The sequence below is a fragment of the Achromobacter sp. GbtcB20 genome (genome assembly GCF_019091095.1).
Taxonomy (GTDB): domain Bacteria; phylum Pseudomonadota; class Gammaproteobacteria; order Burkholderiales; family Burkholderiaceae_B; genus Achromobacter; species Achromobacter mucicolens.
The window spans coordinates 1-53,847 of record NZ_JAGXJZ010000001.1 but is presented as its reverse complement, the minus strand read 5'-3'; the positions used below and the strand labels follow the sequence as shown (position 1 = coordinate 53,847).

Sequence of the window (53,847 nt, the reverse complement as noted above, 5' to 3'; positions counted from 1 at the left end):
CCTTTGCCTGCCTTGCCCATGTCTGTATCCGTTCGGGATGCCATCGTTTCGTCTTCCCACCTCGCGTCTTCCGCGCCTGAGCTGTCCGAGGTCGAATTCGGCCTGATCATTGCGTCGCATGCGTTCAACCGCTGGATGGTGCGTTGCATGGCCTGTGCGGGGCTGCCCGAACTGACGTCGCTGGATATCCTGGTGCTCAACCACGTATTCCATCGGGGCCGGGGCAAGAAACTGGCCGACATCTGCTTCACGCTCAATGTCGAAGACACCCACCTGGTGAATTACTCGCTCAAGAAGCTGGAGCGCCTGGGCGTCGTCCAAAGCGCCAAGACGGGCAAGGAAGTGATCTACACCACCACCGACGCTGGCGCGGCCGCCATCCAGCGCTACGCCGAAGTGCGCGAGCAGTGCCTCGTCAAACCGTTCATCGACTCCCCCGCCGCCGACAACGCCAGTCATCAACTGGCCAATACCTTGCGTGCCCTTTCGGGCCTGTACGACCAGGCCGCCCGCGCCGCCACCTCGCTGTGAGAATCCACGTTGTCTAGCATTCCTGTCTCCGCCCCTGCCCCGCTGCTGTCCGTGCGCGGCGTATCGGTCGATTTCAATACCGACACCGGCGGGTTTCGCGCCGTCGACAACCTGGATTTCGACGTGCGGCCCGGCCGCACGCTGGCGATCGTGGGCGAGTCCGGTTCGGGCAAGTCCGTCACGTCGATGGCGATCATGCGCCTGACTGACTACAGCGGCGGCCGCATTTCGACCGGCCAGATCCTGTTCCGTGGCAGCGATGATCGCGAGGTCGACCTGACCCAAGCCAGCGACGAACAGATGCGCGCGATCCGCGGCAACGACATCGCAATGATCTTCCAGGAGCCGATGACGTCGCTCAATCCCGTGTTCACCATCGGCGACCAGATCGTAGAGGCGATCATGCTGCACCAGCAGCTGTCGCGTTCGGCGGCGCGCCAGTCGGCGCGCAAGCTGCTGGAAAAGGTGCGCCTGCCCGATGCCGAACAGCTGCTGGACCGCTATCCGCACCAGTTGTCGGGCGGCATGCGCCAGCGCGTGATGATCGCGATGGCGCTGTCGTGCCAGCCGCGCCTGTTGATCGCCGACGAGCCGACGACGGCGCTGGACGTCACGATCCAGGCGCAGATCCTGAACACCATCCGCGAACTGCAGCGCGACCTGGGCACCGCGGTGATCTTCATTACCCACGACATGGGCGTGGTGGCCGAGATGGCGGACGACGTGGTCGTCATGCTTCGCGGCAAGAAGGTCGAGCAAGGCACGGTGCAGGAAATCTTCAACGCGCCCAAGCATCCTTACACGCGCGCGCTGCTGGCCGCCGTGCCGCGCCTGGGCAGCCTGACGGGCCGCGACCTGCCGCTGCGCACGCCGCAGACCGTGCTGGAAGGCGACACGCTGCGCGAGGTGGGCGAGACCCGCGAACAGGACACCGCACGCTACGACGAACCGGTGCTGCGCGTGGACAAGCTGACCACGCGCTTTGACGTGGGCCACAACCTGTTCGGCCGCGTCACGCACCGGGTGCATGCGGTCGAGCAGGTCAGTTTTGACGTCTATCCCGGCGAGACGCTGGCGCTGGTGGGCGAATCGGGCAGCGGCAAGTCCACCATTGGCAAGACCTTGCAGCAGCTGGTGGCGCCCACGTCCGGCGCGGTGCGCTACAACGGGCAGGACATTTTCTCGATGGACAGCGCGGGACGCCAGCGCCTGCGCCAGGAGATCCAGTACATCTTCCAGGATCCGTATGCGTCGCTGGACCCGCGCAAGACCGTGGCCTTCAGCATCGCCGAGCCGATCCGCACGCATGGCCTGCTGAGCGGCGAAGACGCCATCGCGCGGCGCGTGGGCGAGCTGCTGGAACAGGTGGGTTTGAAGCCCGAGCACGCCACGCGTTATCCGCACGAGTTCTCGGGCGGCCAGCGCCAGCGGGTGTGCATCGCGCGCGCGCTGGCCAGCAATCCCAAACTGATCATCGCGGACGAGTCCGTGTCGGCGCTGGACGTGTCGATTCAGGCGCAGATCCTGAACCTGCTGATGGATCTGCAAAAGGATCGCGGACTGTCGTACCTGTTCATTACGCACGACATGGCGGTGGTGGAAAAGGTGAGCCACCGCGTCGCGGTGCTGTACCTGGGCCAGATCGTCGAACTGGGCACGCGCCGCCAGATCTTCGAATCCCCGCAGCACGCCTACACGCGCAAGCTGCTTGCGGCGGTGCCGGTGGCCGAGCCCGGCCGCCACATCGACACTTCCCTGATCGAGGGCGAGATCCCCAGCCCGGTGCGCCGCGTGGGCGATGAGCCCGCGATCGTTCCTCTCTTTGAGTTCGCGCCCGGCCATCAGGTCGCCCGCGCCGCCTGAAACCCCTTTTATCCGTCGGTCCGACCCGATTTCCCGTCCCTGGAGGCGACCATGCAATTCCTTCGCACCACCCTCTCCGCCACCGCGCTGACGCTGGCCCTTGCCGCCGCGCTGCCCGTGTCGACGGCGCACGCCGCCGGCACGCTCAATGTGGCCATCAACCAGGATCCGGGAAGCTGGGATCCGATCGACACGTTCGTGACCTTCTGGGGTTCGGTCGGCAGCAACCTGTACGACGGCCTGACCATGCGCGGCGCCGACCTGAAGCTGCAGCCGGGCCTTGCCACCAGCTGGGAATACCTGGACGACAACAAGCGCCTGCGCTTCAAGCTGCGCGAAGGCGTCAAGTTCCATAACGGCGAGCCTTTCAATGCCAACGCCGTCAAGTTCACGTTCGACCGCCTGCTGGGCGCGGAAGGCGCCAAGGGCCCGCAGAAGTCGAACTACGACTCGATCGGCGAGGTCAAGGTGGTGGACCCGTACACGGTCGACTTCATCCTGAAGCAGCCGGATCCCGTGCTGTTGACGAAGCTGGCGGGCTACGGCGCGATGATCGTGCCGCCCAAGTACATCACGGAAAAGGGCGAGGACAACTTCAATACGCATCCGGTCGGCACCGGTCCGTTCAAGTTCGACAGCTACCAGCCCAAGGTCAACGTGACGCTGGCGCGTAACGACGAATACTGGGGCGGCAAGCCCAAGCTGGACAAGGTGGTGTATCGCTTCATCGGCGAACCCGGCACGCAGGTCGCCGAATTGCAGGCCGGCCGCATCGACATCGCCACGCTGATCCCGCTGGGCCTGATCGAAACCGTGAAGAAGTCGGGCAACGCCGACGTCATCTCCACGGGCGGCCCGGTGGCCTTCGCGCTGCGCTACAACACCAAGAACGGCATCACGCAGCACCGCGACGTGCGCCGTGCGCTGATCATGGCGGTCGATCGCGACGCCATCGTCAAGCAGCTCCTGCTGGGCCAGGCCAAGACCATCGCCAGCTTCCAGGGTCCGCAGTCGTTCGGCTACAACCCCGAGCAAAAGCCCCTGCCCTTCAATCCTGCCGAAGCCAAGAAGCTGCTGGCGGCCGCCGGAGTGAAGCCGGGCGCCACGGTGCAGATCGACGTGCGCGGCAGCGACTCTAACTTCCGCGAAGTGGCGCAGGCCGTGTCCGGCTACCTGCAAGGCGTGGGCGTGCGCGCCACCATCAAGCCGTATGAAACCGGCGTGCTGCTCAACGACATCATTCCCGGCGGCAAGACCGGCGAGATGTGGCAGAACCAGTGGGGCGGCTGGACGTACGACTACGACAACACGGCGTACCTGATGTACCACTCGGGTCAGAAGTGGAATCCGTACGACAACGATCCCAAGCTGAACGCGATGCTGGAAGCGCAGCGCACGGTCTACGACGTGAAAAAGCGCGAAGCGATGCTGCACGAGATCGCCGCGTACGTGGCCGACCAGGCGCTGGAACTGCCGCTGTACAGCCTGAACACGATCGTGGGCGTGAACAAGCGCGTGAAGAACCTGGAAGTTCCGGGCGACATCCGCTTCCGTTTCCTGGATACGGCCGTAGAGTAAGTCCCCCCCGAGCGCTTCGCGCCTCCCCCAGGGGCATGCCTGCGGACCGGCAGAGCCGGATCCGCGGCATCCCGCTGGGGGTGTGCCTCGTTGAGGCATTGGTGCGAACCGATGCCGCGTTAACACCCTTTTCCCGCCACGGCGCAAGCCGGTGCGGCGCCTTATGACCGGATTTCTCATCAAACGCGTGTTGCAGGCGGTCTTCGTGATCGTGGCCGTGACGCTGCTTGTCTCTTATGCCGTGCGCCTGACCGGCGACCCTGCGCTGATGCTCAGCCAAGGGTCCGGCAGCGTGACCGAACAGGATCTGGCCAACATCCGGCAGGCGCTAGGATTGAACCGGCCGTTCCACGAGCAGTACCTGTCGTACATGCAAGGCCTGCTGCACGGCGATTTCGGGCGCAGCTTCATGGGCGGCACCTCGGTCGCCAAGCTGATCGGCGATGCCCTGCCGGCCACGCTGATGCTGGCCTTCACGTCGCTTATCGTGTCCATCCTGATTTCGCTGCCGCTGGGCATCCAGGCGGCCATCAAGCGCGGCAAGCCCACCGATCAGGCCATCCGCATCCTGTCGCTGGTGGGGTTGTCGTTTCCCAACTTCTGGCTGGCGCTGATGCTGGTGCTGCTGCTGTCGATTACTTTCCCGCTGCTGCCGCCGTCTGGCTGGAGCGGTCCGGCCAGCCTGGTGCTGCCGTCGCTGACGATGGCGATCATCCTCAGCGCCACCAATATCCGCCTGGTGCGCACGACGATGCTGGAAACGCTGTCCGCGCAATACATCATGGTGGCGCGCAGCAAGGGCCTGAAAGAACGCATCGTGCTGTACAAGCACGCGCTGCGCAATTGCGCCATTCCGCTGATCACATACCTGGGCCTGCAGTTCGGCGGCCTGATCGGCGGCATCGTGGTGATCGAGATGGTCTTCAACTGGCCCGGGCTGGGCACGCTGGCATTCGACGCCATTTCCGGCCGCGACTATCCGGTGCTGCAAGGCACGGTCACCGTGCTGGCCACCGTCATCGTCCTGGTCAACCTGATCGTCGACATCGCCTACGGCATCGTCGATCCCCGTATCCGCACGCGTTGAGCATCATGCAGACAACCACTTCCCCCGCCGCCCCGAAGGCCATGAAGCCGCGCAGCCGCTATCGCTCGCTGGAATTCGTGCTGGGCGCGCTTCTGACCGGCGTCATGGTCCTGCTCGTGCTGGCGTCCGGCTGGCTGTTTCCGGACGGCGGCGAATCCATGGACCTGGCCGCGCGCCTGATGGCGCCCTTCGCGTCGGCCGCCCACCCGTTCGGCACGGACCCGCTGGGCCGCGACGTGCTGGCGCGCGTGATCGTCGGCGGCAAGATCTCGTTGCTGGTGGGCTTTGCCTCGGTGCTGGGCGGCGCGCTCCTGGGCATCATCATGGGTCTCATTGCCGGCTACTACCGCGGCTTCTGGGACATGATCGTCATGCGCTTTGCCGACGTGCAACTGGCGCTGCCCTTCATCCTGGTCGCCATCACCTTCATCGCCATCCTGGGCGGCGGCCTGTTCAACGTCATCTTTTTCATGATCGTGTCGCAATGGGTGCAGTACGCTCGTCTGGTGCGGGCGCAGGTGCTGGCGCTGCGCGAGCGTGAATTCGTGCTGGCGGCGCGCGCCTTCGGCGTGCGCGACCTGGCCATGATCCGCCACCACATCGTGCCCAACCTGCTGGGTCCGCTGGTGATCCTGATGACCCTGAACGTGGCCAACAACATCCTGCTGGAAAGCAGCCTGACCTTCCTGGGCCTGGGCGTCGATCCCATGATCCCGAGCTGGGGCGGTATGCTTGCCGATGGCCGCACGTACATGCAGACGGCCTGGTGGGTCAGCGTCTTTCCTGGCCTGGCCATCATGCTGACGGTGCTGGGCCTGAACCTGCTGGGCGACTGGCTGCGCGACCGCCTGGATCCGACCGGCAAGGTCTGATGAATCGATCCGCACCCTGGGCGCGGAAGGAATATTGAGTATGTCGTTGCTGGACAAGAGTTTCGATCGCACGCTGGACGCCTGGACGCACGCCTACATGGCGCCGGCCTGGCGCGGCGCGGTCGTGGAAGGCTGGCTGTTCGAGAGCGCCCAAGCCCGCCGCGCCGCGCAAGACCGGCTGCAACAGGCCGGCGTGACGGCGCGCTTTCGCAGCGCCTACAAGCCGCTGCTGCACTATTTCCTTGAAGAGGTCGAACACGACGGGCTGATCTCGGCCCAGATCCGCTACCCCTTGCACGAGCACGCGCAGGCCAAGCGCTTCACGCTCGAAGCCTACCCCCTCGTCGCGCTGCTGAAGGACGTGCGCGTGACGATGCTGCCCGGCGCGAACGACCTGCACTACGACGTCACGCTGGGCTATGCCGACGGCCGCATGCTCGACGCCCGCATCTTCGCGCCCAATCAGCTGGGGCACGCGCCGGACGGCACGCCAGAGCTGTCGCCCACCGGCTGGCTGCGGGTGCGCGACGCGAGCGGCGCGGTGCAAACCGATGCCGCGCAGGCCACCGAATACCAGTTGCTCTTTCGCAGCATCATGGACACGGTGCGCACCCACACCTGGGGCGCGCACGAGCCGTATTTCGACCGGCTGGAGATTCGCGTCGACCTGCCCGGCATCGACTTCGCGCTGCCGGTCGACGAGGAAATCGTCAGCACCTTCGAGGCGCTGCACGAAGACATCTATTTCTCGCTGCTCGAGCACTTCCAGCAGCACTCCGGCCGCCCTTCCGGCGACCGGGGCCTGCAACCCGGCCAGATCATTCCCGACATCCGCCGCCACGATGGCGCGCCGCGCGTGCAGATCTCGGTGGAGCCCTTTGCACCCGTCGCGCCCGTGACGCCGGCGTCGCCTGCCGGTCCGCTGGCGCAGGTGCGCGAGCCGCTGTCGGCCGCGCAGATCGCCGGGTGCATGGCGGCCTTTGGCGGCGACACTTTCCAGGCCGTGTCCCGGCAGGGCCGTCCGGTGCTGGGCACCTATGTGCGCGGCCCGGGTCCAGCCGTCTTCATTTCGGGCGCGCAGCACGCCAACGAAACGTCCGGCGTGGTGGGCGCCCTGCGCGCAGCGCAGACGCTGGCCGCGCGCGGCGATGCGCATTTCGCGCTGATCGCCTCGGAAAATCCCGATGGCTACGCGCTGTTCAACCGGCTGCGAGAGCAGCATCCGCGCCACATGCTGCACGCCTCGCGCTACAGCGCGCTGGGCGACGATATCGCCTACCGCGAGCGCGCGCCGTTCTTCGAACGCGAAGGCCGCCATCAGGCGCATGCGATCAGCGGCGCGCAGCTGCACATCAACCTGCACGGCTATCCCGCGCACGAATGGACGCGTCCGCTGTCGGGCTACCTGCCGCGCCACTTTGAACTGTGGACCATCCCCAAGGGGTTCTTCCTGGTGCTGCGCCATCATCCGGGCTGGGGCGAGCGCGCCCGGCATCTGATCGAAGGCGTCACCGCGCGGCTTGCCCGCAACGTGCCGGGGCTGGTGGAATTCAACGCGCGGCAACTGGAACTCTTTCACGCACACGCGCTGGAAAAGGGATTCGACGTGCTCAACGGCATTCCCGTGCAGGTCACGGAAACCGATCGTGAAGAATTGCCAATGGCGCTCATCTCGGAGTTTCCGGATGAAACGGTCTACGGAGACCGTTTCGTTTTCGCGCATACTGTGCAGATGGAAACCGTCCTGGCGGCCACCGATCTGTATCGCGCGGGGCTTTAGACGTCTGGATCCCGCTGCTTGAACCCGCAATAAAAAAAATGAACATCCGAGAACGCAACCACGGCGACGATCTGGCCCTGGTGGACATCTGGCTTCGTTCGGTGCGCGCCACCCACACTTTCCTGACGGAAAAGGAAATCCAGGCCATGTACCCGAAGGTGCTGAACACCTACCTGCCGTCGGTAAGGGTCTGGGTCTGTGAGGACGATGCCGGCGAAGTCGCCGGCTTCATGGGCCTGAGCGGCAACAAGGTCGAAATGCTGTTCGTGGATGCCAACAAGCGCGGCAAGGGAGCCGGCCGCCGGCTGCTTAACTTTGCGCGCTCGCTGCATGGCACGCTGCTGGTCGACGTGAACGAGCAGAATCCGCAGGCGCACGGCTTCTACAAGCACTACGGATTTCAAGACGTGGGACGCTCGGCCCACGACGACGCCGGCCGCCCTTTTCCCATCATTCACATGAAGCTGGCCGGTTAAGGCAACGCGTTCAGGCGCCGCCCGCTTCGTGCCGGGCGCGCCACGCTTTCAAGGCCTCGCGATAGCGGTCCATGGCCTCGTCATAGAGGTCGTAGACGCAGGGAATGCAACCACTGTTGCAGCATTCGCCGGGCTCGGGGCGTTCAGGCCGAACGGGCGGCGGATCGTCGTCCGGGGATTTCTTCTTGCTCATGGCGCCATGTTAGCGCTGCGCGTCATGCGCCGGCACGGCGCCGGCGTTCACAGGCCTTCGCGCTTTCGCCAATCCGCGCGGCGGATTTCGTAGCAGACCTTGGGTTCCGGCGCGTCGCCCGTCATGCCGACGTAACGCAGCCCCGTCTTTTCCATGACGCGCTGCGACGCCAGGTTTGAGCGCAGCGCCACGGCGCCCAGCACGTCCACCGGCAACAGGCGAAACCCCAGCCCGATCAGCGCGCGGGAAATCTCCGCTGCAAAGCCCTTGCCCCAACAGTCAGGATGCAGCGCATAGGCAAGCTCCACGCTGGCCCGGCCGGGCGACGCCGTCGCCTTCAGCCCGGCACGGCCAGCGGGCAGGCCCGTCTCGCGGTCCTGCAGCACATACATGCCGTAGCCGTGCTCGGTCCAGTGGACGATGTTCTGCGCCACGTAGCTTCGGCTGGCCGCCGCGTCGCGCGTTCCGCCCATCGATTGCATCAGATCGGCATTGGCGTGCATCTCGATCATGAACGGCAGATGCGCCTGCGACATGCGGCGCGCGTAAAGACGCTGGGTCTGGAAATCGTCGGGAAATTCGGTGGACGGCATGGCAGGCTCGCTCATTATTCCGGATAATCCCGCATGGCGGCCGGTTGATCGGCCTTGAGCGCGTCCAGGATGCGCTTGCCCACGCGGCCGTCCTGCGGCAGGTTCAGGCGCGCCTGCTCCTCGCGCACGGCGTCGCGGGTTTTTCCGCCGGGGATGCCGTCGGCCACGCCGATGTCATGACCGCGTCCGTACAGCTGCTTCTGCAGTTCCTTGATCTGCGCACGCGACAGGCCAGGGTCGTCGGTCGGCCACGCCGTGACGAGCGCCGGGCCGCCCTGCAGGCGGTTCAGCAGCAGCGACACCGCCAGGCCGTAACGGCGCGACTGGTTGTAGTGCAGGATGGCGTCGAAATTCACGGTGGCCAGGAACACCGGGCCGCGTGCGCCGGTCGGCGCAAAAAGGTACGCCTGCTGGTCATTGCCCGAGGGCAGCTTCAGCACCGAGCCGTCGCCCTGCTTGACGCCGGCCTGCGCCCACTGGGCGATCGTGCGGCGATCCTGCGACCCCACGTACTCGGCGTCGGGCTCGGCGGGAATCGCGGCGGCCAGCTCTGCCGGCACGCGCACTTCCACGACGGCGGGCAGACCATGCGTCCATTGCGCGCGGCGCTTGCGCAGGTGGTTGGCGGTGGAAGCCAGCGCGTCGGGCAGCGAGTTGTAGAGGTCGATGCGGCCGTCGCCATCGCCATCGGCGGCCAGTTCGTAGAACGACGTGGGGATGAATTGCGTCATGCCGAACGCGCCGCTCCACGACCCGACAAACTTGTCGGCGGGCACGACGCCGTCGCGCAAGAGGCGCACGGACGCGTAGGCGTTCTTTTCCCAGAGCGTCTTGTTTTCGGTGCAGGCGCGCGTCAGCCAGGCGTTGAGCACGTCGGTCTTGCCGACCTGGCGGCCATAGTTGGTTTCGATGCCGAAGATGGCGACCAGCGTCGCGGGATCGACCTGATACTGCTGGCTGATGGCGCCCAGCTGCGCGCCGTACTTGCCGAGCACGGCCTTGCCGTCCTGCACGCGCTCGTCGTCGACCGTCTTGGCGATGTAGTCCCACCAGCTTTCGCGGCCCTCGGGCTGTCCCTTGGCCGACGCGACGGTGGTGGGCAGCAGCGTGGCGTTGGCCGTGTACTTGTTCCAGTCGGCAACGGTCAGGCCGTTGGCCGTGGCGCCCTTGCGCAGCTTGTCGATGCAGGCCTTGGTGTCGAGTTCGGTGGGGACGATGACCGTCGGGGCGGCGGGCGCGGCGGCCGGGGCTGCGGCGGCAGCGGGCGCGGCGGCGGGCGCAGCGGAAGCAGCAGGTGCTGCCGCCGGCGCAGTAGCGGGCGCAGTGGCCGGCGCGGCATGGGCAGCCGGCGCGGGCGTGTCGTCGAAGCTGCGCTTGGGTTTGAGCGCGGGTTGCGGCTGTTCGGGCGCGGGCGTCTGGATGCGCGATCCGGTGGCAGATCCGGGCGACTGCGCCTGCGCGGCGCCGGCGGCAGCGGCGGTCAGGGCCGCGGCCAGCAGCACGCGCGAAAAGCTGTCGATTCGAGGACGGGAGAAACTCTGGCGCATGGCTTTCCTGAAAAATCGAGGTCAGCCGGGATCGTACCGCGACCAGCGGCCGAAATCGAACGCGGCCCCTGCCCTGCCTGCGGACACTGGCCGATCATTGCGGGGCGGGCGGCGCCTCACGCAATTGCGCCAGGCGTTGCGCGGCCATTTCATATCCTTGAGCCGCGGCGGCCTCGTACCAGCGCAGCGCCTCTTTCATGTCGAAGTGTTCCATGACGAGGCCCTGCAGGTATTGCGCGCCGGGATCGCCACGCTGGGCAGCAGCCAGCATCGCCCGGTCGGCCATGCCGTCCTGGCGCGGCGATTCGCCATAGATGTGGGCGTTGCCGCCCTCGATGGTGCCACCCAGTTCGCGCATCGACGGCGGGGTCTGATCGAAGAGCTGGCGCCAGAACAGCGCCACGAGCACAACGAACAGCGCGAAGAAAAAGGTCCAGGTGACAATCCGTTTAGCGGTCATGTTTCTCTCAAAAAATGGGCAGGTTTGCGCCCGCGGACTTCAGGGTTGATCGGTGGCGGGCGCAAACCAGTATTGGAACAAATCGCCGTCATTGGTGTACCAGGGCAGCAGCATGCCGATGCTGTCGGACTCTCGCGCCACCGTCAGCAGCAGCCCGCCCGCGTCCTTGCGCAGGATGGCTACGTAACGCCGCACGCCCATGGACTCATGCTGGCGCCAGTCATGGCGCACGCTGACCCACAGCCGGCCTTGCGTGCATCCGGCAGCCCGCCAGATGGCATTGCCGGGATGCGGGGGTTCGCCCACGGCTGCCGTATGCGCGCCTTCCTCTTGCAGAATAAGCTGCGACACCTGGCGCGCGCCGTGCTCATCGCGCGCCTCTATCCGCCACCCGAGAGCATCCGGGACGAACGAGACGGTTGCGCGGGGCGACGATTTCCATGCCGGCAAGGGGGCATCGCGCATGCCCGGCAGATCCAACGGATACGTCAGAAAGCCGCGCAGGTCCTCCAGCAGGAACGCATCGGCACCGCCGGCGCGCCGTTCGCCCTGCGCGCGATAGACGCCGGCCAGGTCGGGGCATTGAGCCGGATCCGACGCCAGCACGACCGGCGTGCCTTGCTTGAAGGGCGGCCATTTGACGGCCACGTCGTCGACGCGTGACACGCTGCAACCGGCCAGCACCGCGGTCAGCAGCGTGACCGCGGCAATCATCGCCGTGCGCCTGCCGCCGCAGGGGCGGCTGCCGTTGCCGGCGCATAGCCCTTCGCACTGCCCTACGCACTGGCCGCCGCACTGGCCGCCGCGTCTTTTCAACATCAATGCCGCTTCTCCCGTTGCAAGCCGAAGCCGTTGCAGGCCCCCGCGCGCGCAGCGGGGCGCCATTCGCCGCCCCCGCGCCGTCAGGCGTCGAACTATATCCCGAATCCTCGCGCGCGTTGCCAAGCGGCCAACGCGGGAGAATAATCGGCAAATCGCTTCCGCTTCCCCGCGCCATGACACCGTTCCGAGGCAAACTCCGCATCCGGCACCTGGAAATCGTGCTGACCGTCTCAGAATTGGGCAACCTGTCCAAGGCGGCGGCCCAATTGCACAGCACGCAATCGGGTCTGTCGCGCGCCATTGCGGAGATCGAGGAATTGGTGGGCGCGCGGCTCTTCGAGCGCACCGCAAAGGGCACCACCTGCACGCCGCTGGGCGACGCCATGTGCCGCCACGCGCGCCAGTTGCTGACGGGCTTTCGCAAGGCCGAGGTCGACCTGGCCGCAGTCTCGCGCGGCGAGGAAGGCAGCCTGACGGTGGGCTGCTTTTCGATGTTTGCGGGCTGGCCGGTGGCGCAGGCTGCGCGCGACTACCGCGAGGCGCACCCCCGCATCACGCTCACCATCGAGATCGGCACACACGAACGGCTGATCGAGGACCTGGACGCCGGCGCGCTGGATGTGCTGATCAGCCGTTTCTCCAGCACCGTCAATCCGCAGATCTACCGTTCGACCACGTTGCTGGAAGACGCCGTCGTGCTGGCCTGCGCCCCGCATCATCCGCTGACCCGTCTGCCGGGGGCCACGCTGGCCGATTATGTCGCGTATCCGTGGATCACTGCGCTGCCTGGCAGCCGCATCCGCGGCGAGCTGGAATTGTCGCTGCGCCAGGCCGGTTTGGCGATTCCGGATATGATCGGCGTCCTGTCGCTGGAATTCGGCCGCGAACTGCTGCTGGACGGTCAGTATCTGTGGATGCTGCCCGGCAGCGTTGCGGCTGTCCGGCAGGCACGCGGCGAACTCACCGTGCTGCCCGCCCGCCCCGCCTTGCGCAAGTCTCCGCTTGCCGCCATCTGGCGCCGCGACCGTCCCAGCACACGTCAGGCGCGCGCCTTCGCGGCCCAGCTCGAACGCACCATCCAGGCCGATGGCATTGCGCTGGCCGCCTGACCCGCGCGCGCATCCCGAACACGCCCCTTTTTCATACCGGAGCACCCATGTACGAATGGCTCAACGCATTGCCCAAGGCGGAATTGCACCTGCATCTGGAGGGCACGCTTGAACCCGAGCTGCTGTTCAAGCTGGCGCAACGCAACGGCGTGGCGCTGCCCTGGCCCGACATCGACGCCCTGCGCGGCGCCTACGACTACAACAACCTCCAGGAATTCCTGGATCTCTATTACCTCGGCGCGGACGTGCTGCGCACCGAGCAGGACTTCTACGACCTGACCTGGGCTTACCTGCTCAAATGCCGCGAGCAGAACGTGGTGCACACGGAACCCTTCTTCGATCCGCAGACGCACACCGACCGCGGCGTGCCCTTCGAGACCGTGCTGAACGGCATCAGCCAGGCGCTGGCCGACGGCGAGAAGCAGCTGGGCGTGACCAGCGGCCTGATCCTGAGCTTCCTGCGCCACCTGCCCGAAGAACAGGCCATGCGCACGCTGGAGCAGGCGCTGCCCTACCGCGATGCGTTCATCGCCGTGGGTCTGGACAGCAGCGAGCAAGGCTTTCCGCCGCGCCTCTTTCAACGCGTGTTCGACCGCGCGCGCGCCGAAGGCCTGCCCGCCGTGGCGCATGCCGGCGAGGAAGGCCCGCCCGAATACATCTGGGAGGCGCTGGATCTGCTCAAGGTGCTGCGCATCGACCACGGCGTGCGCGCGGCCGAGGATCCCGAACTGATCGCCCGCCTGATCGACGAGCAGATTCCGCTGACCGTCTGTCCGCTGTCCAACACCCGGCTGCGCGTGTTCGGCCACATGCGCGAGCACAACATCCTGTCGCTGCTTGATGCCGGCGTGAAGGTCACCGTCAACTCCGACGATCCGGCCTACTTCGGCGGCTATGTGAACGAGAACTTCCACGCGCTCTACGAGCACCTGGGCATGACGCGCGAGCAGGCGCAGGCCCTGGCGGACAACAGCCTGGACGCGCGCATCGCCAGGTAGCGCCTTCCAGCCATGCGGGTTGCTCATGGCTCTGTTCAAAACCGGCATGCCCGGCGCGGCACTTTCCTCCCTACCATAGTCCGGCGGCAGCAACGCTTGCCGCCGCTGGACGATGAACAACGAGACAAGGGGCAGGATATGAGTGAACGCGTAAAGGCGGCGCTGCGCAGCGGCACGCTTGCCGGTGTGCGCGACGGCGGCGTGTGCCGCTTCGGCGCCATTCCCTATGCGCAGGCGCCCGTGGGCGAACTGCGATTTGCACCGCCGCAGCCGGCCAGCTGGCGGGGTGAATTCGACGCCACGGGAATGGGCGCCGTGGCGCCGCAATTGCCCTCGCGCCTGCGCGGCGCCATGGGCGACTTCGATGCCGAACAATCCGAAGACTGCCTGCACCTGACGGTTTGGACCCCGGCCGCGGACGGCAAGCGCCGTCCCGTCGTGGTCTGGCTGCACGGCGGCGCCTGGCAAAGCGGCGGCGGCGCGCTGGATTGGTACGACGGCTCGAGCCTGGCGCAACGGGGCGACGTGGTCGTCGTGGCCGTCAACTACCGGTTGGCCGCGCTTGGCTGGCTGTTCGTGCCTGGGCAGACGGCCAATGCCGGGCTGCTGGACCAGGAGATGGCGATCGACTGGGTGCTGGCCAATATCGAAGACCTGGGCGGCGACCCCGAGCGCGTCACAGTGATGGGGCAATCGGCGGGCGCCTCGTCGATCTGCGCGATGCTGACGCGCCAGCCGCGCTTCTCGCGCGCCATCCTGCAGAGCGCCGCGCTGGGCCGCGGTTTTCGCAGCGCCGCGCAGGGCGAAGCCCTGGGACAGGTCTATCTGCGCGCGGCTGGGGCCGAATCGCTTTCCGAGGCCCGAAAATTGCCGGTGTCCGCGCTGCTGGCTGCCCAACAGGCGCCCCAGGTGGTGCAGGCGCTACGGGCCGAAGGCAGCAGCCGAAGCCTGTTTTCGCCGGTGCTCGATGGCCAGGTGCTGCCGCTGGACATGGCGCCCGCACTGACGACCGCCGCGGGCCGCGCAGACGTGCTGGTCTGCTACACGCGTGACGAGATGGCCGCCTTTCCAGACCACGGCACCGACGCTGCCAGCCAGCAGATGGGCGACGCCGTGTTCGGCGCGCCATCGCGGCAGTGGGCCGGGAACGCCGCCGCGCAAGGCCGCGACGCCTGGCTGGCGCGCTTTGACGTCGCACCGACGGACCGCTTTGGCGCGTGCCATTGCATCGAGCTGCCTTTCGTGTTCGACACCCTGCAAGCCTTTGCCGGTGCACCCATGCTGGCCGGTCTGCCTGCTGCGCATGCAGAGCAGCTTGCCCGTCAGACGCAGACCGCCTGGCTGGCCTTCATCCGGGGCGATGCGCCGGCCTGGCCGCGAGCGCCGCACATGCAGATCCTGGCCTGAGCCCGCCACGCCACCCGCCATGCCGCATCTGGCGCCGGGCTTGCCCCCGCGCCTTGCACACCAACAACACAAGGGGAATTCCATGTTCAAGCAATGCCTTCTTGCGATGGCGCTCGCGCTGCCGCTTGCCGCCACCGCCGCCTATCCCGAAAAGCCGGTCAAGATCATCGTTTCCAATCCGCCGGGCGGTCCGGTCGACGTCATGCTGCGCGTCCTGGCGAGCAAGCTGGGCGCGGCCTGGGGCCAGCCCGTCGTCGTGGAGAACAAGCCGGGCGCCTCGGGCATCATCAGCACGGGCGCGCTGGTCAAGTCCGCTCCCGACGGCTACACGTTGGGCATGGTGGTCGCCTCTTCGGTGACCATCGTGCCGTTTGCCGTCGATAGCCTGCCGTTCGACACGCAAAAGGACCTGCAGCCCATTTCGCTGGTGGCGCGCACGCCGTTCATCTTCATCGTGCCCAAAGACAGCCCGCTCAAAACCTGGGAAGACTTCGTGCGGGAAAGCCGCGCGCGCAGCCTGAGCGTGGGATCGTTCTCGATCGGCACCGCATTCCACCTGGTCTGGGAACAGACCGCGCGGCGCGCGGGCATCAAGGCGCTGTACGTTCCCTCGTCATCGTCCGGCAAGACCCAGAACGACCTGATCGGCGGACAGCTGGACGTGGGCCTGGACGCACCGTCCAGTTCCAAGGGGCTGATCGACAGCGGACGGTTGCGGGCGCTGGCGATCACCAGCCCGCAACGCTTCGGCGGTCTGCCGGACACGCCCACACTGAAGGAGTCCGGCCTGGACTACGCGCCGCAGCCGTGGATCGGCCTGATGGGGCCGGCCGGCATGCCGAAGGACCGTGTCGCGCAGATCCAGAATGCGGTCAGCGACATTCTGAAGGATCCCGCCATGCAGGCCCAGATGCAGACCCTGGGCATGATCCCCATCGGCAGCACGCCCGAGGAACTGGCCGCGACAATCCAGGCCGACCGCGCCGAGATGGGACCGCTCATCAAGGAGCTGGGGATCAAGCTGCAATAGCGCCGGCCAAGTCCCGGCGGCTTGCTTGGGGCGCGGGGCCGGCGTGGTTGCGCGGCCTTGCGGGCATCCCGCATTGACGCGTCGCCAGCCGGTGGCTACAGTGGCCGGCAGCCTTGCGGCGCGCTGCCTGCCGCATTCCCGAACCACCCGCGGTCCTGCCGCGGGTCCAACTTTTTCGGATACCCATGAACAGCTACCGCGTCGGCATCGCCGGCTTCGGCGCCATCGGCCAGGCCGTGGCGCAATCCCTCGATGCCGGCCTGCCCGGCCTGACGCTCGCCGCCGTCGCCGTGCGCGATCCCAGCGCCCCGCCCGCCTTCTCGTGGAAAGACGGCGCGCCCGCCTTCACCACCATCGACGGCCTTGCCGACCATTGCGACGTGGTCGTGGAATGCGCGCCCGCGGCCGTGTTCCGCAACATCGCCGAACCAGTATTGCGCGCCGGCAAGAAGATGGTGGTGCTCAGTTCGGGCGCCCTGCTGCGCCACGAAGACCTCATCGACATCGCGCGCCAGCACGGCGGCCAGGTCATCGTGCCGTCGGGCGCCATTCTAGGGCTGGACGCCATCACCGCCGCTGCCGAAGGCGTCATCCATTCCGTCACGATGATCACCCGCAAGCCGGTGCGCGGCCTGCTGGGCGCGCCCTACCTGACCGACAACAACATCGACATCGAAGGCATCACCGAGCCGCGCCTCATCTTCCGCGGCTCGCCGCGCGAGGCCGCCGTGGGCTTTCCGGCCAACCTCAACGTGGCCGTCAGCGTGTCGCTGGCGGGCATCGGTCCGGATCGCACCACGCTGGAAATCTGGGCCGATCCCTCGCTCGATCGCAACCTGCACCGCGTCGAGGTCGTGTCCGACTCCGCCTCGTTCTCGATGGAAATCCAGAACATCCCGTCGGCCAATCCCAAGACCGGACGCATCACCGCGCAAAGCGTGATCGCCGCACTGCGCAAGCTCACCGGACCGCTGCGCGTCGGCACCTGAGGGCGGCATTCTCCTTCAGGCCGCCGCCCGCCGCAACGCGTCGCCGTGGCGCGACGCCGGCATGGACCCGACCTGCCAGCGTCCCGTTCCGTCCAGATCCAGCCGTTGGGTATGGAACGCATCCAACGTGCTGCGATGGCCCACGCTGACCAGCATGCTGTCCGGCAGCGCCTCGCGCAGCAGGCTGTACAGCATGTGCTCCAGCCCTTCGTCCGTGGCCGACGTGGCCTCGTCCAGAAACACCAGCGCGGGCCGGTTGTACAGCACGCGGGCAAACGCAATGCGCTGCTGCTCGCCCAACGACAGCACGCGTGACCAGTCGTGCACCTCATCGAGCCGGCCGGCCATATGCCCCAGGTTGACCTGCCGTAACGCATCGGCCAGCCGCGCGTCGTCGGCCGGTTGCGCCAGCCCCGGATACGCCACCGCGCCGCGCAGGTCGCCCAGCGGCAGATACGGACGCTGCGACAGGAACAGCGCAGACGCGCCCTGCGGCCGCCGCACCACGCCGTGGGCGTACGGCCACAGACCGGCCAACGCGCGCAGCAAGGTGGTCTTGCCGCTGCCCGACGGCCCTTTGATCAGCAGGGCTTGTCCGGGATGCAGGCGCAGATTCAGGTTGTCCAGCAGACAGGCGCCATCCGGGCGCGACACATCCAGGCCCTCGATCTCCAGGCCATCGGGCAGCGTCTGGGTCTGCACCTGCGGCAGCGCACGCGCCGCCTCGTTGGCATCCAGGAATCCATTCAGACGATCCAGCGTCGCGCGGTACTGGGCGAACGTGTCGTAGGAACTGCGAAAGAACGACAGCGATTCCTGCACCTGCCCGAAAGCCTGCGAAGTCTGCATGACATCGCCCAGCTTGATCGCCCCGCTGAAAAAGCGCGGCGCCTGCAGGATGAACGGAAACACGACCGCGATCTGGCTGACCGACAGGTTGAAGCCGTCGAACTTCAGGCCCCGGTACACGCGCGCCCACAGATTGGCGATGTAGGACGTGAAGCGCGTCCACAGCGTCGCCCGCTCCACTTCCTCGCCCTGATAGAACGCGACGTTCTCGGCGTTCTCGCGCAGTCGGACCAGCGCATAACGGAAGTTGGCCGTCAGGCGCTCGGACAGGAAATTCAGCTTGATGAGCGGGCGGCCGATCTTGAAGGCCAGCCACGTCGCGACGATGACATACAGATAAACCACGAACACCATGGCGCGCGGAATCTCCACGCCGCCCAGCGTCAGCGGACCCGATAACCCCCACAGGATCGCCGTGAAGGCCACCAGCGACACGATCGCGCTGATGGCGCCGATCGCCAGCGTGCGCGACCCCGTCACGAATTGCGCGATGTCCTGTTCGATGCGTTGGTCGGGGTTGTCGACGGGTTCGGCCAGGAAGTGACCGCGGTAGTAGGCCCCCGCGCCCAGCCAGTCGCGCGTCAGCCGTTCGTTCAACCACACGCGCCAATGAATGTCGAAGGCCTGGCCCACGTAGCTGTCGGCCAGGCTGCGCACCACATGCACGGTGGCCAGCACCGCGAAAATCCCCAGGAAGTGCCAGAACACCGACTGGTCCAGCGCCTGCAAGGCACTGTAGAAGCCGTTGTACCAGAACGAAAACAGCACGGTCATGCGCACCGCGAACATCGCCAGGAACAGCAGCAAGGCCAGGGTGAGCATCGGGCGCCAACTGCGCCGGGGCGTCAGGTACGGCCAGGCCAGCCGCCAGAACTTCCGGCCCCAGACCGTGGTGCGCGTCAGGATCAGGGTGACCACCGCCAGCGCCACGGCGGAAATGCCGAACGCGCGCGCAAGCCACAGGGCGCTTTCTGCAAGTTGCTGCTGCCAATTCAGATCCATGAGCCCGGAACCTCGCAATGACGTTCCTGGTTAGACGTCCGGATCCGGCGCAGTTCCGGCAAAACTGTCGCTTTAAGCCTGGCTTAAGCCACTTCCAAGGACATTGAAGGCACGTTGAAAGTCGAGAGGCGATTTCATCAAGTTGGACCGAGGTCCAGGTTGGCGAACAGGTCCGCCAGCGTGGGCACGCTGCGCGCGGGCCAGATCGCGCTCAGGTCGAAACTGGGCAGGCGCTCGCCATCGCGCACCTCGCAAAAGCGCACGCCGCGAAAATCCATGGACCGTATCCAGCTGGGCAGCAAGGCCACGCCGCAGCCGCCCGCCACACACGACAGCACCGTCAACGTGCGGCTGGCCTCCTGGTTCACGTGCGCATCGTGCCCGCCCTTGCGCATGGCATCCAGGATATCCGCATAAAATGCCGGCAACTGTGACTGCGGGTACATCACCAGACCGGCCTGCGCGATCTGCGCCATCGACACCTGACCGTCGGGCGGCACCTCGAACTCGTCAGGCACGGCGGCCACCAGCCGGTCCCGCAGCAACTGACGCTCGCGCATGCGGCCGCCCACGGCCACGGGTGTATGCATCAGGCCGATATCGATCTCGCCCGTCTGCAAGGCCTCGGCCTGTTCGGCGTTGCTCATTTCACGCAGGATGATGCGCACGCCCGGCGCCTGCTGGCGCATCTGGCGCAGCGCGCGCGGCAACGTGTCAAAGAGGGCGGAGGACACCAGACCGACCGTCAGTTGCCCAGCGCTCCCCCGCCCGATCTCGCGCGCACGGCGCGCCGCGGCGTCGATGCGCGCCACGCTGGCGCGTACGTCTTCCAGGATGGCCTGCGCGGCGGGGGTAGGCGTCGTGCCCTGACGCGACCGTTCGAACAGCCGCACGCCCAGGTCTTTTTCCATGCGCGTCAGCGCCTGGCTCAACGCAGGCTGAGCAATGCCCAGCCAGTCCGAGGCGCGGCTGACGCTGCCGTGGTCCACCACCGCCAGGAAGTACCGAAGGTGCCGGGTTTCCATATTGATCCAATATATATAAAGCGCTTTTCCACAATGGAAAACTATACCTCGACTTCCTAGAATCCCGACTTACAGAACATTACATACTGGCCATGTCGTTCCCGCGAACGCCGTGCCGATCCAGGAGACTGCTTTGCCCTCGCCGCTTCCAGGCGCCGCCGTCGACACCCACGCCCACGTGTTCCACCAAGGTCTCGCCCTGGCCGACACGCGCCGCCACACGCCGGACTACGATGCCACGCTGGCCGAGTATCTGGACTTGCTGGACGCGCACGGCATGCGCCACGGCGTGCTGGTGCAGCCCAGCTTCCTGGGCACGGACAACAGCCATCTGGTTCAAGCGCTGCGCGCGGCGCCCGCCCGGCTGCGCGGCGTGGCCGTGGTGGCGCAGGACATCGCTGAAACCGAATTGCAGGACCTGGCTGCCGCTGGCGTGGTCGGCATCCGGCTGAACCTTGTCGGACTGGACAGCCCCGCATTGCAGACGCCCGCCTGGCAGTCGTTGCTTGCCCGCGTGAATGCGCTGGGGTGGCATGTGGAAATCCATCTGCAGGCCGCGCGCCTGGACGGCGTGATGCCGGCGTTGCTGGCCGCGGACTGCCGGATCGTGGTGGATCATTTTGGCCGCCCGGATCCCGCGCTCGGCGTTTCGGACCCCGGATTCCAATATCTGCTGCGCCAGGCGGACAGCGGCCGCGTGTGGGTGAAGCTGGCCGCGCCCTACCGCAACTGGGGCGCTGCCGCCTGCGCGGCCTCCGGTCGGTTGGCCACGCAGCAACTGCTGGACGCCTATACCCCCGAACGCCTGATGTGGGGCAGCGACTGGCCCCATACCGAACATCGCCACCTGGCGTCCTATGCCGCGGCCACGCAGTGGCTGGACGCCTGGATCGACGACCCCGCGCAACGGCGCGCCGTGCTTGCCGACACGCCGTTGCAGCTATTCCAATTCAAAGGAGACGCTCCATGACCCCTCTCATCAAACGCCTGGCGCAACGTAGCGCGCTGTTTGCCGCCGCCGGCCTGCTGGCTGGCGCCGCCGGCGTCGCACACGCCGCCTACCCCGAGCGCGCGGTCACGCTGGTGGTGACCTATCCGCCCGGCGGCACCGTGGACGTGGTCGCCCGCCTGATCGGCCCGAAGCTTGCGGCCGAGCTGGGCCAGCCCGTCGTCATCGAAAACCGCGGCGGCGCGGGCGGCATGATCGGCGGCGCCGTCGTCGCCAAGGCCAATCCCGACGGCTACACGCTGATGCTGGACGCCTCCAATCACGCGCAGAATCCCGCGCTGCACAGCAAGATGCAGTTCGACACGCTATCGGCCTTCGCGCCGGTGTCGCTGCTGCTGCGCGTGCCCAACGTGCTGGTCGTGACCCCGTCGTACGAAGTGAAGTCGGTCGCCGACCTCATCAAACTCGGCCAGCCCGATGCCAAGGAGCCGGTGTACTTTGCCTCGGCCGGTCCCGGTTCGGCCCAGCACCTGGCGGGTGAACTGTTCAACCTGCTGGCCAAGACCCAGTTGCAGCACGTCGCGTACAAGGGCGGCGGCCCGGCCATGATCGACGTGATGTCGGGCCAGGTGCCCGTCATGTTCGCCAGCATGGGTTCTGCCTGGCAGCACGTGAAGAACGGCAAGCTGCGCGCCGTTGCCGTTGGCGGACTGGAGCGTTCGAAGACCGCGCCCGACCTGCCCACCATCGCCGAATCGGGCGTGCCGGGCTACGAAACCTACGAATGGAACGCCGTGTTCGCCCCGGCCGGCACGCCGCCCGCCATCGTGGAACAGGTGTCGCAGGCGCTGGCCAAGGTGCTGAAGGATCCCGCGATCGCCGAACAGCTTGCCGGCATCGGCGCCGAACCCATCGGCTCCACGCCTGCCGAACTGGACACGTTCCGCCGCGCCGAGATCGAAAAGTGGCAGCGCGTCGTCAAGGAAGCGGGCCTGAAACTGGATTGAGTACTGCCGGGCCTGATGGGCCCGGACACCGCGTAGCCGGTTTGCGGCGCTCATGCTGGGCGCCGTTTTTTTTTGCCGCGCGGGCGGGGCTATCATGACGCCTTGGACAGCTTTACCGCAGGAACCCGCTGGATGGACAAGATCCGACTCGACAAATGGCTGTGGGCCGCGCGCTTCTACAAGACGCGCAGCCTGGCCTCGCAGGAAATCGGCAAGGGCCGCGTGTTCGTGAACGGACAGCCGGCCAAACCCGCGCGTGAGGTCGGCGCCGGCGACGTCGTCGCGGTCCGCAAGGAAGACCCCGCGCTGCAGGTGCGCGTCGTGGCCGTGAGCGGCGTGCGAGGCCCCGCGCCGGTGGCGCGCCTGCTGTATGAAGAAACGCCCGAAAGCGTGGCCGCCCGCGAGCGCGCCGCCGAAATGCGGCGTCTTGCGCCGGAACCGGCGCTGGGCATCGACGCGGGACGCCCCACCAAGCGCGATCGGCGTCTCATCGACCAGATGCGGGGCAAGTCTTGATGAAGCGCGGCGGCTCGGGCGGCCTGGTCTATTCCACCGAGTCCGGGCGCATGTGCCCGCAATGCCGCCAGCCTGTGGCGCAATGCCAGTGCCACGCGGCCAGCCGCGCGGCCCCGGCGGGCGACGGCGTGGCGCGCGTTTCCCGCGAGACCAAGGGCCGCGGCGGCAAGAGCGTGACGCTGGTGCGCGGTCTGGCGCTGGGGCCCGACGCCCTGGCCGCGTTGGGCAAGCAGCTGCGGACCGCGTGCGGTTCGGGCGGCACCGTCAAGGACGGCGTGATCGAGGTGCAGGGCGACCACTGCGACCGCATCATCGACGCGCTCACGAAACAAGGCCACCGCGCCAAGCGCGCGGGCGGTTGAACCGGATCAGGACAGAACGATGGAAATTCCCGTGACGGACGTCGCGAGCTGGCACGCCCATGTGTACTTCGACGCGGCAACCCGCGATGCCGCGTTCGCCCTGCGCGAGCGGATCGTCGCGACGTTCGACGGCAAGATGGAAATGGGGCGCTTCCATGAGCGCCCCGTGGGCCCGCATCCGCAATGGAGCTACCAGATCGCGTTCGGTCCGCAGCATCTGGCCGAGATCACCACCTGGCTGACACTGAACCACGGCGCGCTGGATGTGTTCATGCATCCGAACACCGGCAATTCGCTGCGCGACCACCGCGACTGCGCCGTGTGGATCGGGCGCAGCCACGTGTTGAACCTGGCTGCGCTGGGCGGTTGATCCCCTACAGCGCGCGACCCACGATCAGCGAATCGATCGCCATCTGCGCGTCGTCGCTCTTGCCCTCGTAAGGCAGGCGGCTTAGCACATAGCGCATGGCGTTCAGGCGCGCGCGCTTCTTGCAGTCGGACTTGACCACGATCCACGGCGCATCGGCGGTGTCGGTGTGCGCGAACATGGCTTCCTTGGCGCGCGTGTAATCGTCCCACTTGTCCAGCGACGCCAGGTCCACCGGGCTCAGCTTCCATTGCTTGAGCGGATGCACCTTGCGCTGCTGGAAACGGCGGCGCTGTTCTTCCTGGCTGACCGAAAACCACAGCTTGATCAGCGTGATGCCGCTGCTGACGAGGTGGCGCTCGAAATCGGGCGTCTGGCGCAGAAACGCCAGGTATTCGTCCTGCGAGCAGAATCCCATCACGCGCTCGACGCCGGCGCGGTTGTACCAGGACCGATCGAACATGACGATCTCGCCCGCGGTGGGCAGGTGCTGCACGTAGCGCTGGAAGTACCACTGGCCCTTCTCGGTGTCGGACGGCTTTTCCAGGGCGACCACGCGCGCGCCGCGCGGATTCAGGTGTTCCATCATGCGCTTGATGGTGCCGCCCTTGCCTGCCGCATCGCGCCCTTCGAACAGGATCACAACGCGCTGGCCGGTCGCCTTGACCCACGCCTGCAGCTTCAGCAGTTCGACCTGCAGCTTGTACTTCTGCTTTTCGTAATTGCGGCGCAGCATGCGGTGGCGGTAGGGATAGACGCCCTCGCGCCAATCTCCTGCCAGTTCTTCGTCGGGATTGCGGCGCGCCCCCGGCGCCTGCCGGTTGGCGTCGAGCAGCGCGCGATGCACGGCCTGCGCGTCATCGGCCGACAGCGCATCGATGACGGTGCGCAGGGCCGCGCGCGCCTCGCCCGGTTCGCCCACCTGGTAGCGGCCGGCGATATCGGCCAGCACCGCCGCGGTCTCCTGCCGCGCCGCATCCTGCCGCGCCGTCATGCGCTTGCTCAGTTCGACGGCGGGCTCGATGGCGGGCTCGGGGGCAGATGCGGCCGCCGGGCGGGCATTCGCCGTGCGCTTGGCCGCGCCCCTGGCCGCGGCGGGGCGCTTGACCGGCGCCGCCGGGGCGGCTTCGTCTTGATCGGGAGCCTGCGATATCTTGTCGGTCATTCGTCCTGTCCTTGCTGCGCCAAAAACTTCAACCCTAGCTTGCGCCAGGGTGCGCGAAATTGATTGGGATCAAAGGTTGTAACATTTTTACACTACCCCGGCCCCTTTACACTGCACCTCCCTGTTCCCCTCGATTGCGACACCCATGTGGTCATTCATCAAGCGATGGTTCGCCGGCCCCCCGGCAGCCGAAGACCCCTTGCAGGAATTCGTGCGCTTTGATGACGCCGGGCTGACGCGCTCGGGCGAACTGGCCCGAGCGATGGGCCTGCAGGAATTCTGGCCCTGGCGCGACATTCATGAATTCGGGTTGGTTTTCACGCAGGCGATTTATCCGGACCCGTGGTTCGGCGACTACATGGAAAGCCTGTGGTTCGTCCGCGTGCCCACCGACGGCGGCGGGCTGATGCGGATGGACTTCGACGCGCGCGTGCTGGACATCAATCAGTTGCCCCCCGCCCTGCTCCGCAACCTGCCCGGCCTGGACATGGAAGTGTTGCGCGCGGGCCTGGCGACCGCCGCGCGGGGCCTGCGCCATTTCGAGGGCGAAGGCGAGTGGGTGGCCTGGCGGCGCACGGACGCCGCCTCTGCCGACCTGCCCGCCGCTACACGCGATCCAGACCCTGCTTGAGGTCCGCCAGAATGTCCTCGGGCGTTTCCAGCCCCACGGACAGCCGCAGCAATCCTTCGGACAAACCGTAGCGCTCGCGGTCCTCGGCCGAATAGCTGGCGTGGGTCATCGACGCCGGATGCTGGATCAGGGTTTCGGGATCGCCCAGGCTGACCGCAATGCGCGCCAGCTTCAGGCTGTTCAAGAGCGTCTTGCCGGCGGACAACCCGCCCTTCAGCTCGAAGGCCACCAGTCCGCCACCCGCCGCCTGCTGGCGCGCCGCGATGTCCGCGCCCGCCGTGCCGGACAGGCCCGGATAGAACACGTCGGCCACTGCCGGGTGCTCGCGCAGCAGCTTGGCCACCTTCAACGCGGTTTCGCTGTGCCGCTGCACGCGCAGCTCCAGCGTCTTGATCCCGCGCAGCACCAGAAAAGCCGTGAACGGCGACAGCGTCGCGCCCGTGAAGTAGCGCAAGCCCTGCAACCGGATGGCGTCGATATGCGGCTTGCGTCCCAGCACCGCGCCCGCCAGCAGGTCGCCGTGCCCGCCCAGATACTTGGTGGCCGAATGCAGCACGATGTCCGCGCCGTGCTCGAGCGGCCGCTGCAACACCGGCGTCGCGAAGGTGTTGTCGACGATCGTCAGCAGGCCCTTGCCTCGCGCGATGGCGGAGATGGCCGCAATGTCCACCAGCCGCAGGTTCGGATTGGCGGGGGTCTCGAAGTACACGGCCCGGGTCTTGGGCCCGACGGCGGCGGCCACCGTCTGCGGCTTGGTGAAGTCCGCGAACACGGCCCGCACGCCAAAGCGGGCCAGCCCCTGCGTGAACAGCGTGAAAGCCGTGCCGTAGACAATCTGGTCGACCACGATCTCGTCGCCGCTTTGCAACAGCGAAAACAGGGTGGCCGAGATGGCCGCCATGCCCGAGGCCGTCACCACGCCGGCCTCGGCGCCTTCCAGCGACGCCAGGCGTTCCTCCAGCAGCGCCTGCGTGGGATTGCGCGTACGGCCGTAGACATAGCCTTGGGCTTCGCCAAGCCGGATCCGGTCAAAGGCCTCGATGCTGTCCTGCGTGTAGGTGGACGTCAGATACAGCGGTGGCGACAGCGCGCCCTGTTCGTCCAGCGGGTCGTAGCCCAGGTGGATGGCGCGCGTCGCAAAACCGTGTTGCGGGTGGTCGGTCATGTCATTCACTCCTGTCATCGGTGGATGCAGACGCGCATCGCGCCTGCCCTGAAATTGGTTCGCGCCGCCGGCCCGCGGCATTGACGGGGCCCAAGCGAGTCTTTACAGTCAAACGCCGTATCCCCGTTTTCACGCGCCACATGAACGACCCGCAAGCGCCCGCCACGGCTGCCGGCCCGGCCGCGCTGGCCACGGCTCCGCCCGAACCCGGCTGGCTCCTGAAGGCCGCCACCTGTCTGGTCTATTCCGCGATGCTGGCGTGGACCGTCTACAGCAGCCGTCCGGAAACGATGCTGGAGGTTGCGCAACTGGCCTTCGGTGGCGCCATGCTCCTGGGCGCCCTGCTGCTCGTCGTCCTGGGCGTCTTTTCCCTCTGGAAACGCTTTCGCACGCCGCGCAACCGCGTGCGCATCATGCTGGGCGCGGGGGTGTTCCTGCTGGCCGCCGTGGCCGTGCCGCTTGCCGAACGCAGCCACGACAACCGCCAGCGCGACATCGCCAACACCGAAATCCGCAAGGCCATCGACGCGCTGCGCATGCAGGCCGGCGGCGGCTCCGGCGTGCCCGAAGACGTGCCGGCCATCGATCCCTCGCCCAAGGCCACGGGTCCGTACGGCGAAATGGAACGGGCCATGAAAACCGTGGCCGGCGAACGGCTTGCGCAGCATCGCGCCTACCTGCAGGAACTCAAGGAAATCGGCCTGCCCCGGCTCTTTGACGCCGGCCGCCTGGCGCGCGACTCGGGCCTCATCGAAAGCCGCCTGATTCTGGAGCAGGCCGAAAAGCTGGTGCCCGCCTACCGCCAGCAAAGCCTGGACGTGCTGGACGAGATGCCCGCGCTGGTGCGCTCGCTGACCATCTCCGAACCTGAAAAGGCAAAGATCCTGCAGGCGCTGACGGACTCGCGGGCGGCAAGCAACGAAAAACTGCGGCGCGTCTGGGACCTGGAAACGCAGATCCTGCACGAGTTCGGGCTGATGATCACGCTGCTCGATGACAACCGTCAGTTCTGGTACGCGGACCGCAACGAATTGAAGTTCGGCCGCAACGCGGACCTGACGCGCTTTCACCAGCACCAGGACACCGTCAACCGGCTGGCCCTCGAGCAGGAACGGCTGGCGACGCAATCCCTGGCGGCCATGCCGCAGGCGCCGCTGCGCTGAGCCGGATAAGCCTTCAATCAGGGCACGCATGCGCTAGCGCTTGTGGTCGGCGCGGCGCGACAGCCACTCGCCGGTAAATTGCACGATCGACACCAGCGCGATCAGGATGACGATCACCTCGAACATCACCCGCGTCTCGTAGCGTTCGTAGCCGTAGCGGATCGCCAAATCCCCCAACCCGCCCGCGCCCACGGCGCCCGCCATTGCAGACGCGTTGATCATGGCGATCACGCTGACCGTCATGCCGCCGATGATGCCCGGCAAGGCTTCCGGCAGCAGCACATGGCGCACGATGTGCCACCGGCGGCAGCCCATGGCGCGCGCCGCCTCGACCAGGCCGTGGTCCACGTCGTTCAGGCTGACCTGCGCAATGCGCGCAAAAAACGGAATCAGGTTCGCCGATAGCGGCACGATGGCCGCCCACGTGCCCAGCGTCGTGCCCACCAGGAAGCGCGTGAAGGGCAGCATCGCGACCAGCAGGATGATGAAGGGGATGGCGCGGAAGGTATTCACCGTGACCGACAGCGCCTTGTTCAAGCGCGGACGCGGGTACAGACTGCCCGGCGCGGTGACGGTCAGCACCACGGCCAGCGCGAGGCCGGCGCCTATGGCGATGGCCGCGGAAATGCTCACCATCGTCAGGGTCTGCAGAAACGCCTGCAGGTACTTGTCAAGCATCGGTAGCGACATAGCCCAGCACCTTGATCTGATCGGCCACCAGCGCGGCGCGCGCGGACTCTTCCTGTAATGCGCCCGCGGGCACCGACACTAGCAGGCTGCCTTGCGCGTGGCCGCGCAGCCGGTCCAGTCCGCCGTGCAGCAGCGTCGCGCCCGGCCCCATCGCAGCCAGCGCCTGCAGCGACACCCCGTCGGGCCTGCCCTGGCCGGTAAAGCGCAACCACAGCACCGCAACGCCAGGACGCCCGCGCAGATCGGGCACCAGCCGCGCCGCCAGGTCCGCCGGCAAATCGTGCTGCAACGGACGCAGCAGCGCGCGCGTGGCATCCGCCTGGGGATTGCCGAACACGCGCCACACCTCGCCCAGTTCGACCTTGCGGCCGCCATCCAGCACCAGCACGTTGTGGCAGACCTCGCGGATCACGGCCATGTCGTGCGTGATCAGCACGACCGTCAGGCCCAGCTTGCGGTTGATGTCCAAAAGGAGCGCCAGGATGGACTGCGTGGTCTCGGGATCAAGCGCGGACGTCGCTTCGTCGCACAGCAGGATCTCAGGCTCGTGGACCAGCGCGCGTGCAATGCCCACGCGCTGCTTCTGTCCGCCGGACAGCTTTGACGGGTAAACATCGGCCTTGTCCCGCAGGCCCACCATCTCAAGCAGCGCCTCCACCCGCGCCCGCGCGGCAGCCGGCTTCACGCCCGCCACCCGCAGCGGCAACGCGACGTTTTCGGCCACCGTCTTGGCCGACAGCAGATTGAAGTGCTGGAAGATCATGCCGATACGGCGGCGCAGGCCCACCAGCGCATCCTCGTCCAGGCTGCCCACGTCCACGCCGTCCACGCACACGCGGCCCGCGCTGGGCCGTTCCAGCATGTTGATCGACCGCAGCAGCGTGGACTTGCCCGCCCCGCTGCGGCCGATGATGCCGAACACCTCGCCGCGCGCGATCGAAAACGACACGTCAGATAGCGCCGCAACCGGGCCCACGGGGCCTTGGTAATGCTTCTGCAGGCCCTCGAACACGATGTGCGCGTCGCGCGCCGGCGCTTGCGTGGCGCGCATGGCGTCCTGGGGCAGGGAAAGTTCACGTTGCATGATTGCCTAGAAGACCGGGATCACCGACCCTTCGAACTTCGTCAGGATGAACTGGCGCACTGCTTCGGAGTGATAAGCCTTGACCAGCTCGGGCACCCACGGCGCGTCCTTGTCCTGCTCGCGCACCACGATGATGTTCACATAGGGGTTGTTTTCCTTCTTCTCGACCGCGATGCCGTCGCGCGTGGCGATCAGCCCGGCCTGGTACGCAAAGCTGTTGACGATGGCGGCGGTGTCCACGTCCGGCAGCGATCGCGCCAGCACCACCGATGCGCTTTCCACGAAATCGAGCTTCTTGGGATTGGACGTCACGTCGGCCAGCGTGGCTGTCCCAGTCGCCGGATCAAAGCCGTCTTTCAGCGTGATGAGACCCTGGTCGCGCAGGATGACCAGCGCGCGCGTCTGATTGCTGGGATCGTTGGGAATGCCCACCTTCGCGCCGTCCGGCAAGTCCTTGAGCGACTTGTACTTCTTGCTGTAGAACGCGATGGGCGAGATCAGCGTGTTGGCCACCGGCACCAGCTTGTAGCCGCGCTGCTTGATCTGGTCGTTCAGGAAGGGAATGTGCTGGAAGGCGTTTGCCTCGAGATCGCCGTTATTCAGCGCCTCGTTCGGGCTGGCGGTGCCGGTGATGACGACGGGCTCGACGGCCAGGCCATTTTTCTTGGCCACCTGCGCCACCACTTCCCAGATCTGCTCGTCAACGCCCCCGCGCACACCCACTTTGAGCGGCTTGGGGTCGGCCGAGAAGGCGGGGCCGTGAAACATGGCGGCGGACGCCAGCACCGCACCCAGCAAGCGCTTGAAGATCGGCGCCCATGCGAAACGCGCGGGCTGCGCGCCGCCGGAAACGGACGCGTCCGCCGCGGCCTCGGCCGCAAAAGTACGAATAGTCATGATGGAATCGCCTCTGAACCCGTGCAGTTATGAGAGGAGACGATTCTAGGGACGGGGCTTGTGCGCGCGAACGACTTGTTCGTTGAGTCGTTATTACGCGGTTGATTCGATATGGCGCGTTGTCATATCGCAGTGCAGGCATGGCGCCCCCGCCATGCGCGGGACCGGCGGTCAGGTGTGCCCGTTCAGAACGGTTTGACCACGACCAGCGTCACGATGGCCGCTGCCGCCAGCACGATGAACGGCGCCTGCAGGTCGATCAGGGGCGGCCGCTTGCCGCTGCCGCCGGCCATGCGCCGCAGCGATGCGCTCTGCATGCCGAGCAAACCGGACAGGCTGATCGCGAAGGCGACCTTGATCCAGATCCAGTTCATCGCAAACCAGCCGAATGTCATGGCCAGGTGCAGTCCGATCAACCAGGTGATGACCATGGCCGGCGTGGTGACGAACAGCGTCCAGCGGCGCAGGACGTGGAGCATCCGGCGCTCCTTGGGCGCGTCGTCGCCATGCTCGGGCTGCGACGTCAGGAGAAAAAGCGACACGAAGAGCGAGCCCACCAGCCACGCCACGGCGGCCGCCACATGGGCCATTTTCAGGAGTTGGTATGTCATGGGCGGCATTATCGCCGCTCGCGGCCGGCGCGATGCGGCGCGCTGGCCTGCAGTGTTTGCGCTACGGCAAACGCGCCGGCGGTGGATGCGCCGGCGGCAACGGCGTCAATTGCCGGTTTGCGAAGCCGGCGCGGGAGCAGGCGCCCCTTCGGCGGGCGATCCCGCGGCGGCAGGTGCGGCCGCGGGCGATTCTGCGGCGGGCGATTCTGCGGCGGGCGATCCCGCGGCGGGCGATCCCGCGGCGGGCGTTCCCGCGGCGGCGGGCTCCCCCGAGGCGGGCGTCTTTGCCGCCGGCGCAGACGTGGCGGGCGCTGTGGCGGGCGCCGGCTTGTCGCCGCCGGCCGCGGCCGGATTCAGCGTGTCGGCCGGCGCATCCGGCGCCACGACCGGATCGGCCGGCGCCTGGGCCGGGGCTGTGGCGGGAGAAGCCGCCGACTTTGACGCCGCTCCCTTCGGCCGCGCGGACGGCTCGCGCGGCGCGGCGGCCGCCTTGGCGTCGGGCAGGTATCGTTCCAACAGCTGGAAGAACCCGTCATAGAACTTGGGGCGCGTCACCGTCTGGCTTGCCGTCTTGACCAGCGAGTCGTCGCTGCCGCCAAACGGCATCGAGACCTGGCCCAGCACGCTGACCCCCACGCTGGCCGAGTTGCCCGTGCGCTTGATCGAATAGCGGTCCTGCACGGCGTTGGCGAACACGGTCGCGCCTTCGTGCGTGCTGCCGTCGGGCGCGCACTCCACGTTGAAACTGATCTGCGTATGCTGCCCGTCCTCGCCCTCGAAGTTCTTGTGGCCGGTCACGCGCGACGGTTCGTACTTGTCGATGTTGTACCCCTGGCTGAGCAAGGCGCGCCGGCCCGCGTCGCAGGCGGCGCTGCTGGCCGCCGGAACGCTGCGCGAGTAGGTGTCGCTTTGCGCGAAGTCCTCTCGCTCGTAGACGGGCTTGGGGGAAGAACATCCTGCCAGGACGGCGGTCAGGGTGGCGAACAGGGGAAAAACGATACGGCGGGTGGCGCGTGGCATGAGAGGTCCGGCGTGGAGCAACGACGTGCATTATCCGATAAGAAATCCGGCCGTTTATTGGGGACGGAATTGATCGGAGATATGTTGAAACAGGTTCGCATTCCGCCGTTTCCGGGCCAATGGCCGTGTCCCTATATGCGAGGCCGCCTCAGGGAACATCAGGCGTCGTAATTCGTATCGAATTCGATGCGCGGTCCATGGCCAGCATGCAACAGGGTTGCCCCCCCAGCGACAGCGACTACGGCAGCAACGACGACAGCGCCATCAACGCGCGCCGGCGGGCGCCATAGGCTGCTTCTCCACCGCCCCCAGAATTTCCGCCGCCAGACGCACGCGCGCGTCGTTCGGGTAATTGCGGTTGGCCAGAATGACGATGCCGAGCTTGCGCGCGGGCACAAACGCCACGTAGGCCCCGAAGCCGTTGGTGGACCCCGTCTTGTTGATCCAGGTCTGGGCCTGCGGCGCCAGCGGCGGCTGCAGCGCCTGGGCCGGGTGGCTCTGGCTGTTCAGCGTGCCGGCGTTGGCCGTCAGCAGCGAATCCAGCGGCACGGGATACGGGAACTGCTCCCACACCATATCCTGCGTCATTGCGCCCACCTGGTAATAGCCCACGTGGGTGTCCGCGATGGCGCGGCGGATGTCCTTGTCCAGCACGTCCATGTCCATGCTGGCCTCGACGAAGCGCAGCAGGTCGCGCGCGCTGGTTTTCACGCCATAGGCCTCGGCCGCCAGTACGCCCGGATTCACGCGCACCGGCGCGCCCTGCTTGTTGTAGCCCTGCGCGTAGCGCGACGCCTTGGCGGCGGGCACGTCGATGAACGTGCTGGACAGCCCCAGCTTCGGAAAAAGGTCCTTTTCCATCGCCTGGGCAAACGGCTGCTTCAGGCTTGCAGCCGCCACGACGCCCAGCATGCCGATGCTGGGATTGGCGTACGAGCGATACGTGCCGGGCGCATGTTCCGGCTTCCAGGCCTTCAGGTATTGCATCAATTGCGCGTTGTCGCGGACCTCGTCAGGCACCTGCAACGGAAAACCGCCCGTCGTGTGCGTCGCCAGGTTCAACAAGGTCAGCTTGGCGAATTCAGTGCCGACCAGCTCTGGCAAAAATCGCGCCGGACTGTCGGTCAACTGCAACAAGCCCTTGGCCTGCGCATACGCGGCAAGCGTCACGGTGAAGGTCTTGCTGATCGAGCCCACTTCAAAGATCGTGTCCCGATTGACGGCGCGCCGCGTCTGCAATGATTCGACGCCATAGGTGTAGAAACGCTGGCGGCCTTGGTGCGTCACGGCGATCACCATGCCCGCGATGTCGTGCTGGCGGATGACCGCGCGGGCCGCCTCGTTCACGACGCTGTCGATGTAGGGCAGCTCGGAGCGTCCCGCGGCGGGCGCTGACACGGCGGCAAAAAGCCCAACGGCAAGGAGGCCGGCGCAAAAGTGTCTACGGGGATGCATGGATAGTCCTGGATGGATGAAGGATGCGCCGCGATGAATTCAACGGCGCCGGGTCATTATTCGCCGCACTCCCAGCGCGGCACCACGTCGAATGGCTTGTCCGCCATGGGCGGCAACAGCGTCAATGCCGCGTTCGCGCACGCTGCATCGATCCACGCCGTCGACCCTTCCACCGGCACCGGCGGCGTCCCGGCCATCAGCCGGTCCAATTCCGCCTGCATGGCCTGAGGCAGACATGCCTTCAGGATTTCGACATTCGCCCTGACGCAGGCCACGGCCTCGGCCGGCGTGAACCCCTCTTCGACCAGATGGCCGATGTCCGCCGCGCTGCGCACCAGCGCATCGAAGACAAATGCCTCGAACGACGCCCACACCACGCGGGCCTCGTCGCTGTCATGCCACACCAGCGCCACGCCCAAACCGCCGTCGGCGGTGGGCGTCAGGCAATAGGCATCGCCCGCGCCAGACTCCGCGAACGGGAGAAAGCGCCTGCCATGCTGATACGCGGGATTGAGCCATTCCTCGGCCGTTTCGCGCGCCTGCCCCGCGTCGATCCATTCCAGGTCGTCCATGCAGGACAGCACGGGCCGGGCGGCGAGCGTGTTGCCCTTCCAATCCGCGCGCCATGCCGCGATGTCGCCATAGCTGGTGTGTCCGGCGTCGATCAGTTGACGCAGCATCGCAGGCAGCGCAATGCCGCAGTCTTCGGCCAGTTCGGCAAGAGCCGTCATTCGTTGATCCTTTCGTTAAAACTCGAGCACATCCAGAAAGCCCTCGGCCTCGTCCGCGTCCCCAAGGACGGCGGTCAGCGCCTGCAAGGCACGCGCCCGGTGCTCGGGCTTGATCTCCCAGTCATCGTTGCGCAGATCTTCGTCGGCCTCCAGGCAGACAAGACCCACCGCGGCAGCGGCGGCGGCGAACGTCGGCAGGTCGGGGGCCACCATCCCGGCGTCCCAGGCGCCCGCGCCGTGCCGGGCGTGGAGGATCTGGCCGGTGCCCGTATCCAGGATGAAGGGGTCCGCGTTCTGGTCGGCGATCATCAGCCAGTTGTCCCGCCAATCGTCGACCCGTTTTCCGCTCACGGCATCCCAGCGATAGCCGGCCTGCCGGTCCCACAGCTTATGCAAGGGTGCAAAGCTGATATTGGTTTCGGACAGCGTGATGCCGACCGGTGCCACGTTCTGGTGACGGGTGGCGCCCCACGGGCCCACCTGTTCGTAAAAGTCGGCCAACCCCTGCGGCAGCGCAAGGCTGCCTTGCCACTGTTCGCGCGGCTGCGGGCGCAGATCGCCAAACCGGGCGAACTGCGCCCGGATGTGTTCGAAGGAATTCATGTGAGTGCGTGTCCTGGCAAGCGCCGGCGGCTTGGATATAAATCGTGCGGCGCCAAGACCGCATTTTGCTACATTTGAACGCCCGCTTATTGCGTCCACGGACAGACCATGCGCCCACCGTTTGCTGTTTCCGCACGCCCCGCCCCCTCCCCGGGCTTTCTTCGTTTGCGGATCCTGACGCCCCTGGCCGTCCTGGCCGCGCTTTTTGCCGGCTCGGCCGCCCACGCGCAGCAATGGTTCGAGGTGCCGCCGCGGCCAGATCACCCGAACGCGTCCATTCGGATCGGTGGCCTGCCGGAAACGCGGCAGGCCTCGGGGACCGCCAAGGGCAAGATGGAAATGCGCTACACCGCCGCCCAGACGATCCCGGGCGGGGACAAGCAACGCGCAAGCTATGACCGGGCGGTCACGGACGTGCTGTTCGATTGCCGCCGGGCGCAGGTCGGTTTCCTGCCGTCCACCACCTACTACCTGCGCGACAGCCTGGTGGCCGCCATCAAGGACGAGACCTTGGACGAAAGCCAGGTGCAGTTCGTGCGCTTTGCGCCAGGCAGCCCGCAAATGAAGGCATTGCAGGCCGCCTGCGGCAAGTAGCGGACTACGCCAGCATCAGCGCCCCGCGCGCTTGCGCCGGCGCCGGATCCTGGCCGCGCCGCGCGCTGTCCTCGGCCAGCCGGAACACGCCCACCGCCCGCACCAGCTCGCGCGCCTGATCCTGCATCGAACCCGCGGCGGCCGCAGCTTCCTCGACCAGCGCCGCATTCTGTTGCGTGACTTCGTCCATCTGCGCCACGGCCCGGTTCACCTGATCGATACCGCTGGCCTGTTCGTGGGAGGCCGCGGCGATCTCGCCCATGATGTCCGTGACGTGCTGCACCGCCGTGACCATCTCCTGCATGGTTGCGCCCGCGCTTTCGGCCTGCCGGGCGCCCGAGCCGACCTTGCCGACGGAATCCTCGATCAAGGCCTTTACCTCCCGCGCCGCCTGCGCGCTGCGCTGGGCCAGCGAGCGCACCTCGCCCGCCACGACGGCAAAACCCTTGCCCTGCTCGCCCGCGCGGGCCGCTTCGACCGCCGCGTTCAGCGCCAGGATGTTCGTCTGGAAAGCGATGCCGTCGATCACGGACACAATATCGGAAATCTTGTGCGAACTGGCCGAGATGTCCTGCATGGTGCCCACCACCGCGGACACCGCCGCGCCGCCGCGCAGCGCAATCTCCGATGCGCTGGCCGCAAGCTGGTTGGCCTGGCGCGCGTTGTCGGCGTTCTGCTTCACGGTGGAGGCCAGCTCTTCCATGGACGCCGCGGTTTCCTCCAGCGATGCGGCCTGCTCTTCGGTGCGGCTGGACAGGTCCGTATTGCCAGCGGCGATCTGGCCCGACGCGCTGGAGATGGTCTCCGATCCCTGCCGGATCGCGCGGACCGCGCCCGCAAGCCTGTCCTGCATGTCTTGCAGGGCTTGAAGCAGCCGTCCGGTCTCGTCCCGGGACGCGGCTTCGATACGCTGGCCCAGGTCGCCGCTTGCCACCGTCTCGGCAGCCTTGACCGCCCGGGCGAGCGGACGCGTGATCGAGCGGCTGACCCGCCAGGCCAGCAGGGCCCCCACCGCCAGCGCCAGCGCCGACAGGCCCGCGTTCAGGCGCTCGGCCTCGTCGATGACCGCCTGGCTTGCGGTTCCCGCTTCGTCCATCTCGGCCGCCTGCTGCCGGGAAAGCGCAATGATGTGATCCTGCAGGCTGTCCAGGATGGGCAGCGTCTCCTGCAAGAGCCGCTGGCGGGCGCCCTCGCGGTCGCCGCTTTTGAGCACGGCGCCAACCGACTGGAATGACTTTACGTAACGGCCGCGCGCTTCTTCCAGCGTGCGCAGCCGCGCGGCGGCGTCCGCGGTCTTCATCAACGGCCGCATCGTGGCCAGGGCCCCATCGATGCGCTTGCGGTTGGCCTCGATCTGCTCGAACAGCCGCTGCGTTGCGGCCGGGTCCGGGTTGACGATCAGTTCCAGATTGGCGCGCGCGTTGGCGCGCGTTGTCACGTCGACCACCGATATCGCGTTGGCCTTCGCCCAGGTCTCCTGAGTGATCATGCGGTTGATGCCGCCTATGCGCGTCAACTCGTAGTGCGACAGGCCAGCCAGGGCCAGCAGCAGGGCCAGCACAGCGCCAAAGCCCAGGCTCAGCCGGGCGCCAATGGAGAGATTGCCGAAATGGGTGCGAAGCGTCTTCATGAGGGTCTCTTGCAGGGGTGTCGATCTTCAGCCATTGCCATGCAATCAGGTGCAGCGTTAACACACGGAAATTTCATGGAACATCGAACAGGGGGAAAACCCCAGTCTAGGTTTGATGTCACATTTCGCAAGTATTTATCCGTTTAATAATTTGCGATTGAACAAAGACAACGCACTTATGCTGCGCAGCAGCAACGTTATTGACATCAACTTGACGTACTACAGTATCCAGGCGCTTTATATGGCGCACGCAGGCTTTGGGGAGCTTCCGATGAAACCCTTGGAAAACAGCGTGACCGTCTCGCTGGCGACGACGGCCAATGACGCGTTGGTGCAGGCCTTCGCGCGCCTGTTGCCCCAGATGTCCGCAAACGCGGCGGCGCTGTCGAAGGCGGATCTGGACGAGATCATCCACGCGCCGGGCAATCACGTATTCATCGCCAGGATGGCGCCCGATCAGCGCATCGTGGGCACTCTCACCCTTGTGCACTTTCGCGTGCCCACCGGCATCCGCGCGTGGATCGAGGACGTGGTGGTGGACGAACAGGCGCGCGGCTTGAAGGTCGGCATGGCGCTGACGCGTGCGGCCATCGCAAAGAGCCGCGAGTTAAAGGCCCGCACCTTGGACCTGACGTCCAGCCCAGGGCGCATGTCCGCGTACCATCTGTACGAGTCGGCCGGCTTTGCGATGCGCGACACGCGCGTCTACCGGTATCAGGGCTGAACGCCCCGGCGCTATTGATAGCGCTCGCGGTACCCGACGGGCGACATGCCGCAGTACTTGTTGAAGATGTCGCGAAAAGCCTTGGTGTCGTTGTAGCCGACTTCGTACATCACCTCGGCGACGCTCTTGCGCGACGTTTCCAGACGCTGCTTGGCGGCTTCGACGCGCACACGCTGCACGTATTCGACGATGCTGTTGCCCGTGGCCTGGCGGAACCGCCGCTCCAGCGTGCGGCGGCCAAGCGCGTGGCGGCCGGCCAGTTCCTCGACGGTGATCTTCTCGCGGTAGCGACCTTCGATGTATTCCTGCACCGCCCGCACGATGTCGTCCGCGTGCGACTTCTGTCCCATGAAGACGGAAAACGGCAGCTGGCTTTGCCGGCTCCAGTCCAGCTGAAAATACTTGGCGCACCAGATGGCGGTGTCGCGATCCGTGTATTTCTCGATCAGGTGCAGCACGAGATGCGCGGCCGAGAATGCGCCCCCGCTCGTATACACCCCGTTTTCCGCCATGACGACGCGATCGCTGGTCCACTGCACCGTCGGAAAGAGGCTGGCGTAAAGGTTTTGCGCCACCCAATGCACGACCGCCTGCTGTCCGTCCAGGACGCCGCCCGCGGCCAGCAGCGCCGCGCCCATGCACAGGCTGGCCACCTCGCCGCCCTCGCGGTGGTGGCGCGACAGCCATTCGATCAGTTCGCGGTTGGACAGCACCGCGTCCGACACCGATCCCAGCAGCGGCGGCGCGATGCAGATATCGATATCGGTGGCGTCGGCCAGCACCATGTCGGCCTGTACCTTGATGCGTCCATCGTCCAGGCTGACCTCGCGCGTGAGGGCCAGCGTGCGCACATGAAAACGCGGCTCGCGGCCATGCGCGCGCAGATATTCGTTGGCCACCATGAACCCGTGGCGCGCGGTTTCCAGGGACGCAATATTGGCCCCCTTGGGCAGCAGGAACGCGACGTTTTTCATGTTGCCAAGCATACGCCTGCACGCTGACGCAATCCACCCGCAAGATTGTCGCAATCGCCTATCTGAAACCCGCGCGGATCCCGATACAGTCACTCCTGCCGACCCAGAAATCCGGACGGCGGCCGGGACGGATTGCGGACGCCCGGCCAAACCAGAACAACACGGACGTGAGGAGTGATCGATGGACAAGTACATAGATGGTTTCCTGCTGTGCGTACCCAAGGCAAACCTGGAGACCTACAAGAAAATGGCGACGCACGCCGAAGGCATCTGGCGCGAGCACGGCGCGCTGGATTACCGCGAAGGCGTGGCCGACGATATCGACGGGGAAGGGTTCGCGTCCTTCAGCGCGGCAGCCGGCGCGCGCGAGGGCGAGGTCGTCGTCTTCGCCTGGATCCTGTATCCCAGCAAGGAAGCGCGCAACAGCATCAACGCCAAGGTGATGTCCGACCCGCGCCTGGCGGACATGTGCTGCGAGGGCGTATTCGACGTCAAGCGCATGTGCTGGGGCGGTTTCGCCACACTGGTCGGCAACTAGTCAACGCGGCCGCGCACTTTTGCGCCGTCGTTCAACCACCCTGGAGACCCACCATGGCCACCCAAGCAGCCAAGCCCATTCCCGACGGCATGCACACGCTGACGCCGCACATCATCTGCGAAGGCGCGTCCGACGCCCTCGCCTTCTACAAGAAAGCCTTCAATGCCGAGGAACTGATGCGCCTTCCCGGCCCCAACGGCAAGATCATGCATGCGGCCATCCGCATCGGCGATTCGGTGCTCATGCTGATGGATGATTTTCCGGAATGGGGCAGCCTGGGACCGAAGGCGCTCAAGGGCACCCCTGCCGTGCTGCACCTGTACGTGACCGACGCGGATGCCGCGATCGAGCAGGCGGTGGCAGCAGGTGCGCAGGTCACGATGCCTGCCGCCGATATGTTCTGGGGCGACCGCTACGGCCAGGTGGTCGACCCGTTCGGCCACCGCTGGTCCATCGCCACGCACATCCAGGACCTCACGCCCGACGAAATCCTGCAGAACATGGCAAAGATGGGCCCGATGGACGGCTGCGGCGATCCATCGAAGCAGTGATGGCAAGGCAGACGCGGCTCGCGACGGGCCGCGTCCCGCGCCATCAAGGGGCCAGTTGCGGATAAGGCCCCAGGAAGTCCAGCTTGCCGATCGGCACGCCTGCCTGGCGCAGGATGCCGTACGCGGTGGTCACGTGGAAATAGAAGTTGGGCAGCGCGAAGGACAGCAGATATTCATCGCCCTGGAACTCGGGCTTGAAATCGCCGAAGCTCAACGTGATCCGGCGCCCTTCGGCGCCGTCAATCTGCTCGGGCTTCACACTCTGCAGATACGCGATCGTGTCCGCCACGCGCTGCTGCAATTGCTCAAGTGTGCTTTCGGTGTCGGCGAATTTCGGGGCTTCGCCTTGCGACAACCGCTGCGCCGCGAACTTCGAGGCATCGCTTGCGCGCTGCACCTGACCCGACAGCGGATACATATCGGGCGCGAGCCGCGCGTTCACGAGATCGGCAGGGTCGATGCCGGCGGCCTGCGCATGCGCGGCGGCCTTTTCGAGCAGCGCGGCCAGCACGTTCAGGCCGCGAATGAAGACAGGCACGGACGCCTGGTACATGGACAAGGGCATGGCGGAGATTTCCGTAAGGGTGTGAGTATGCATCCGCGATGTTACGCCGCGCCCGCCCCGCAAGCCGCCGGTAGCCGCGACATCACCGTTCCTTGCGCCTGAACAATCCTGCCAGTCCGCAATTGCCCAGCGATCCCGCGCGCTCACTGCGCCCCGGCAATCGCCCCCGTGCGCCGCTGCCCCTGAAAGAACCGCCACACCAGCGCCGAGGCATCCGGGCCACTGCGCGCGTGATAACGGATGGACGGATCGCCCCCGCTCCAGGCATGTTCCAGCCGCGTGATTTCACACAGGCGCAACACGGTCTTGCGGCCCCGCAGCACGTCCACCCGGCGGTAGGCCTTTTCGGTGCCCAGGCCCAGCACGCGTTCGACCGGCAACGCATGCGGATCGGCGGTATTTAACGTGCGGAATTGTTCGAAGAGCTGCTTGGCGTTGCGGGGCGCCACGGCGGGATCGAGCTGGCCATGCAGAATCAGCGCCGGCATCCCCAGTTCGAAGACGGCGGGATCCGAGACCGACTCCAGCAGCGGGGCAAGCGGCTTGATGCTGCCGCGCCGCATGGTGCCCAGGCCGTGGCCCGCGTTGTGCGCGTCGCCCACGACCGGTCCCGAATGCATGGCCACGGCGGCGATCAGGCGCGGATGCCGCAACGCAACCAGCGCCGCCATGCCCGCGCCCGCCGACAGGCCCGCCACATAGATGCGTTCGGGATCGACGCCGTGGCGCGCCACTTCGGATCGGATCAGCGCCGCGATCAGGTCGGCCTCGGCGCCGCCATGGTCGTCGTCGGGCTGAAACCAGCGCCAGCAGCGCTGCACCTGACGCGCCAGCGATTGCTGCGGATACAACACCATGAAGCCGCCGGCATCGGCCCACTGGTTCATGCGCGACCCGCGCGCGAAAGCCACTGAGGTCTGCCGGCAGCCGTGCAGCATCACGACCAGCGGCATTCCCGCGGGCGGGGCGGTGGCCGGGGTGTAGCGCGAAAAGGCCAGCCTGCGACCCGTCTTGTCAGAGAATTGGCGCAAGGCTTCCCAGCGCCCGGCGCCCAGCGGCGCCGTCTCGGCCGCTGCCGCCCTGCCCGCGCCCGCGGCGCCAGCGGGCCGCGCCGTTTTCGCTGCGCGTCCGGTCGTGACGCCGGCAGCCTTCTTGCGGGCCGGGGCCGCGCGCTTGCGGGCGGGTTTTGGTGCCGCCAGGCGCATCGCCGCGCGTTGGAGCCGGGTGATCTTCTTTGCCGCTTTGAAAAACAGACTGCTGAAACTGCGCGCCATTGAGTGGGCCTGTTCGGAAGTTCCTGTTTGCCGCGCCATCCGGAGGAGCCGAGGGCGTCAGCGCCAGACGGCGGTCGCCGCGGCTATGCCGCTTCGCAAGACAGATGCCTGGCGCGTGATGAGAACTTTCCAACCGTGACGCCGAGTGCCGGATTCATGGGTGCTTCTCCTAAGAGTGTCGATCACGGCCGCGCCACGCGCGGCCGACGTGCAAGCCCAAAGTGAAGAACGCGCGCCGCCTCTGCCGGGCAGTTCGTTCGCGTCAAATTCGCGCGTTAAATGTATCACAGAGTAACTAACCACCTTGCCTGCGCGGCTCGTCCTGTTCGCCCCACTCGCCGGGATCGCCTCCCTGGGTCTCAACCTTGCACCAGATCAAATCTTTCCGGTATCGGCCGGCCGAATTGAACCCTTGCGCTTGAGCGCCCGAACCAAAAGGCCTATGGTGGGCAACTTGTCACAAACAGGTCCCCCATGTTTCCCAACGACCGACCCCAGACCCTGGGCGAAGAAATCGCCAACAGCATCAGCCACGGACTTGGCGCCGCAGGCGCGCTGGCTGGCGCACCGCTCCTGATCGCCGCCGCAGTGCGCCAGGGCGATGCGGCCTTCATTGCCGGCGCCGCCGTATTCGCGGCGTCGATGTGCCTGCTGTACCTCGCGTCCACCATCTATCACGCGCTGCCGCGGTGCCGCGCCAAGCAGATCTTCAACGTACTGGACCATTCGGCCATCTACCTGCTCATCGCCGGCACCTACACGCCGTTCGCGCTGGGCGCGCTGCGCGGACCGTGGGGCTGGACCCTCTTTGGACTCGTCTGGGGCCTGGCGCTGCTGGGCGTGGGCCTGAAGGCGAGCAAGCGGCTCAACCGGCCCGCGCTGTCCACCGGCCTGTACCTGGCAATGGGCTGGATCGTCGTCATCGCGGTCAAACCGCTGCTTGAGCTGGTGCCGTCGGGGGGGCTGTGGTGGCTCGTGGCGGGCGGCCTGGCGTACACCGGCGGCGTGGTGTTTTTCGTCTTCGACAACCGCTGGCGCTACAGCCATTTCATCTGGCATCTGTTCGTGCTGGCCGGCACCGTCTGCCACTTCTTTGCCGTGTTCTGGTACGCCGCCTAACGCCGCAGCGGCGCCCGGGCAGCCGCGGGCGCCTGCCGCAAATATGCCGTAGGGGGATGGCCCAGCACGCGACGGAACATCGTTGAAAACGCCGCAGGGCTTTGATACCCGAAATCCAGCGCAATGGCCGTGACGGGGTCGCCCTCGGCCAGGCGCGCCAGCGCCAGCACCACACAAGCGCGCTGCCGCCAGGCCAGATACGACATGCCCGTATGCTGCCGGAAAACCCGGCTGAACGTGCGCAGGCTTACGTGCAGCCGGTCGGCCCATGCCTGCGGCGGCATCCGCGCATCCGGCGCGGCAATGAAGGCGCGGCATAGCGGCGCCAGGCGCCTGTCGCGCGGCAGCGGAATATGCAGGGGCAGAACCGCCGCGCGCTCGATCTCGTGCAGCAGCAAGGCAGCCAGTGCCCCATCCCGGCCGCGCGGATCATAGGCGGCGGGCATATCCACCGCCTCCAGCAACAACTCGCGCATCAGCGCGGACACTTCAATCACCTCGCAGACAGTGCGGTCCGCGCGCGCCGCGCCCGGCTCGATGTACGCGCTGCGCGTGCTGACGCCCAGCATGCGGACCTGATGCGTCACACCCGCCGGAATCCAGACGGCGCGTTGCGGCGGCACCACCCAATTGCCGTCGCGCGTCACGACGTGCATGACGCCCGTCGCCCCGTACAGCAACTGCGCGCGCCGATGCGCGTGCGCCGGCAGCAGACCGCCGGGCGGATAGTCGTTGCCGATGGCCACCACCGGGCGGTCCAGGTTGTCGTAGCGGTCGATATGGGTATTGCGCATGGGGGGCTCTGCCGGGATCGACGCGCCAGCTTGGATGCGACGCGTCCAAGGCGCAAGGCGTTGGCCGAAACGAAGACATCATTGTCCCACCCTCGAAAGCGGGCCAATCGCCGGCGTCCTATCGTGGCGCTTTTCCTGATTGGGCAACGACATGATTTATCTGGTGTTGGCGCTGTTTGGCGGTCTGAGCGGCGTCACGACGGTGCTGTTCGGCTTTGGCGGGGGTTTCGTGGTGGTGCCGGCCCTATATGGGGTGTTGACGTCGCTGCATGGCGCGGACGACGCGATGCGCCAGTCGGCGATGCACATCGCGGTGGCCACTTCCACGTGCGTGATGATCGTCAACTCGGTCTCGGCCACGCGCAAGCATTGGCGCGCCGGCAACCTTATCGGTGAATACGTCTGGCCGCTGGCGGGTTATATCGCGGCGGGCGCACTGCTGGGCGCGCTTGCCGCCATGCACGCCGGCGGCGACTTCGTGCGCCATGCATTCATCGTCTATCTGGCGGCGACTGTCCTGGATTGCGTGCTGCGCCAGGGCTTCATGTCTGGGCGAGACGGTGCGGGGCCGCGCGGGCTGGACCGCATCACTGCGATGGGCGGCGGCGTCGTCATCGGAATGATTGCCGCGTTTCTAGGGGTGGGAGGCAGCGTCATGACCGTGCCGCTGCTGCGCCGGCGGGGCCTGCCCATGGCCAAGGCCGCCGCCATGGCCAATCCGCTATCGCTGCCGGTCGCGCTGGCGGGCACGCTGGCCTACCTGGCCGCCGCGCGCGACCTGCCCCACGCGCTGGCGCCGTGGATTGTGGGGTATGTGGACATATTGGCCTTCGCGGTGCTTGCGATGGGGTCGCTGGCCGGGATTCACCTTGCCGCCCCGCTGATCCCGCGCATCCCCGACCGTGTGCACGCCCGCGTCTACGTGCTGCTGCTGATTCTCGTCATGTTGAGCATGATCGCGCTCTAACCCTCGATTTTCGGCAAACCTAAGGAAACATCGCGGCCAGCAGCGACTACGAAACCGCGCAAAACGTTTCGGACGCGGCCCCGGGGCGCCCCCCGCACAGGCTCGGTCGTCTCGTGGCCTGCCGAAACAGGAAAACACATCGCGAAACTTGTCCCCTGGCCGCCCGGATCGTCATCATGGTCGGACTATCAACCGGAACAAGGAGTTTTCATGCAGCGTTCCACTTTTGCATTCCTATCCGCCGCCGTGCTGACGACGGCGCTGTCCGGTGCACCCGCCCTGGCTCAACAAAGCGCGCAGGCCCCGGCGCAGACGCAGGCCCAGCCCGGCATGGCTCCCGCCATCCAGAAACCGACGGATCAACAATTGCAGAAGTTCGCTTCGGCTTCGCAGAAGATTTCGGGCGTCGTTGACGAATACCGTCCCAAGGTCGATGCCGCCAAGACAGATGACGCCAAGCAGAAGGTCGTTCAGGAAGCGGACGCCAAGATGGTCAAACTTGTCCGCGCCGATGGGCTGTCGGTCGAGGAATTCAACGGTATTGGCCAAGCCGTGCAGCAAGATCCCCAGCTTCGCGACCGTCTGATGAAGATGGCGCCGGCGCAGCGCTGACCTGCAACGGCATCCCAAACGGACACCACATCGGATTCCGCTCGCGTACGACGCGGCTAATTCGATGACTCGGCGCCGCGCTCCCTGCTGGGGCGCGGCGCCTTGTTCACTGGACCTGTCAAGTCTTCAGGCGATAACCCGTCTTGAAGATCCAACGCACGCCAATCAGGCACGCCACCAGGAAGACCAGTGTCATGCCCACGCTGATTTCGATACTGACGTCCGACACCCCGAAAAACGCCCAGCGGAAACCGCTGACCAGGTAGACCACGGGATTGAACAGCGTGACGGTCTGCCAGAACGGCGGCAGCATGTTGATGGAATAGAACGTGCCGCCCAGGAACGTCAGGGGCGTGATGATCATCAGCGGAATGATCTGCAGCTTTTCAAAGCCGTCGGCCCAGATGCCGATGATGAAGCCGAACAGGCTGAACGTCACCGCAGTCAACACCAGGAAGGACAGCATCCAGAACGGGTGCGCGACGTCGAAGGTCACGAACAGCCGCGCGGTGGCCAGCATGATGAGGCCCAGGATGATGGACTTGCTGGCAGCCGCTCCCACGTAGCCCATCAGGATCTCCACGTAGGAGATCGGCGCCGAATGGATCTCGTAGATCGTGCCGGAAAAGCGTGGCATGTAGATGCCGAACGAGGCGTTGGCGACACTTTGCGTCAGCAGCGACAGCATGATCATGCCGGGCACGATGAACGCGCCGTAGCTCACACCGTCGATTTGGACCATGTGCGATCCGATGGCCGAGCCGAACACGACAAAATAAAGCGAGGTCGAAATCACCGGCGACAGCACGCTTTGCATCAGCGTGCGCCAGGCGCGGGCCATTTCGAAAAGGTAGATGGCGCGTATGGCGTAGAAGTTCATGATTGACCGTGCACCAGGCTGACAAAGATGTCCTCGAGCGAGCTTTCCGAGGTATTCAGGTCCGCAAATTCGATCTGCAGGCGGCTCAGGTCCTGCAGCAGACGCGAGATGTCGCCGCCCCGTTCGTTGTCATAGGTATAGACCAGCTTGTAGCCATCGGCGGACAGCTCAAGCTGGTAGGCGTCCAGCGCCGTGGGGATGCCCGGCAGCGGCGCCTTCAACGTCAGCGCAAGCTGGCGCTTGCCCAGCTTGGCCATGAGCGCGTTCTTTTCCTCGACCAGGATGATCTCGCCCTTGCGGATGACGCCGATGCGGTCCGCCATTTCCTGGGCTTCTTCGATGTAGTGCGTGGTGAGGATGATGGTGACGCCGCTTTCGCGCAGCCGACGCACCATTTCCCACATGCCGCGCCGCAATTCGACGTCGACGCCCGCGGTGGGCTCGTCCAGGAACAGGATGGCCGGTTCGTGCGACAGCGCCTTGGCGATCATGACTCGCCGCTTCATGCCGCCGGACAGCGCCATGATGCGGCTGTCTTTCTTGTCCCACAGCGACAGCTCGCGCAGGACCTTTTCAATATAGGCGGGATCCGCCGGCTTGCCGAACAGCCCGCGGCTGAAGGTGACGGTGTTCCACACGCTTTCAAAGGCGTCAGTGGAAATTTCCTGCGGCACCAATCCGATCTTGGACCGCGCGGCGCGAAAGTCCGTCACGATATCGTGACCGTCGGCCAGCACCTTGCCCTGGGTGGGATTCACGATGCCGCAGATGATGCTGATCAGCGTGGTCTTGCCCGCGCCGTTCGGCCCGAGCAACGCAAAAATCTCGCCGCGCTGGATGTCCAGGTTGACGTTCTTGAGCGCCTGGAATCCGGACGCATATTGCTTGGATAAGCCTTGTACTGAAATGACTGGCTGCACGCGAGCCCCCAACTTGACCATAGCCGGAGGATTTTACCCGCCGCGCAGACCCTGCTTGTTCAGCGTGGCGGAACGGTGTGTTTGATTTTTGGAAACACTGGCCTTAGAAGTCTTCGTCCTCTTCCACCTTTGGCATCAGGTAGGCCGTCAGCGCGCTGGAAAAGCCGGCCATCACCCACAAGACGAAAAACGATACGGTGTAAAAGCCCATGCGGCCCGTGGGAACGTATCCAAAAATGGTCACGTCCAGCGGGTCGATCAGGGCGAAGATCAGCGCGCTTCCCGCTGCGGCGGCCAAAAACGATGGCCACAGGATCCACATCAGCGATCGCAATCCCATGCGTGCACTCCCCCGATCAAGGTTTGGCGGCTGCCGGGCTGGCAGCCGCCGGCGACTGCGTCCCGGCCGCGGCAGGCGCGGTCTGTTCGATGACCAGCCCCCGCTTGACCACGCCCTCCTGGATGGGCTGGCTGGCAAACTGGGTCATCGCAAAGTAGATCGTGATGAAGCAGCCTATCATGGCGGCAAACGGACCCGCCATCAGGATCCACGGCCAGGGCTCGCGGTACCAGGGCTTGACGGGATGCGCCGGGTCGGCGGATTCGAGGGTGATGTGTGCAGCGTTCATGAAATGTCCTTGTAGTGCCCAGGGCGAGTGTCAGCCCTACTCGGGCACGTAGAAACTGGCGGCTTCATCGGTTTCGACCTGGCGGTTCTCGCCGTCCTGCCCCTTGGCCCGCAGCGTGATGGCATGCGCGCCGGGCGTGGCCCCCGCCGGGGCGCGGATGACCATCGGCACCAGCTTGTTGGCGGCCGGCTCGACCTCGACCACGTCCGATCCCTGCTGCCCCGCCATCACCGCCAGGTCGGGCATGCCTTCGGCCGTCAGGCGCAGGCGCATTGGCGCGTCCGAGGTGTTGATGATCTGCAGGCGGTAAACGTTTTCGATCATGCCGCCCGCCACCTCGCGGCCCAGCACGCCGCGGTCTCGGATGACGTCGACGCGCAACGGGTTGCGGACCACCAGCGAGGCCACGAAGGCCACCGCCAGAATCAGGATCAACGTGCCGTAGATCAGCACGCGAGGCCGCAGCAGATGCGACCGCGCGCTCTTGGTGGACAGGCCGTCCAGCATGGCGCGCTCGGACGTGTAGCGGATGAGACCGGGTTCGTACTGCATCTTGTCCATCACCTGCTCACAGGCGTCGATGCACGCGCCGCAGCCGATGCACATGTATTGCAGGCCGTCACGGATGTCGATGCCCGTCGGACAGACCTGCACGCAGAGACTGCAGTCGACACAGTCGCCCAGCCCTTGCGCCTTGTGGTCGACCTTGCGCGAGCGGCCGCCGCGCGGGTCGCCCCGGCGCTTGTCGTACGTGACGACGAACGTGTCCGGATCGACCATCACGCTCTGGAAGCGAGCGTAAGGGCACATGTACTTGCACACCGATTCGCGCATGAAGCCGGCATTGCCCCAGGTGGCAAAGCCGTAGAACAGCATCCAGAACCATTGCCACGGCCCGAGCTGGAGCGCGAACAGTTCGTGGCCGAGTTCGCGGATGGGCGCGAAGTAGCCGATGAACGTGGATCCCGTCCACCACGCCAGCGCGATCCACAGGAAGTGCTTGGTGAATTTCAGGCGGAACTTGCGCCAGGTCCAGGGCGATTCGTCCAGGCGGATGCGCGCAATGCGGTCGCCTTCGACCTTGCGCTCGATCCACATGAAGATTTCGGTGTAGACGGTTTGCGGACAGGCGTAGCCGCAGAACAGGCGCCCGGCCACCGCCGTGAAAAGAAACAGCGCCAATGCCGAGATGACCAGCAGCACGGCAAGATAGACGACGTCCTGCGGCCAGAGCACCAGTCCGAACAAATAGAACTTGCGCGCGCCCAGGTCGAACAGCACGGCCTGTCGCCCGTTCCATTGCAGCCAGGGCAAACCGTAGAAGATGATCTGCGTGATGAAGACGAACGCGATGCGCCAGCGGGCAAATATGCCGCTGACGGACCGCGGGTAGATCTTGCTTCGCACCCCCGCCAGCGTCTGTTCCAGGGTTTCCTGGCCAGGACGCGGCGGCCGCGTATGCGGCCGCCAAGGCGGCGGGTCACCGCCAGGCGAACTGCTGACGCTTGCGGTTGACCCATCTTCCATTTGCTGCTCCGTGCTGGTTAGTGCTTAGTGATATGGAAGGCCGCTGCGCGGCCGTCCATTTACGTGCTGCCGGCTCACTGCTTGGCCGCGCCGGATTCGGCGGGCGATGCGGCGGCCTGCTTCTGCGCATCGGGCTTGTTCGACAGACCCCAGACCCAGGCAGTCAGGATCTTGATCTGCTCGGGGCTCAGGATGTGTTCGTGTGCCGGCATGCGGTTGTCGCGGCCTTCAAGAATGGTCTTGACGATGCTGGCTTCCGAGCTGCCGTAGAGCCAGACGTCGTCGGTCAGGTTCGGCGCGCCGACGAGCTGGTTGCCCTTGCCATCGACACCGTGACAGGCGACGCAGAAGTTGGCGAACTCGCGCTTGCCGCGGAACACGCGGACCGGATCGGCGGTCAGGCCCGACAGCGAACGCACGTACTGCGCGATGTCGCCGGCCATCTTGGGATCGATCGAGTCCTTCCAGGGCGGCATGATGCCGTGGCGGCCTTGCTTGATCGTTTGCATGATGGCTTCGGGCGAGCCGCCGTGCAGCCAGTCGCCGTCGGTCAGGTTGGGGAAGCTGGGCGCGCCCTTGGCGTCGGAACCGTGGCATTGCGCGCAGGTGTTCAGGAAGAGGCGCTGGCCGATTTCGCGGGCGCCCGGATCCTGTGCGATCTGCGGCACGGTCATGGTTTCGAAGCGCGCGTAGATGGGACGCACGGCCTCGGCCATCTTGGCCTGCTGCTGCGCCACTTCCTCGGTGCTGCTGTATCCCAGCTTGCCCTTGTACTCGCCCAGGCCCGGCATCAGGAACAGGTAACCCAGCGCAAAGGCGCAGGCCAGCAGATACATCCACGTCCACCAGGTGGGGACCGGGTTGTTGAGCTCGGTCAGGTCGCCGTCCCAGACGTGGCCGGTGTCCTCGACCTGGCCACTGGCCGGCTTGGCGCTGAGCCAGCGGCGTTGCGTGTACAGCAGCCACACGCACCACACCACCCCGCCCACGGCGACGATCGAGATGAAATACCCCCAGAAGCCATTGACGAAATCGCTCATGACCGATTCGCTCCATCTTGTTGTGCCTGCCCGAATTCATCGGGCAGTGCGAACGGCAGCATGGCCGATTCGCGGTTGGCGCTCTGGCGGCCGCGCGAGCAGGCCCACCAGACGATGCCGAAAAAGGTCGCCATCGAGATGGCGGTGACGATTGCGCTGATATAGCCGACCATGATCAGCCTCCCGAGGCCGCTTGAGCGGCCGGCTGCGCCGAGGACTGCTGGGACTTCTTGGCTTCTTCGGCCTTCTTGGCTTCTTCAGCCTGCTTGGCCAGCTGCGCCTTGCGAACGCCTACGCCCAACCCTTGCAGGTAGGCCACCAGCGCGTCTTCTTCGGTCTTGCCTTCGATGGCCTTCGGCGCGGCGGCGATTTCCTCGTCGGTGTAGGGCACGCCCAGGGCGCGCAGGGCACGCATGCGCTGGTCGACGTTCTGGCCGGTGATGACCGTCTTTTCAAGCCACGGATAGGCGGGCATGTTGGATTCCGGCACCACCTTGCGCGGATCGCGCAGGTGGATGCGGTGCCAGTCGTCGGAGTAACGCTCGCCCACGCGGGCCAGGTCGGGGCCGGTACGCTTGGAGCCCCACAGGAACGGATGGTCGAAGACCGATTCAGCCGCCACGGAGTACGACCCGTAGCGCTGGACCTCGGCGGCGAGCACGCGGACCTGCTGCGAGTGGCAGCCCACGCAGCCTTCGCGGATGTAGACGTCGCGGCCCATCAGCCGCAGCGGGCTGTAGGGTTCGACGCCCGCCACGGGCTGGGTGGTGCTGTGCTGGAAGAACAGCGGGATGATCTGGACCAGCCCTGCGAAGGAGACCACCAGGATGCTGGCGATGATCATCCAGCCGATGTTCTTCTCGAGGGTCTGGTGAGAAAAGAAGCCGTGATTCTTGTTGGCCATGATGTCCTCGTCAAACAGTGGCCGGCACGGCGGTCGCGGGGACCGTCGGACGGGCGGCATGGGGATCGTCTTGCGGAATGGCGGGATTGACCGCCGTGGCGCCGCTCACCGTCTTCCATACGTTCCAGGCCATGACGAACACACCGCACAAGAACAGGGTTCCACCCAGCAAACGGATCAGGTAGTACGGAACGCGCGTCTTCAGTTCTTCGACGAAGCTGTAGACCAGGGTGCCGTCCGGCGCCGTGTCGCGCCACATCAGGCCTTGCTGCACGCCGGCGATCCACATGGCGGCGATGTACAGCACCACGCCGATGGTCGCGATCCAGAAGTGCAGTTCGATGGCCTTGACGCTGTACATCTTTTCGCGGCCGTACAGGCGCGGGATCAGGTAGTAGAGCGAGCCGAACGAAATCATGGCGACCCAGCCCAGCGCGCCGGAGTGCACGTGGCCGATGGTCCAGTCCGTGTAGTGCGACAGCGCGTTCACGGTGCGGATCGACATCATCGAGCCTTCGAACGTGGACATGCCGTAGAACGACAGCGCGGTGACCATGAACTTCAGGATCGGATCGGTGCGCAGCTTGTACCAGGCGCCCTGCAGGGTCATGATGCCGTTGATCATGCCGCCCCAGGAAGGCGCCAGCAGGATCAGCGAGAAGGTCATGCCCAGCGACTGGGTCCAGTCGGGCAGCGACGTGTACAGCAGGTGGTGCGGGCCCGCCCACATGTACGTGAAGGCCAGCGCCCAGAAGTGGACGATGGACAGGCGATACGAGTAGATGGGACGGCCGGCCTGCTTGGGCACGAAGTAATACATCATGCCCAGGAAGCTGGTGGTCAGGAAGAAGCCCACCGCGTTGTGGCCGTACCACCACTGCACCATGGCGTCCTGCACGCCGGCGTAGGCGGAGTAGGACTTCCACATCGACACCGGCATTTCAATGTTGTTGAAGATGTGCAGGATGGCGATGGTGAGGATGTACGAGCCGAAGAACCAGTTGGCGACGTAGATGTGCTTGGACCGGCGCTTGATGATGGTGCCGAAGAACACGATGGCGTAGGCGACCCAGACCAGCGTGATCAGGATGTCGATGGGCCATTCGAGTTCGGCGTATTCCTTGCTGCTGGTAAAACCCATGGGCAAGGTAATCGCGGCCGCGACGATGACGACCTGCCAGCCCCAGAACGTGAAGGCGGCGAGTTTGTCGCAGAACAGGCGCGCCTGACAGGTGCGCTGCACGACGTAGTAGGACGTCGCGAAAAGAGCGCTGCCGCCGAAGGCGAAGATCACGGCGTTGGTGTGCAGCGGGCGCAGGCGGCCGTAGCTGAGCCATGCGGTGTCGAAATTCAACTGAGGCCAAATTAGCTGCGCGGCAAGAAACACACCGACAGCCATGCCGACAATGCCCCAGACCACGGTCATGATTGCGAACTGCCTCACGACCTTGTAGTTGAAGGTATCGGACTTGCTTGCGATTGCGGGGCAATCGTTCATCACCCATCCCCTAAAGTAACAAGAACTTCCAGGCTTCGATGATGGGACTAGTCACAGGAGTCGGCGTTGATTTGGATCAACCGGGGTGCGACGCCTTGGACATCGCTGCATAACCGCAACGCTCTTAGGGGTATCTGGCCGTGAAAAGACCTGGCCGGCGGCCGCGGCGAGGGGCGCGCGACCGTCAGCGGCGGCCGGCGGCGCCGCTGTCGTCGTCGCGCAGGATGGCCGTGCCGGCGTTGTCGGTGTCGTCGTACTGGCCATTGAAAACGGCCCACCACAGCGATACGCCGATGGCCAGGACAAAGAGCAGCGAGAGCGGCAGCAGAAGGTAGAGGATGGTCATGATGCCGCCCCGAGCGCGCTGCCGGCCGCCGTGGCGCCCGACCAGTCGCGGCGGCACAGGCGCCACGAGTTGTAGGCCACCGCTAGCGACGACAGCAGCATGGTGATGGCAGCCAGCCAGGGCGTGACCCAGCCGACCAGGGCCAGCGGCGTCATCAGCAGGTGCCAGACGAGCGAGCCGTAAAGGTTCTGCCGCGCCTTGCGCCGCGCCTCGGCAAGCAGCGCGTCCAGCGCGGACTCGGGCATGTCGGGGTGCGCCGCCAGGGCGCTGTGCGCGGACGCCATGGCGGTGGGCACGGCCATGGACATGGCGCAGGGGCAGCTCATGACCAGCAGCGCCACCATGACGGGAATGCTGTGGGCGGGATCGATGTAGGCCCAGCCGGCGGCGGCCGCCAGCGCCAGCGCCACCTGCGCCAGGACGAACCGGGACGCCACGCGGTCGGCGCGCGCCCCCAATAGCAGACGCTGGTCTTCGACGCGGGCATGGCGGCGGCCGGCGGAACCCGCGCCGCCGAACGATTGGCGGGCGCACAGTTCGAGGTAGCGCGCGGTGAGCAGGAACGCCACGAACATCGTGACCGAGTCGAAATAGACTTCGCCGTGGCCGGTGTAGGTGGCGTGCACGCTGGGGATGAAGGCGGCGACGATGCCAAGCGCCACGGGCACGTCCATGCCGGCGCGCCCCTGCCGCAGGTTGGCGCCGGCATGGCGCCAGATGGGCCATGCCGAATACAGGACAACGGGCACGGTCAGCGCGAAGCTGGCCCAGTTCATGAGGACGATGGCCCAATCCAGGGTTTCGAGCGCGTCGGCGGGCATGGATTCGTGGCGCAGATAGCCGGGCCACGCGAACATCATGACCTGCATCATCGCCAGCCACGCGAGCGACAGCCGCACCAGCGCGTGGCGGCGTTGCTGGCGGTCGGCGTCGGGCAGGCTGGCCGGGACGGCGAAAATGGATTTGGCACGCATGATGGCGATGGTAATCAGGCCCGCCCCCGGCCGCCTTGATCTGAATCAAGGCGGTCGTGGCGATTTGCCGCCGCACCGGCCGCCCCCTGTCCGTCCCCCCCTGTCCGTCCCCCCCTGTCCGTCCCCCCCTGTCCGTCCCCCCCTGTCCGTCCCCCTGTCC

General features: G+C 66.3%; 59 protein-coding genes. 26 read left to right on the top strand and 33 right to left on the bottom strand.

What is annotated here, in order from left to right; all coding sequences use genetic code 11:
* The first annotated feature begins 18 nt into the window (after positions 1-18).
* The 7 genes from KVT32_RS00295 (at position 19) to KVT32_RS00265 (ending at position 8,187) form a co-directional block, all read left to right on the top strand.
* On the top strand, positions 19-531 hold the full coding sequence (locus KVT32_RS00295) for a winged helix DNA-binding protein (RefSeq protein ID WP_056324071.1): 513 nt from the start codon (positions 19-21) through the stop codon (positions 529-531).
* Positions 532-540: 9 nt separating this feature from the next.
* Positions 541-2,394, top strand: a complete 1,854-nt coding sequence (locus KVT32_RS00290) for a dipeptide ABC transporter ATP-binding protein (RefSeq protein WP_152384865.1) — start codon at positions 541-543, stop codon at positions 2,392-2,394.
* Between the two features lie 51 nt (positions 2,395-2,445).
* Positions 2,446-3,972 carry an ABC transporter substrate-binding protein gene (locus KVT32_RS00285; RefSeq protein ID WP_152384866.1) on the top strand — a complete coding sequence of 509 codons (1,527 nt, stop codon included), beginning with the start codon at positions 2,446-2,448 and terminating at the stop codon, positions 3,970-3,972.
* Between the two features lie 163 nt (positions 3,973-4,135).
* Positions 4,136-5,059 carry an ABC transporter permease gene (locus tag KVT32_RS00280; protein ID WP_152384867.1) on the top strand — a complete coding sequence of 308 codons (924 nt, stop codon included), beginning with the start codon at positions 4,136-4,138 and terminating at the stop codon, positions 5,057-5,059.
* Between the two features lie 5 nt (positions 5,060-5,064).
* Positions 5,065-5,931, top strand: a complete 867-nt coding sequence (locus tag KVT32_RS00275; protein WP_142054549.1) for an ABC transporter permease — start codon at positions 5,065-5,067, stop codon at positions 5,929-5,931.
* A 40-nt stretch (positions 5,932-5,971) separates the two neighbouring features.
* Entirely contained in the window at positions 5,972-7,711 is a 1,740-nt protein-coding gene (locus tag KVT32_RS00270; RefSeq protein WP_217617479.1) for a peptidase M14, read from the top strand.
* A 38-nt stretch (positions 7,712-7,749) separates the two neighbouring features.
* Positions 7,750-8,187 carry an acetyltransferase gene (locus KVT32_RS00265; protein ID WP_152384869.1) on the top strand — a complete coding sequence of 146 codons (438 nt, stop codon included), beginning with the start codon at positions 7,750-7,752 and terminating at the stop codon, positions 8,185-8,187.
* A 10-nt stretch (positions 8,188-8,197) separates the two neighbouring features.
* Here KVT32_RS00265 and KVT32_RS00260 read toward each other — a convergent pair whose 3' ends face one another.
* From KVT32_RS00260 to KVT32_RS00240, 5 genes are all read right to left on the bottom strand, one after another.
* Positions 8,198-8,380, bottom strand: a complete 183-nt coding sequence (locus tag KVT32_RS00260) for an oxidoreductase-like domain-containing protein (RefSeq protein ID WP_152384870.1) — start codon at positions 8,378-8,380, stop codon at positions 8,198-8,200.
* Positions 8,381-8,427: 47 nt separating this feature from the next.
* Positions 8,428-8,973, bottom strand: a complete 546-nt coding sequence (locus KVT32_RS00255; protein WP_152384871.1) for a GNAT family N-acetyltransferase — start codon at positions 8,971-8,973, stop codon at positions 8,428-8,430.
* Between the two features lie 14 nt (positions 8,974-8,987).
* Positions 8,988-10,520 carry a lytic murein transglycosylase gene (locus KVT32_RS00250; RefSeq protein WP_217617478.1) on the bottom strand — a complete coding sequence of 511 codons (1,533 nt, stop codon included), beginning with the start codon at positions 10,518-10,520 and terminating at the stop codon, positions 8,988-8,990.
* 94 nt (positions 10,521-10,614) lie between these two features.
* Complete coding sequence (locus tag KVT32_RS00245; RefSeq protein WP_062839058.1) at positions 10,615-10,980, bottom strand: hypothetical protein; 366 nt, start codon at positions 10,978-10,980, stop codon at positions 10,615-10,617.
* A gap of 39 nt (positions 10,981-11,019) precedes the next feature.
* Positions 11,020-11,799 (bottom strand): hypothetical protein, encoded by a 780-nt coding sequence (locus KVT32_RS00240; protein WP_254636709.1) that lies wholly within the window; start codon positions 11,797-11,799, stop codon positions 11,020-11,022.
* A 221-nt stretch (positions 11,800-12,020) separates the two neighbouring features.
* On the opposite strand from KVT32_RS00240, the gene KVT32_RS00235 reads away from it, so the two are divergent.
* The 5 genes from KVT32_RS00235 (at position 12,021) to KVT32_RS00215 (ending at position 17,335) form a co-directional block, all read left to right on the top strand.
* Entirely contained in the window at positions 12,021-12,911 is an 891-nt protein-coding gene (locus KVT32_RS00235; RefSeq protein WP_253856671.1) for a LysR family transcriptional regulator, read from the top strand.
* A 47-nt stretch (positions 12,912-12,958) separates the two neighbouring features.
* Positions 12,959-13,909: an adenosine deaminase gene (locus KVT32_RS00230; RefSeq protein WP_152384875.1), complete on the top strand. Its 951-nt coding sequence runs from the start codon at positions 12,959-12,961 to the stop codon at positions 13,907-13,909.
* A gap of 138 nt (positions 13,910-14,047) precedes the next feature.
* Entirely contained in the window at positions 14,048-15,316 is a 1,269-nt protein-coding gene (locus KVT32_RS00225) for a carboxylesterase/lipase family protein (RefSeq protein WP_217617477.1), read from the top strand.
* An 82-nt stretch (positions 15,317-15,398) separates the two neighbouring features.
* Positions 15,399-16,346 carry a tripartite tricarboxylate transporter substrate binding protein gene (locus KVT32_RS00220; protein ID WP_152384877.1) on the top strand — a complete coding sequence of 316 codons (948 nt, stop codon included), beginning with the start codon at positions 15,399-15,401 and terminating at the stop codon, positions 16,344-16,346.
* 185 nt (positions 16,347-16,531) lie between these two features.
* Positions 16,532-17,335, top strand: a complete 804-nt coding sequence (locus tag KVT32_RS00215; protein ID WP_056324032.1) for an aspartate dehydrogenase — start codon at positions 16,532-16,534, stop codon at positions 17,333-17,335.
* 15 nt (positions 17,336-17,350) lie between these two features.
* Here the strand turns inward: KVT32_RS00215 and KVT32_RS00210 are convergent, their stop codons facing one another.
* Together KVT32_RS00210 and KVT32_RS00205 are read right to left on the bottom strand one after the other, a co-directional pair.
* Positions 17,351-19,186, bottom strand: a complete 1,836-nt coding sequence (locus tag KVT32_RS00210) for an ABC transporter ATP-binding protein/permease (RefSeq protein WP_217617476.1) — start codon at positions 19,184-19,186, stop codon at positions 17,351-17,353.
* Positions 19,187-19,323: 137 nt separating this feature from the next.
* Positions 19,324-20,211, bottom strand: a complete 888-nt coding sequence (locus KVT32_RS00205; protein ID WP_056324027.1) for a LysR family transcriptional regulator — start codon at positions 20,209-20,211, stop codon at positions 19,324-19,326.
* A gap of 133 nt (positions 20,212-20,344) precedes the next feature.
* On the opposite strand from KVT32_RS00205, the gene KVT32_RS00200 reads away from it, so the two are divergent.
* The 5 genes from KVT32_RS00200 (at position 20,345) to KVT32_RS00180 (ending at position 23,415) form a co-directional block, all read left to right on the top strand.
* Positions 20,345-21,181 carry an amidohydrolase gene (locus tag KVT32_RS00200; RefSeq protein WP_180098375.1) on the top strand — a complete coding sequence of 279 codons (837 nt, stop codon included), beginning with the start codon at positions 20,345-20,347 and terminating at the stop codon, positions 21,179-21,181.
* Positions 21,178-22,167 (top strand): tripartite tricarboxylate transporter substrate binding protein, encoded by a 990-nt coding sequence (locus tag KVT32_RS00195; protein ID WP_152384881.1) that lies wholly within the window; start codon positions 21,178-21,180, stop codon positions 22,165-22,167. The genes KVT32_RS00200 and KVT32_RS00195 overlap by 4 nt, the downstream gene beginning before the upstream one ends.
* A 132-nt stretch (positions 22,168-22,299) precedes the next feature.
* Positions 22,300-22,683, top strand: coding sequence for an RNA-binding S4 domain-containing protein (locus tag KVT32_RS00190; RefSeq protein WP_062839065.1), 384 nt, complete (start codon positions 22,300-22,302; stop codon positions 22,681-22,683).
* Positions 22,683-23,045 carry a translation initiation factor Sui1 gene (locus KVT32_RS00185; RefSeq protein WP_152385541.1) on the top strand — a complete coding sequence of 121 codons (363 nt, stop codon included), beginning with the start codon at positions 22,683-22,685 and terminating at the stop codon, positions 23,043-23,045. Before KVT32_RS00190 ends, KVT32_RS00185 begins: the two co-directional genes overlap by 1 nt.
* Before the next feature lie 19 nt (positions 23,046-23,064).
* Entirely contained in the window at positions 23,065-23,415 is a 351-nt protein-coding gene (locus KVT32_RS00180; RefSeq protein WP_217617475.1) for a DOPA 4,5-dioxygenase family protein, read from the top strand.
* A gap of 4 nt (positions 23,416-23,419) precedes the next feature.
* Here KVT32_RS00180 and ppk2 read toward each other — a convergent pair whose 3' ends face one another.
* A complete protein-coding gene (gene ppk2 / locus KVT32_RS00175; RefSeq protein WP_217617474.1) occupies positions 23,420-24,577 on the bottom strand; it encodes a polyphosphate kinase 2 in 1,158 nt (385 codons plus the stop codon).
* A 145-nt stretch (positions 24,578-24,722) separates the two neighbouring features.
* On the opposite strand from ppk2, the gene KVT32_RS00170 reads away from it, so the two are divergent.
* A complete protein-coding gene (locus KVT32_RS00170) occupies positions 24,723-25,208 on the top strand; it encodes a hypothetical protein (RefSeq protein ID WP_152384884.1) in 486 nt (161 codons plus the stop codon).
* Here KVT32_RS00170 and KVT32_RS00165 read toward each other — a convergent pair.
* On the bottom strand, positions 25,183-26,373 hold the full coding sequence (locus KVT32_RS00165) for a PLP-dependent aspartate aminotransferase family protein (RefSeq protein ID WP_152384885.1): 1,191 nt from the start codon (positions 26,371-26,373) through the stop codon (positions 25,183-25,185). The two genes, KVT32_RS00170 and KVT32_RS00165, sit on opposite strands and share 26 nt — an antisense overlap.
* A gap of 140 nt (positions 26,374-26,513) precedes the next feature.
* Here KVT32_RS00165 and KVT32_RS00160 point away from each other — a divergent pair, with 140 nt between their 5' ends.
* Positions 26,514-27,536, top strand: a complete 1,023-nt coding sequence (locus KVT32_RS00160; protein ID WP_056324008.1) for a hypothetical protein — start codon at positions 26,514-26,516, stop codon at positions 27,534-27,536.
* A gap of 33 nt (positions 27,537-27,569) precedes the next feature.
* Here the strand turns inward: KVT32_RS00160 and KVT32_RS00155 are convergent, their stop codons facing one another.
* From KVT32_RS00155 to KVT32_RS00120, 8 genes are all read right to left on the bottom strand, one after another.
* Positions 27,570-28,226, bottom strand: coding sequence for a methionine ABC transporter permease (locus tag KVT32_RS00155; protein ID WP_056324005.1), 657 nt, complete (start codon positions 28,224-28,226; stop codon positions 27,570-27,572).
* Positions 28,207-29,310: a methionine ABC transporter ATP-binding protein gene (locus tag KVT32_RS00150; RefSeq protein ID WP_217617473.1), complete on the bottom strand. Its 1,104-nt coding sequence runs from the start codon at positions 29,308-29,310 to the stop codon at positions 28,207-28,209. Before KVT32_RS00150 ends, KVT32_RS00155 begins: the two co-directional genes overlap by 20 nt.
* A 6-nt stretch (positions 29,311-29,316) precedes the next feature.
* Positions 29,317-30,078 carry a MetQ/NlpA family ABC transporter substrate-binding protein gene (locus KVT32_RS00145; protein ID WP_062839237.1) on the bottom strand — a complete coding sequence of 254 codons (762 nt, stop codon included), beginning with the start codon at positions 30,076-30,078 and terminating at the stop codon, positions 29,317-29,319.
* A 314-nt stretch (positions 30,079-30,392) separates the two neighbouring features.
* Entirely contained in the window at positions 30,393-30,818 is a 426-nt protein-coding gene (locus KVT32_RS00140) for a CopD family protein (protein WP_223576143.1), read from the bottom strand.
* 105 nt (positions 30,819-30,923) lie between these two features.
* The gene (locus KVT32_RS00135; protein ID WP_152384887.1) at positions 30,924-31,838 is read right to left on the bottom strand and encodes a DUF2242 domain-containing protein; all 915 of its coding nucleotides are present in this window, start codon (positions 31,836-31,838) and stop codon (positions 30,924-30,926) included.
* Between the two features lie 264 nt (positions 31,839-32,102).
* Entirely contained in the window at positions 32,103-33,293 is a 1,191-nt protein-coding gene (blaAMZ, locus tag KVT32_RS00130; protein ID WP_217617472.1) for an AMZ family class C beta-lactamase, read from the bottom strand.
* A 56-nt stretch (positions 33,294-33,349) separates the two neighbouring features.
* On the bottom strand, positions 33,350-34,024 hold the full coding sequence (locus KVT32_RS00125) for an SMI1/KNR4 family protein (protein WP_217617471.1): 675 nt from the start codon (positions 34,022-34,024) through the stop codon (positions 33,350-33,352).
* A gap of 15 nt (positions 34,025-34,039) precedes the next feature.
* The gene (locus tag KVT32_RS00120; RefSeq protein WP_217617470.1) at positions 34,040-34,627 is read right to left on the bottom strand and encodes an SUKH-4 family immunity protein; all 588 of its coding nucleotides are present in this window, start codon (positions 34,625-34,627) and stop codon (positions 34,040-34,042) included.
* 108 nt (positions 34,628-34,735) lie between these two features.
* Between KVT32_RS00120 and KVT32_RS00115 the strand changes: the two genes are divergently transcribed.
* Positions 34,736-35,221, top strand: coding sequence for a hypothetical protein (locus tag KVT32_RS00115; protein WP_217617469.1), 486 nt, complete (start codon positions 34,736-34,738; stop codon positions 35,219-35,221).
* A 4-nt stretch (positions 35,222-35,225) separates the two neighbouring features.
* Here KVT32_RS00115 and KVT32_RS00110 read toward each other — a convergent pair whose 3' ends face one another.
* On the bottom strand, positions 35,226-36,851 hold the full coding sequence (locus KVT32_RS00110; protein ID WP_152384896.1) for a methyl-accepting chemotaxis protein: 1,626 nt from the start codon (positions 36,849-36,851) through the stop codon (positions 35,226-35,228).
* A 271-nt stretch (positions 36,852-37,122) separates the two neighbouring features.
* Here KVT32_RS00110 and KVT32_RS00105 point away from each other — a divergent pair, with 271 nt between their 5' ends.
* A complete protein-coding gene (locus KVT32_RS00105; protein WP_175155860.1) occupies positions 37,123-37,575 on the top strand; it encodes a GNAT family N-acetyltransferase in 453 nt (150 codons plus the stop codon).
* Between the two features lie 11 nt (positions 37,576-37,586).
* On the opposite strand, the gene KVT32_RS00100 is transcribed toward KVT32_RS00105, so the two are convergent.
* On the bottom strand, positions 37,587-38,561 hold the full coding sequence (locus KVT32_RS00100) for a GlxA family transcriptional regulator (RefSeq protein ID WP_056323970.1): 975 nt from the start codon (positions 38,559-38,561) through the stop codon (positions 37,587-37,589).
* Between the two features lie 169 nt (positions 38,562-38,730).
* Between KVT32_RS00100 and KVT32_RS00095 the strand changes: the two genes are divergently transcribed.
* Together KVT32_RS00095 and KVT32_RS00090 are read left to right on the top strand one after the other, a co-directional pair.
* Positions 38,731-39,087 (top strand): DUF1428 domain-containing protein, encoded by a 357-nt coding sequence (locus KVT32_RS00095; RefSeq protein ID WP_056323968.1) that lies wholly within the window; start codon positions 38,731-38,733, stop codon positions 39,085-39,087.
* A gap of 53 nt (positions 39,088-39,140) precedes the next feature.
* A complete protein-coding gene (locus KVT32_RS00090; RefSeq protein ID WP_056323966.1) occupies positions 39,141-39,638 on the top strand; it encodes a VOC family protein in 498 nt (165 codons plus the stop codon).
* Between the two features lie 43 nt (positions 39,639-39,681).
* Here the strand turns inward: KVT32_RS00090 and KVT32_RS00085 are convergent, their stop codons facing one another.
* Both KVT32_RS00085 and KVT32_RS00080 read right to left on the bottom strand, forming a co-directional pair.
* Positions 39,682-40,203, bottom strand: coding sequence for a DUF1993 family protein (locus KVT32_RS00085; protein ID WP_152384898.1), 522 nt, complete (start codon positions 40,201-40,203; stop codon positions 39,682-39,684).
* Positions 40,204-40,346: 143 nt separating this feature from the next.
* Complete coding sequence (locus KVT32_RS00080) at positions 40,347-41,477, bottom strand: PHB depolymerase family esterase (protein WP_152384899.1); 1,131 nt, start codon at positions 41,475-41,477, stop codon at positions 40,347-40,349.
* Between the two features lie 474 nt (positions 41,478-41,951).
* Here KVT32_RS00080 and KVT32_RS00075 point away from each other — a divergent pair, with 474 nt between their 5' ends.
* Positions 41,952-42,596, top strand: coding sequence for a hemolysin III family protein (locus tag KVT32_RS00075; protein ID WP_108697030.1), 645 nt, complete (start codon positions 41,952-41,954; stop codon positions 42,594-42,596).
* Here the strand turns inward: KVT32_RS00075 and KVT32_RS00070 are convergent.
* Positions 42,593-43,390, bottom strand: coding sequence for a helix-turn-helix domain-containing protein (locus tag KVT32_RS00070; RefSeq protein WP_175155863.1), 798 nt, complete (start codon positions 43,388-43,390; stop codon positions 42,593-42,595). The genes KVT32_RS00075 and KVT32_RS00070 overlap by 4 nt on opposite strands.
* 151 nt (positions 43,391-43,541) lie before the next feature.
* Between KVT32_RS00070 and KVT32_RS00065 the strand changes: the two genes are divergently transcribed.
* Positions 43,542-44,357 carry a sulfite exporter TauE/SafE family protein gene (locus tag KVT32_RS00065; protein ID WP_175155864.1) on the top strand — a complete coding sequence of 272 codons (816 nt, stop codon included), beginning with the start codon at positions 43,542-43,544 and terminating at the stop codon, positions 44,355-44,357.
* A gap of 210 nt (positions 44,358-44,567) precedes the next feature.
* Entirely contained in the window at positions 44,568-44,969 is a 402-nt protein-coding gene (locus tag KVT32_RS00060; RefSeq protein ID WP_152384903.1) for a DUF4168 domain-containing protein, read from the top strand.
* A 118-nt stretch (positions 44,970-45,087) separates the two neighbouring features.
* Here the strand turns inward: KVT32_RS00060 and KVT32_RS00055 are convergent, their stop codons facing one another.
* The 11 genes from KVT32_RS00055 to KVT32_RS00005 all read right to left on the bottom strand — a co-directional run bounded on the left by KVT32_RS00055 (position 45,088) and on the right by KVT32_RS00005 (position 53,687).
* Positions 45,088-45,849, bottom strand: a complete 762-nt coding sequence (locus KVT32_RS00055; RefSeq protein ID WP_217617468.1) for an ABC transporter permease — start codon at positions 45,847-45,849, stop codon at positions 45,088-45,090.
* On the bottom strand, positions 45,846-46,769 hold the full coding sequence (locus KVT32_RS00050) for an ABC transporter ATP-binding protein (protein ID WP_056324626.1): 924 nt from the start codon (positions 46,767-46,769) through the stop codon (positions 45,846-45,848). The genes KVT32_RS00055 and KVT32_RS00050 overlap by 4 nt, the downstream gene beginning before the upstream one ends.
* Positions 46,770-46,872: 103 nt before the next feature.
* Positions 46,873-47,109: a hypothetical protein gene (locus KVT32_RS00045; RefSeq protein ID WP_056323947.1), complete on the bottom strand. Its 237-nt coding sequence runs from the start codon at positions 47,107-47,109 to the stop codon at positions 46,873-46,875.
* A 16-nt stretch (positions 47,110-47,125) separates the two neighbouring features.
* Positions 47,126-47,398, bottom strand: coding sequence for a FixH family protein (locus KVT32_RS00040; RefSeq protein ID WP_062839085.1), 273 nt, complete (start codon positions 47,396-47,398; stop codon positions 47,126-47,128).
* Positions 47,399-47,434: 36 nt separating this feature from the next.
* Positions 47,435-48,925, bottom strand: coding sequence for a cytochrome c oxidase accessory protein CcoG (ccoG, locus tag KVT32_RS00035; protein WP_128828608.1), 1,491 nt, complete (start codon positions 48,923-48,925; stop codon positions 47,435-47,437).
* A 74-nt stretch (positions 48,926-48,999) separates the two neighbouring features.
* Positions 49,000-49,965, bottom strand: a complete 966-nt coding sequence (ccoP, locus tag KVT32_RS00030; RefSeq protein ID WP_062839086.1) for a cytochrome-c oxidase, cbb3-type subunit III — start codon at positions 49,963-49,965, stop codon at positions 49,000-49,002.
* Positions 49,962-50,138, bottom strand: a complete 177-nt coding sequence (locus KVT32_RS00025) for a cytochrome oxidase (RefSeq protein ID WP_056323938.1) — start codon at positions 50,136-50,138, stop codon at positions 49,962-49,964. Before KVT32_RS00025 ends, ccoP begins: the two co-directional genes overlap by 4 nt.
* A gap of 2 nt (positions 50,139-50,140) precedes the next feature.
* Positions 50,141-50,869, bottom strand: coding sequence for a cytochrome-c oxidase, cbb3-type subunit II (ccoO, locus tag KVT32_RS00020; protein WP_056323935.1), 729 nt, complete (start codon positions 50,867-50,869; stop codon positions 50,141-50,143).
* Between the two features lie 10 nt (positions 50,870-50,879).
* Positions 50,880-52,367 carry a cytochrome-c oxidase, cbb3-type subunit I gene (gene ccoN / locus KVT32_RS00015; RefSeq protein ID WP_056323933.1) on the bottom strand — a complete coding sequence of 496 codons (1,488 nt, stop codon included), beginning with the start codon at positions 52,365-52,367 and terminating at the stop codon, positions 50,880-50,882.
* 184 nt (positions 52,368-52,551) lie between these two features.
* Positions 52,552-52,713, bottom strand: coding sequence for a cbb3-type cytochrome oxidase assembly protein CcoS (gene ccoS, locus KVT32_RS00010; RefSeq protein WP_062839088.1), 162 nt, complete (start codon positions 52,711-52,713; stop codon positions 52,552-52,554).
* A complete protein-coding gene (locus KVT32_RS00005; protein WP_152384906.1) occupies positions 52,710-53,687 on the bottom strand; it encodes a hypothetical protein in 978 nt (325 codons plus the stop codon). Before KVT32_RS00005 ends, ccoS begins: the two co-directional genes overlap by 4 nt.
* Between the last annotated feature and the right edge of the window lie 160 nt (positions 53,688-53,847).

Bases quoted from the DNA above. Each gene is read 5' to 3' on its own strand.
- KVT32_RS00295 (WP_056324071.1), top strand. From the start codon at position 19: ATGTCTGTATCCGTTCGGGATGCCATCGTTTCGTCTTCCCACCTCGCG.
- KVT32_RS00285 (WP_152384866.1), top strand. From the start codon at position 2,446: ATGCAATTCCTTCGCACCACCCTCTCCGCCACCGCGCTGACGCTGGCC.
- KVT32_RS00280 (WP_152384867.1), top strand. From the start codon at position 4,136: ATGACCGGATTTCTCATCAAACGCGTGTTGCAGGCGGTCTTCGTGATC.
- KVT32_RS00275 (WP_142054549.1), top strand. From the start codon at position 5,065: ATGCAGACAACCACTTCCCCCGCCGCCCCGAAGGCCATGAAGCCGCGC.
- KVT32_RS00270 (WP_217617479.1), top strand. From the start codon at position 5,972: ATGTCGTTGCTGGACAAGAGTTTCGATCGCACGCTGGACGCCTGGACG.
- KVT32_RS00265 (WP_152384869.1), top strand. From the start codon at position 7,750: ATGAACATCCGAGAACGCAACCACGGCGACGATCTGGCCCTGGTGGAC.
- KVT32_RS00260 (WP_152384870.1), bottom strand. From the start codon at position 8,380: ATGAGCAAGAAGAAATCCCCGGACGACGATCCGCCGCCCGTTCGGCCT.
- KVT32_RS00255 (WP_152384871.1), bottom strand. From the start codon at position 8,973: ATGCCGTCCACCGAATTTCCCGACGATTTCCAGACCCAGCGTCTTTAC.
- KVT32_RS00250 (WP_217617478.1), bottom strand. From the start codon at position 10,520: ATGCGCCAGAGTTTCTCCCGTCCTCGAATCGACAGCTTTTCGCGCGTG.
- KVT32_RS00245 (WP_062839058.1), bottom strand. From the start codon at position 10,980: ATGACCGCTAAACGGATTGTCACCTGGACCTTTTTCTTCGCGCTGTTC.
- KVT32_RS00240 (WP_254636709.1), bottom strand. From the start codon at position 11,799: ATGTTGAAAAGACGCGGCGGCCAGTGCGGCGGCCAGTGCGTAGGGCAG.
- KVT32_RS00230 (WP_152384875.1), top strand. From the start codon at position 12,959: ATGTACGAATGGCTCAACGCATTGCCCAAGGCGGAATTGCACCTGCAT.
- KVT32_RS00225 (WP_217617477.1), top strand. From the start codon at position 14,048: ATGAGTGAACGCGTAAAGGCGGCGCTGCGCAGCGGCACGCTTGCCGGT.
- KVT32_RS00220 (WP_152384877.1), top strand. From the start codon at position 15,399: ATGTTCAAGCAATGCCTTCTTGCGATGGCGCTCGCGCTGCCGCTTGCC.
- KVT32_RS00215 (WP_056324032.1), top strand. From the start codon at position 16,532: ATGAACAGCTACCGCGTCGGCATCGCCGGCTTCGGCGCCATCGGCCAG.
- KVT32_RS00210 (WP_217617476.1), bottom strand. From the start codon at position 19,186: ATGGATCTGAATTGGCAGCAGCAACTTGCAGAAAGCGCCCTGTGGCTT.
- KVT32_RS00205 (WP_056324027.1), bottom strand. From the start codon at position 20,211: ATGGAAACCCGGCACCTTCGGTACTTCCTGGCGGTGGTGGACCACGGC.
- KVT32_RS00195 (WP_152384881.1), top strand. From the start codon at position 21,178: ATGACCCCTCTCATCAAACGCCTGGCGCAACGTAGCGCGCTGTTTGCC.
- KVT32_RS00190 (WP_062839065.1), top strand. From the start codon at position 22,300: ATGGACAAGATCCGACTCGACAAATGGCTGTGGGCCGCGCGCTTCTAC.
- KVT32_RS00185 (WP_152385541.1), top strand. From the start codon at position 22,683: ATGAAGCGCGGCGGCTCGGGCGGCCTGGTCTATTCCACCGAGTCCGGG.
- KVT32_RS00180 (WP_217617475.1), top strand. From the start codon at position 23,065: ATGGAAATTCCCGTGACGGACGTCGCGAGCTGGCACGCCCATGTGTAC.
- ppk2 (WP_217617474.1), bottom strand. From the start codon at position 24,577: ATGACCGACAAGATATCGCAGGCTCCCGATCAAGACGAAGCCGCCCCG.
- KVT32_RS00170 (WP_152384884.1), top strand. From the start codon at position 24,723: ATGTGGTCATTCATCAAGCGATGGTTCGCCGGCCCCCCGGCAGCCGAA.
- KVT32_RS00165 (WP_152384885.1), bottom strand. From the start codon at position 26,373: ATGACCGACCACCCGCAACACGGTTTTGCGACGCGCGCCATCCACCTG.
- KVT32_RS00160 (WP_056324008.1), top strand. From the start codon at position 26,514: ATGAACGACCCGCAAGCGCCCGCCACGGCTGCCGGCCCGGCCGCGCTG.
- KVT32_RS00155 (WP_056324005.1), bottom strand. From the start codon at position 28,226: ATGTCGCTACCGATGCTTGACAAGTACCTGCAGGCGTTTCTGCAGACC.
- KVT32_RS00150 (WP_217617473.1), bottom strand. From the start codon at position 29,310: ATGCAACGTGAACTTTCCCTGCCCCAGGACGCCATGCGCGCCACGCAA.
- KVT32_RS00145 (WP_062839237.1), bottom strand. From the start codon at position 30,078: ATGTTTCACGGCCCCGCCTTCTCGGCCGACCCCAAGCCGCTCAAAGTG.
- KVT32_RS00140 (WP_223576143.1), bottom strand. From the start codon at position 30,818: ATGACATACCAACTCCTGAAAATGGCCCATGTGGCGGCCGCCGTGGCG.
- KVT32_RS00135 (WP_152384887.1), bottom strand. From the start codon at position 31,838: ATGCCACGCGCCACCCGCCGTATCGTTTTTCCCCTGTTCGCCACCCTG.
- blaAMZ (WP_217617472.1), bottom strand. From the start codon at position 33,293: ATGCATCCCCGTAGACACTTTTGCGCCGGCCTCCTTGCCGTTGGGCTT.
- KVT32_RS00125 (WP_217617471.1), bottom strand. From the start codon at position 34,024: ATGACGGCTCTTGCCGAACTGGCCGAAGACTGCGGCATTGCGCTGCCT.
- KVT32_RS00120 (WP_217617470.1), bottom strand. From the start codon at position 34,627: ATGAATTCCTTCGAACACATCCGGGCGCAGTTCGCCCGGTTTGGCGAT.
- KVT32_RS00115 (WP_217617469.1), top strand. From the start codon at position 34,736: ATGCGCCCACCGTTTGCTGTTTCCGCACGCCCCGCCCCCTCCCCGGGC.
- KVT32_RS00110 (WP_152384896.1), bottom strand. From the start codon at position 36,851: ATGAAGACGCTTCGCACCCATTTCGGCAATCTCTCCATTGGCGCCCGG.
- KVT32_RS00105 (WP_175155860.1), top strand. From the start codon at position 37,123: ATGAAACCCTTGGAAAACAGCGTGACCGTCTCGCTGGCGACGACGGCC.
- KVT32_RS00100 (WP_056323970.1), bottom strand. From the start codon at position 38,561: ATGCTTGGCAACATGAAAAACGTCGCGTTCCTGCTGCCCAAGGGGGCC.
- KVT32_RS00095 (WP_056323968.1), top strand. From the start codon at position 38,731: ATGGACAAGTACATAGATGGTTTCCTGCTGTGCGTACCCAAGGCAAAC.
- KVT32_RS00090 (WP_056323966.1), top strand. From the start codon at position 39,141: ATGGCCACCCAAGCAGCCAAGCCCATTCCCGACGGCATGCACACGCTG.
- KVT32_RS00085 (WP_152384898.1), bottom strand. From the start codon at position 40,203: ATGCCCTTGTCCATGTACCAGGCGTCCGTGCCTGTCTTCATTCGCGGC.
- KVT32_RS00080 (WP_152384899.1), bottom strand. From the start codon at position 41,477: ATGGCGCGCAGTTTCAGCAGTCTGTTTTTCAAAGCGGCAAAGAAGATC.
- KVT32_RS00075 (WP_108697030.1), top strand. From the start codon at position 41,952: ATGTTTCCCAACGACCGACCCCAGACCCTGGGCGAAGAAATCGCCAAC.
- KVT32_RS00070 (WP_175155863.1), bottom strand. From the start codon at position 43,390: ATGCGCAATACCCATATCGACCGCTACGACAACCTGGACCGCCCGGTG.
- KVT32_RS00065 (WP_175155864.1), top strand. From the start codon at position 43,542: ATGATTTATCTGGTGTTGGCGCTGTTTGGCGGTCTGAGCGGCGTCACG.
- KVT32_RS00060 (WP_152384903.1), top strand. From the start codon at position 44,568: ATGCAGCGTTCCACTTTTGCATTCCTATCCGCCGCCGTGCTGACGACG.
- KVT32_RS00055 (WP_217617468.1), bottom strand. From the start codon at position 45,849: ATGAACTTCTACGCCATACGCGCCATCTACCTTTTCGAAATGGCCCGC.
- KVT32_RS00045 (WP_056323947.1), bottom strand. From the start codon at position 47,109: ATGGGATTGCGATCGCTGATGTGGATCCTGTGGCCATCGTTTTTGGCC.
- KVT32_RS00040 (WP_062839085.1), bottom strand. From the start codon at position 47,398: ATGAACGCTGCACACATCACCCTCGAATCCGCCGACCCGGCGCATCCC.
- ccoG (WP_128828608.1), bottom strand. From the start codon at position 48,925: ATGGAAGATGGGTCAACCGCAAGCGTCAGCAGTTCGCCTGGCGGTGAC.
- ccoP (WP_062839086.1), bottom strand. From the start codon at position 49,965: ATGAGCGATTTCGTCAATGGCTTCTGGGGGTATTTCATCTCGATCGTC.
- KVT32_RS00025 (WP_056323938.1), bottom strand. From the start codon at position 50,138: ATGGTCGGCTATATCAGCGCAATCGTCACCGCCATCTCGATGGCGACC.
- ccoO (WP_056323935.1), bottom strand. From the start codon at position 50,869: ATGGCCAACAAGAATCACGGCTTCTTTTCTCACCAGACCCTCGAGAAG.
- ccoN (WP_056323933.1), bottom strand. From the start codon at position 52,367: ATGAACGATTGCCCCGCAATCGCAAGCAAGTCCGATACCTTCAACTAC.
- ccoS (WP_062839088.1), bottom strand. From the start codon at position 52,713: ATGACCATCCTCTACCTTCTGCTGCCGCTCTCGCTGCTCTTTGTCCTG.
- KVT32_RS00005 (WP_152384906.1), bottom strand. From the start codon at position 53,687: ATGCGTGCCAAATCCATTTTCGCCGTCCCGGCCAGCCTGCCCGACGCC.